Origin of the sequence: Limnobacter sp. UBA3528 (genome assembly GCF_002377005.1) — a bacterium.
Taxonomy (GTDB): domain Bacteria; phylum Pseudomonadota; class Gammaproteobacteria; order Burkholderiales; family Burkholderiaceae_B; genus Limnobacter.
On record NZ_DFOZ01000053.1, the window covers coordinates 1 to 53,812 of the forward strand.

Genomic DNA, 53,812 nt, shown 5'->3' on the forward strand with positions numbered 1-53,812 from the left:
AACCACCCTGGGTGGCGCAACACAAGCTGCAATCGTGACCGCCTTCGGTGGAGTCGATACAGCTGCCAACGCTGAAACCGCAATCGATACCATCGACACCGCGATCGACGACATCACCAACCTGCGCGCTACTGTGGGTGCTGGCTTGAGCCGACTGGAACAAGTGGTCGGTTCTCTTGAAACCACCAGCAGCAACTTGAGTTCTGCACGTGGCCGAATCATGGATGCCGACTTCGCCAAGGAAACTGCGAACCTCACCCGTTCACAGATTCTGCAACAGGCCGGTACCGCCATGTTGGCCCAGGCCAACCAGCTGCCCAACAACGTGTTGAGCTTGCTGCGTTAATTCAGACTTGGTCTGAACCCTGACAAGAATTTGCCAAAAGCAGGTTCGAATCAAACAAAAAGCCCGGTGAATCAAGCTCACCGGGCTTTTTAACGCTAAAGAAAACCCCTAAACCTGCCGTTAATCAAGACATGGGGGCTTGTCTTGCCCGCTTAGAATTCGGAAGGTGGCGAAAATGAACATTTCAAACATGGCTGATTATGCAACTGCCCTGCAAAAACCGCAGGATGCCAGCAACACAAAACCCGCACCCGGTGTGGTAGCGAAGCCTTTGCTGGGCGAAAAAGCCGAACTGAGCGTGAGTGAAGTACTTGAGGTGGTTCAGAAAGCGAATGCCGCATTGACGAGCAACCAGTCGAATTTGAAGTTTCTGGTCGACACCGACAACGGCAAGCCGATTGTTCAAATCGTGGACCGGGAAACCCAGGAAGTGTTGAAACAAATTCCATCGGTTGAAATGCTGAAAATCGCAAAAGCCATCGAGAAAATGCAAGGCGTTCTAATGTCTCGCGAAGCCTAGAACGCAACAAGGGGAATAAATCATGGTAGGAATCTCATCTGCAGGCATTGGTTCAGGAATGGACATTGAGGGCATCATCAGCTCCTTGATGGCGGCTGAACGCATCCCACTGACCAAGGTAAGTCAGGAACGCACAGCGATCAACACCAAGATTTCGATTTACGGCATTATCAAAAATTCGTTTGCAGACCTGAAAGCTGCCGCGGACAAACTCAGCAGCTTGAACAACCTGAATCCCTTGAAGGCCACATCAAGCGACGAAAAAATTGTATCAGCCAGCGCCAGTGCAGCCGGTGCAAAAGGCAGCTACAGCATTGAGGTCAGCCAGCTGGCCAAGGCCCAAAGTGTAGCTGCGCAAGGCGTAGCCACCGCAGACACCACCGTGGGCACAGGCAGCCTGACGATCACCTTGGGCAGCTACGATTCCGGCACCAACACCTTCACCAACAATCCCGACAAAACCCCAGTCACGATCAACATTGGCGCAGGGCAACAAACCCTGGACGGCATCAAACAGGCCATCAATGATTCAGATGCCGGCGTTACTGCATCTATAGTGAACGACGGAGCAGGCTCGCGCCTGGTGCTGACCAGCAAGGAAACCGGTGCAGTCAACGGGTTCAAGCTCGAGGTAACTGATGCCGATGGCAACAACACCGACACCACCGGGCTTTCCCGATTGGCTTATGATCCCACCGCTGCGGTGGGTGCCGGCAAAAATGCCGACACCCTGCAAGTGGCACAAAACGCCAACTTCACCATCAATAATTTGCCAGTGAGCAAAGCCAGCAACACCGTGACAGACGCAGTGGCTGGTCTGACGCTGAACCTGAAAGCGCAGACCACATCGCCTGTCAATCTGGAAGTGGGCCTGGACGACACCGCATTGAAGACCACACTGGACGGGTTTGTGACTGCGTACAACAAAATACGCGGCAACCTGAAAGACCAGCAACAGAAAGACGCCACCCTGTCGCGTGAAACCACACCGTCCACCCTTGAACGGGGACTTCGCAATATTCTGCGCGAACAGGTTGCCCAATACGGCATCGGTTTGAGCGATATTGGCTTGAGTTTTGACAAAGACGGCGTGTTATCACTGAACAAAACCAAGCTGGACACCGCAGTCGCAGCCGACCCTTCCATTCTCGAGAAGGTGTTTGCCAACACAGCAACCACCACCGATGCGCGCGTGAAGTATCTGGGTGCCAACAACATGACCCAAGAGGGTACTTTTGCGGTCAATGTGAGCACCGCTTACGATGGCAGCAATACTATCGCTGGCACCATCAACGGTGTGGCAGGCACAGGAGTGGGCAATACCTTAACGGGTGCCACAGGCGATCCCAGCGAGGGCCTGCAGTTTTCGGTGGTTCAGGGAGCCAGTGGCAATATGGGCACGATCACCTTCAGCAAAGGCCTGGCCGAGCGACTGAGCGACTGGATCGGCAGCCTGACTGATGAAGGCGGCACCTTGGTATCCAGAACCGATGGCCTGACCAGCAGAAAATCTCGTCTGGACGACCAGGAAGACCGACTGAACCTGAGGCTGGAACAGGTTGAAAAGCGATACCGCGCCCAATTCTCTGCGCTGGACTCCATGCTGGCCAGCATGCAGCAGACCAGCTCTTATCTGAGCCAGCAACTGGCCGCCTTGGCCAAATAGCGGTAAGCGCAGAACTGTGCCCTAAAACCCCTGTTTTTAGTCAGATCAAACAGGGGTGGCAAGCCCTACTATTTGTTTAAGACAAATCACCAAGTGAACGCACCATGATGTACGGCGCAAAAGCATATGCACAAGTCGGGTTGGAAACAGGCATCAACAGTGCCTCACCCCACGGCCTTATTGTGATGCTTTACGAAGGGGCCATCGAGGCCATTCGCAAGGCCAAAATTTACCTTGAAATGCAAAACATCGAAATGAAAACCAAATCGGTGGACAAGGCGCTGCGCATCATCAAAGACGGATTAACTGCTTCACTCGACGTGAATGCTGGTGGTGCGCTGGCCCAGCAACTGCTTTCCCTGTACGACTACATTGGCAAAGAACTGATTTTGGCCAACGCCCAAAACAGTCCGGAACGCATGGACACCTGCATCGATTTGCTGGATGACCTGCGCACTGCCTGGCTTGAAATTGGCCAGACCGCCACCAAACCATAACAACCCACTTAGGACCGCTCTCGACCATGATCTTCGCGACAGACAACAACGGTGCAATCATGAAGCTGTACGCCGCCATAGCGAATCAAAGCCAAGTAATGCTTGATTCGGCCAAGGCTGGCAATTGGGATGAGTTGTGTGCTGCTGAAGAACAGTGCTCAAGGCTGATCCACGAGCTCCAGGCCATCAAGGAAGCACAACAAACCGAATTAAATGAAAAGGAACGCAGTCAGCATATCGGCTATTTGAAAAAAATTCTGGCCGACGACGCCGCGATTCGCGACATCACTGAACCCCGCCTTAAGCAGTTGGAAGAATTTCTTCGCGCAGCCAACAACTCGCAGAAACTCAGCAACTCTTATGGATCCAACTAAGCCATTGCGCTAAAAGCAACGGGTGTGAGACATGACATTAACCCCGGTTAAATCGGCTCCGCCCAACGTCAACTCCGTACTTCAATCCAATCCCGGTGATCGGGTTTCGTCTGGCAAAGGCGAAATTGCGCCCGTTGTTGCCATACTGACCCGCCAACTCCCACTGCCCCAAGCGCAGCAGCTTGCTGGCCAAACCGCCTTGGTGCGTGTGGTGAAAGGTGGGCCTGGTAACGAGGCCGAGCTAGAGTTTGCCGGCCAGAATATTCAGGTCAAATTGCCGCCTGGGCGACAACTGACTGCGGGCGAAATGGTCACCGTCGCATTTGCACTGTCCGGAAAAGGCGATGATTTGTCCGCGGGTGGTACCAGCGGCGGTAAAAAAATCGCCGATGCCCGCAACCTGCTCACCACACTGCCCACCAGCACCGACGATGGCGAAGCGCAAGACTCTCCCAGTTTCGTAGATCGACTCTCGGGCACCGCACGGTTGATCGGACTTCTTGAACGCTTGGGGCAGGGATCACCAACTCAGGTGTCTACCTCGGTGATGACCAGCCTGAAACAATTAAGCACCCAGTTTCAAACACAGGCCGCCCTGCCCGGCGCCTTGCTGGCTGAATCTGACAATACAACGCCCAACGCACGCACACTTGCTCAAACCACGCCGCAAACCCAAATACAGCAAGCCCAGGGCGTTAATACTTTGAACAACAGCCTTGCTGGCGTGTTGGCCAAACAGGTTAGTGCAGCCGTGGAAAACAGCGGTTTGTTCTATGAATCGCACTTGCAGCAATGGGCCAATGGGCAACGCAGCACCGATCAAATTGCGAAAGAGCCCCAAGCCCGTTTTGGGCAAGAGCAGGTGATTTCCGAGAAAGGTTTGAACCCCGCTGCAGTTGAACAATCGGTGAAACTGGTGACCGCTCAACTGGCTGCGCTGGACAACAACCGCATTTCATTGGCGCTCAGTGGCCTGTTGGGCCACCCGGTGCAAATCGACATCGAACCCGATCAGGAAGAACCCTCCGAACAGGACAAGCAAAACAATGAAGAAGCCGCACGCCCCTGGGTTGCACGCCTGAAACTGGACATGGCTCATTTGGGTGAACTAAATGTTCGAGTGCGCATGGTAGGTTCACAATGTGATGTACAAATTACCGGACCGGCGCGCAGCAAACAAGCCATCGACCCGCATTGGCAAAGCTTTCGGCAAGCCATGGATGACAAGGGATTGAAGCTGGTTCATGGCCAGTTCATGGTGCCCACGGGGTTTGAAATTGGCGAATAAACTAAGCCCCCAACAAGCCGTGGCTCTGGCTTACCTTGAACACTCTGGCGCACCAAAGGTAGTGGCCAAAGGTCAAGGCTTGATTGCCGAACAAATCATCCAGAAAGCCAAGGAGTCTGGGGTGTTTGTTCATGAAAGCCGCGAGCTGGTCTCGTTGCTGATGAATGTCGACCTGGACCAACAAATTCCACCTGGCCTGTATCAGGCGATTGCGGAATTGCTGGCCTGGGTGTATCAAATAGAAAACAAAGAATTCAGTACAGAGGGGAAGTCATGAGTCACAACACAAGTATTGCGCCTGAACGCGATCAAAAGCTGCTTGAGGAATTCAGTTTGAGTGCAGTGCCCACCCTGCGCAAACTACTCACCACCATCGATGAGGACGAGCACGAACTTTACGTTTATCTGCAATCTGATAACACCCAGTTTGTGACCGAAATACTGAGCATCGATTGGAGCAGTGGCTTGATGTGGCTGGGCACGCCCTATGAAAAAGCGTTGAGCAGCAATTGCAATGCCTCAACATCCTATGTAATGGTGAGCTTTCCCGATGGCGTCAAAGTGCAGTTTGCGGGTGTGGGTATTTTGCAAAGCCAATACCAAGGGGCCGATGCCTTGCGCATTGCCATACCCAAAACCATTGTTCGCCTGCAACGGCGAAATTACTTCCGGGTTATGGCCGATGAGGAATTGAACTCGCAGGTCAAACTTGAAATTCCCTCAGTGAGTAGCCCGATCAGCCTGATCGACATCAGCCTTGCGGGTTGCGGTTTGTCGTTGCAAACATCACCCAGCCTTCATCAGGCTGGAGAAATCATTCCGGACGTTCGCCTGACCTTGCCCGACGGCGAAGGCAGCATGTTGGTCGAATTGGTGGTGCGAAATATCAAACCCATGGCCGACCACCCTGAAATGGTTCAACTTGGATGCGAGATGAAAACCCTGGAACGGGGTTCCGAGCGCCGCCTGCAGCGCTTTTTACTGGCCACCGAACGCAGACAACGCGCCAACCTGCATTCGATCGACTAAGTTCTGTTGGTCAGCGCCGCTTGCTGCCACCCAAAAGGGAACCCAAAATGCCACGCATCAGCTCGCGACCGACTTGCGAGCCAATGCTGCGCGCGGCACTTTTTGCCATGGTTTCTGCCACGCTTTGGCGCTTGCGCCCACCCGCCGAACTGGTACCAAACAACATGTCGCCCAAGCCACTCAAAGTGCTTTTTTCCTCAGCGGTTTGAGTGCCTTTTGCAGCAGGTGTTTCTGCAGCATCCTGCGCAGCCATCGCCTGCTCGGTGCGCGCCTTCAACATTTCGAATGCCGATTCACGGTCTACGGTTTTTTCGTACACACCCGCAACCAACGAATTCGCAATCAATTCCTTGCATTGCTCGGGACTGGCCGGGCCAAACTTGCTGGCGGGTGGGTATACCCAAGCACGGCAAGTGGGGCTGGGTGTCCCTTTGGGGTCGAGAAAACTGACCAAGGCTTCACCCACACCCAACTCAGTAATGGCCGCTTCAATGTCCAAACCAGCATTTGGGCGCATGGTTTCAGCCGCCACTTTCACCGCTTTCTGGTCGCGCGGGGTGAAGGCCCGCAAGGCATGCTGAACACGATTGCCCAATTGGCCCAGTACCGAATCAGGAACATCGAGCGGATTCTGGGTCACGAAATAAACACCCACACCTTTGGAACGAATCAGCCGAACCACCAGTTCAACTTTTTCAATCAAAGGCTTTGGTGCATCCGTGAACAACAGGTGCGCCTCGTCAAAGAAAAATACCATCTTGGGTTTGTCAACATCGCCCACCTCGGGCAAGTTTTCGAACAACTCCGACAACAGCCACAACAGAAAGGTGGCGTACAGCTTCGGCGAATTCATCAACTGGTTGGCCGCCAGAATATTGATAATGCCGCGCCCGTTAGAATCGGTTTGCATCAGGTCGTCGATATTCAACATCGGCTCGCCGAAGAACTTGTCAGCGCCTTGCCCTTCCAGGGCCAACAAACCGCGCTGAATAGCGCCGACTGAGGCAGATGAAATATTGCCGTACTCGGTGGTGAACTGCTTGGCGTTTTCACCCACGTACTGCAGCATGGCGCGCAGGTCTTTCAAATCCAGCAACAGCATGCCGTTGTCATCGGCAATTTTGAACACCAGGTTCAACACGCCTTCCTGGGTGTCATTCAAACCCAGCAGGCGGCCCAACAGCAAAGGCCCCATATCGGAAATGGTGGCGCGTACCGGGTGGCCTTGCTCACCAAATACATCCCACAAAGTCACAGGGCTACCTGCGAATTCCGGCACAGGTATGCCGGTCATTTTCAGGCGTTCTTCAAATTTGGGAGAAGTTTTGCCAGGCTGGGAAATGCCGGTCAAGTCGCCTTTCACATCGGCCATGAACACGGGGGTGCCCATGCGTGAAAACGCTTCGGCCAGCACCTGCAAAGTAACTGTTTTACCCGTGCCGGTTGCGCCTGTAATCAAACCGTGCCGGTTGGCCAACTGGGGCAACATCACCAGGTCTGTTGCGATTTCAGCGCGGTTGTCACGGGCAATCGGGAAAGGTGCAATCATGGGCTGGGCTCCAGTTCTTCAATGAGTCGATGAACTGGATTGTGCCACAGCCTGTCTGGAACTCAGAACGAATTCAAAACATTACACAGGCATGTTCATGATGTCGTTGTAGGCCTGAAGAATTTTGTTACGCGCCTGAACCACCGCTGTGAATTGCAGCGATGAAGTATTCATGGCGATCACGGTTTCTTCAACCGAGGCAGTGGGGTCATCCATCTGCAAACGCTTGCCCAGGTCCGCAGCCTTGTCGGCCGACAGGCTAGCGCTTTCCAAAGCCTTGGCAATCGCATCGGCAAACGAGGCCTGGTCAAGTGCCTGTGGCTTGCTGGTCAGCGACGGGCTTTTGATGGCATCTGTTACCGCACTGCTTAACAGGCCACTCACGGCCCCCATTTTGTCGATCATGAAACACTCCAACGCGGAATTATTGTTTGTACCCTCTCTTTGTACAGGCAAGCGGGGCAAGCCATTGCCCCAAACAAGGGGTAAAACCCCCCTTATTTTTTAAACGCCACCCTCAAGTTTTTGAAATAGGTGCCGTTAAAGCCCCCTTTTTACCGAATTGCTTGCATACCCCAGCAAGCACAATGCATGGGTAGAACAATATTTAACCCACACGCAGGTATTCCATGGCAGAAGTCCTCAGCAGCCCCGAAGTGATCGGCCCGGTTGGAAACAACCCGATTACCAATATGCAGCAACGTTTCGCAAAACTGCCCCAGAAAAACAAGATGGGCATACTGATCGGTGTGCCATTGCTGATCGCGGTGATCGCCTCACTGCTAATGTGGGCCAACCAGACCAGCTACCGTGTGCTGTTCAGCGGCCTGAACGACCAAGACGGTGGCGCTATTGTTGAAGCACTGACACAAATGAAAGTGCCTTACGAATTCAACACCGCAGGCACTGCCATTCTGGTGCCTTCCAACAAGGTGTACGACACGCGCCTGGCCCTGGCCAGCCAAGGCCTTCCCAAAGGCAGTGTGAGTGGCTTTGAAGCCATGGACAACCAGAAGCTGGGCATTACCCAGTTTCAGGAACAAGTGAATTACCAACGCGCGCTGGAAGGTGAACTGGTTCGTTCCATTCAATCCATTTCGGCAGTGCAAAGTGCACGCGTGCATTTGGCCATTCCCAAACCCTCCATTTTCATCCGCGAAAAGCAAACACCCAGCGCATCGATTGTGCTGAACCTGTTTGGCAGCCGCACTTTGTCCGAACCGCAAATCAACGGCATTGTGCATTTGGTGGCATCAAGCCTGCCAGGCATGAACCCGGAAGATGTCAGCATCGTTGACCAGTCTGGTCGCCTGCTTACCGGCAAAACACAATTGGAAAGTGGTTTGAACCCCACGCAACTGGCCTATACCAATCAAATTGAACAAAGCCTGACCAGCCGCATCGTTGACATTCTCAGCCCAGTGTTCGGCAGCGAAAATGTGCGCGCCACCGTGACTGCAAATATGGACTACTCGACTTCCGAGCGTACCGACGAAATTTACAAACCCAATGGTGATGCTACACAGGCCACCATTCGCAGCCAACAAATCAGCGAATCCAACGACGGCAGCAGCAATGCCAACCCACAAGGTATACCCGGCGTGATGGCCAACACCCCCCCTGGAGAAGCAGCCGCCAACATTGGCCAAAACCCGCAACAAGCATTGGCCAACGGTGTGAACGGTGGCACCAGCACACCCACGCAAACCAACAGCAGCACCCGCAAAGACTCCACCGTGAATTATGAAGTGGACAAGTCGGTGCAATACACCAAGTCGCAAGTCGGGAAAATTGAACGCTTGTCCGCCGCTGTGGTGGTGAACTACAAAACAATCACCGACCCCAAAGGCGAAACTCGCCAAGTGCCCCTGACACCTGAGGAAATTACCCAACTGGACAGCCTGGTAAAGCAAGCCATTGGTTTTGACGAGCAACGCGGCGACGCAGTGAATGTAGTCAACCAGGCCTTCACCAAGGTAGAAGAAGAAACCATCCCCATGTGGGCACAGCAGGAAACCATGGACCTGGCGAAATCACTGGGCATGCCAATTGGGATTGCACTGATCGCGGCCATTTTGGTGTTCGGTGTACTGCGTCCCATGATGAAGCCGGCTGAAGTTGATTTGTTCGATGAAGGGCCTGAACTGTTGCCCGGACAACGCATGCCACTTCTGGCCAACCAGGTGGGCGGCGACAACGACGCAGAGTTGCTGGAGCAACTTCAACGCGAAGGCACCCTGCCCGGCATGAATCGCCAGGAAAAAATGGAGAAGCTGCGCCAATTGGCCAAAGAACACCCACAGATTGTCGCCAGTATCGTAAAAAACTGGGTCAACGGCGAAACACAGAACGGCTAAGGCCCACCTGACGAAGCACTACAAGGAATCTACACCATGGCAGAAAGCGAACTTGGCATTCAAAAAGGCGCAATCCTGATGCTTAGCTTGGGCGAAGAAGAGGCCGCAGAAGTATTCAAATACCTAGGCCCCAAAGAAGTTCAAAAGCTGGGTCAACAAATGTCAAAAACCAAAGACGTGCCCATCGACCGCATTGAAGAAATTGCAGGCGAAGTGGTTCAGATTGCGCAAAGCCAGAGTGCGTTGGGCCTTGATTCTGACGCTTATATTCGCAGTGTGCTGACCCGTGCCTTGGGTGAAGACAAAGCTGGATTTTTGCTGGATCGCATTTTACAGGGCAGTGACACCTCGGGCATTGAAGGCCTGAAGTGGATGGACCCGGGTACAGTGGCCGAACTGATCAAGAATGAACACCCACAAATTATTGCCACCATTCTGGTTCACCTGGAACGCGACTTTGCCGCGGCAATTTTAAACCTTTTTGTAGAGCGCCTTCGCAGCGATGTGGTGCTGCGAATAGCCACGATTGACGGCATTCAACCGAATGCCTTGCTCGAATTGAATGATGTGCTGTCCAAAGTGCTGGCCGGTGGCGACAAACTGAAGAAAACCACCCTGGGTGGAGTGCGTGCTGCTGCTGAAATCTTGAACTTCGTGGGCACCACTTCAGAGAAAAACGTGCTGGATACCATTCGCGAATACGACAACGAACTCAGTCAGCGTATTCAGGATGAAATGTTCACTTTCGACAACCTGTTGGACATTGACGATCGCGGCATGCAGAGCATTCTGCGCGACGTACAAAGCGACCTGCTGGTCATCGCACTGAAAGGTGCTGACGAAGCAATTCGCGAAAAAGTATTCAAGAACATGTCTACCCGTGCGGCAGAAGCCCTGCGCGATGATCTTGAAAGCCGCGGACCAGTTCGCCTCTCCGAAGTGGAAGCTGCGCAAAAAGACGTGCTGAAAGTGGCCAGAAAGCTGGCCGATGCAGGCGAAGTTGTACTGGGCGGAGGCGGAGAAGATGCGTTCATCTAACCGCATTATTCGTGGCCTTGATGCCGCAGAACTGCCGAACTGGTCGGTTGAGCTGATTGGCTCGCGCTATGAAAACCCGGTCGATCGCATGATGGCGGAAATCAACCGGCATCAAACAGAAATCAGCGCCCCACCACCAGCCCCCACCGCAGAGGAACTGCGTTTGAAAGAATGGGAGCAGGCACTGGCCCGGCGCGAGAAACAGCTGGAAGAACTTGAAAAAGACACCCTGAAACAGGCCGAGGAACGTGGCCAGCAGCTGGGCTATGAAGCGGGCTGGAATGCTGCACACAATGAGCGTGTGGTGTTGGTACAGGCTGCCAGCACCATGGAAGAAGAATTCGAGCGCTTCAAAGGCGACTTGTCCGAAAAACTGCTTGACCTCGCAGTGCTGGTCAGCAAGAAAGTGATTGGCGACACGCTCGCCATGCACCCCGAATACGCAGCAGAACTGCTGAACCAGGTTCTGGAGAACATGCAATTGCACAGCAAAGCGGTCACGCTGCGTGCACACCCCAACACCATTCGCGTACTTGAAGCCCAGTTCGGCGATCAGCAAATGCTGGGCAACCTGCGCATGATCGAGGACCCCAAACAACTACAAGGTGGTTTTTTGCTGCAACACCCGGAGGGCGAAGTGGATGCAACACTTCAAACCCGCTGGCTGCGAGCCATTGAGGCCTTGGGCCGCAACAACCCGTTAAGCCCTGAGGACACTGAATAAATGGCCGATCTGCTGGAATGGATTGACGAATGCAAGTTTCTGGTTGAACACAGCCAGCCCCAAATTGCCACAGGCAAACTCACCCGAGTGGCCGGTTTGGTCATGGAGGCCGTGGGCTTGAAACTGCCGGTGGGCAGTGTGTGCACTGTGGTGCAAAAAGGTGCACCGCCACTTGAAGCCGAAGTGGTCGGCTTTAATGGCGACAAACTGTTCCTGATGCCCGCCACCGATGTGCATGGCATGACGCCCGGCGCCAAGGTCATTGCGCAGGAGCCACCGCCGATCGCGCCAAAACTGGGTGTGAAAGCCCACCCCTGGCGCAGACCCGAAGACAAAACCAAACACCTGCCCGTGGGCGACAGCCTGTTGGGCCGCGTCGTGGACAGCAATGGCCGCCCGCTGGACACCCTGGGTGAACTGAAATTCGAAAAACGCAGCCCACTGGCTGCGCGCCCCATCAACCCCCTGGAACGCGAACCCATTACCGAGCCACTGGACGTGGGCGTTCGCGCCATCAATGCCCTGCTCACGGTTGGCCGAGGTCAGCGTATTGGTCTGATGGCGGGTTCTGGCGTGGGTAAATCCGTGTTGCTGGGCATGATGGCCCGTTACACCAAAGCCGACCGTGTGGTGGTCGGCCTGATCGGCGAACGTGGCCGCGAAGTGAAAGAATTCATTGAACAGATTTTGGGTGAAGAAGGCCTAAAGCGCAGTGTGGTCATTGCCGCTCCGGCCGACGTCAGCCCCCTGCTTCGGATGCAAGGCGCAGCCTACACCCAGGTGGTGGCTGAGCATTTTCGTGATCAAGGCCACAACGTGCTCATGATCATGGATTCACTGACACGCTATGCCATGGCCCAACGTGAAATCGCTTTGGCCATTGGTGAACCACCCGCCACCAAGGGCTATCCCCCAAGCGTGTTTGCAAAACTGCCCACACTGGTTGAACGGGCTGGCAATGGCAGAAAAGGCGCAGGCTCCATTACTGCGTTTTACACTGTACTGACTGAAGGCGACGACCAGCAAGACCCCATTGCGGATTCAGCCCGCGCCATTCTCGACGGTCACATTGTTCTGTCGCGGCAACTGGCAGAAAGTGGCCACTATCCCGCCATCGATATTGAACAGTCGATTTCACGGGCCATGCACAACATTGTGCCTGCAGGCCACCTGAATGCGGCCCGCGGCTTGAAAGCTGCATTCTCCCGCGTGCAACGCAACCGTGACCTGATCACCGTGGGTGCCTACTCCCCAGGGGCAGACCCACAATTGGACCATTCTTTGGCCCTTTATCCAAAGATTGAAAACCTGCTGCAGCAGTCAATGTTAGAGAGTGCAAGTTTCGATGAAGCGCTGGCAGGCCTTCAATCGCTATTTCCGAACGAATTTAAAAACGACAAACACTAAACCGCTTGGATGCCCATGAGCAATGTGCTGCAAATCCTGATTGAACAGGCCAGCGAGAAGGCCGACAACCTGGCCCGTGCGATGGCCAGCACCCAGCAAAAACTGGTTCAAGGCCAGGACAAGCTGAATATGCTGCAAACCTACCGCGATGAATGCGAGGGCGGCATGCACAACAAGGCAAGTACCGGCATGACAGGGCAGCAACTGCGCAACCAACTGGCCTTTGTCGGCAAAATTACCCAGGCAATCGAACAGCAAAGCCGTGAAATTGAATTTCTGAATACCACGCTGGCCCACCAACGCACCCAATGGCAGGAAGCGCTGGCTGAGCAACGAAAATTTGAAGCGCTGGTAGAACGGGAAAAACTCAAACAGGCGAAACTTGAAAACAAGCGCGACCAAAAAATGAACGATGAATTTGCAGCACGCATTTACCGGGTTCACACCGCTGGGGAGCCCTCATGAACACGAGTACTCAAGCCATGAACAATGTGAACAAAGTGCAAACTCCCGCAGCGGGCAACAAGCCCAAGCAAGGCCAGCAAGAATCTGAATTGAACTTCACTGAACTGTTTAGTTCAGCCTTGGGCCAATCGGCACCCAAAGCACAACTCAACAGCATTGAAACCCAATTGCGGGAAAGCCTGTACCAGCAAAACAAACCCAAAAAGAACAATGAAAGCACGGCCAATGCCGAGGCGGCACAGGCTGCGCAAGCGGCTGTGTGGGCGCAACGCAACTGGATGCAGACTGCACCAGCGCAACAAGCCATGACAGTAAATTCATCGAACAGCGGTATCAAGAACGCCGAGCCCGCAAAGCAGGCACCGGCACCTGAAAGCACGCAACAGGCTGATTCAGCCAATGCATCGACCACAAGCGAGAACGGCCCGACAACCTCTCGCAATGCAGAGCAAACATCTGCACAAACTGCGGCAGAAACTGCAGACAATAATGTAGAAACCTCCACACTTGCGTCACCTGGCAGCCCTGCAAAAACCAACCCTGCTACCGAGCCCGCACTGAACAGTGCCGCCTACGGCGAACCAGGTGAACTGGCCTCAGGCCAACCACAGCCCGGCAATCAGCAAGGCAATGCCAATACACAAATTACTGTCGACACACCACTTGCCGCCGAGAAAACAGGCTTTGAGCCTAAAACCACAGCCCAGTTAAAAGCCGACTCCGCCCTGGCCAACAGCACAGTGCAAATGCGCACTGACACGGCTCCAGTCGCTGCGCCAGGCAATTCAGGCAACGCAGTGCAGGCACAACTGAACCAGCAACTGGCACCTCAAACAGCAGCTCAAATCGCCCAGCAGGCGCAAGCACTGGGTGAAGGCCTCAGTGAAAGCATCGCAGAGGAAGGTCTGAAAGTTGGCCAGAAAATTCTGGCTGCGGGCAACCTGCAATCCACTGGCACGGCCACAGGCATCGCCGCAGGCACCAACGGCTTGACTGGCACAGCCGGCAGTGCGCAACAGGCCCTGATCAAAACACCGGTCAATCAACCCGGCTTTGCCAAAGAACTTGGACAGACCGTGCAATGGGCCATCGGCAAAAACCTGTCCACGGTCGACATTCGAGTGAACCCGGAAAGTTTTGGTCCCATGAACATGCGTCTGGTGCAAAAAGGCCAGCAAGTTCAGTTGGTCATTCGAACACAAGACGAAGCCTCGGCCAACCTGTTGACCCAAGCTCTTGGCGGATTGAAAGAAGTACTGGCCCAGAATGGCCTGCAATTGAACCAAGTGCAAATTCAGCACGGCAACGCCCCCACACCACAAGGCCAGGCCAACAACGGCCAGGCTCAGTTTGATCAAAACCGGAACCAAGGCCAGGGCAATGGACAGCACGCAGCTGGCGGTGACAATTCCCAGCCAGAATCGGGTACACCTGCCACCACCGCCACCTCCAGAAAGCCTGAGGGCAAGCTCGACCTGTTTGCCTGATCCTCTTGGGCCTGACGAATGAATTGGGTCCAAACAACACGGCTTTTCGGGGGTTTGCTCAGAAACCTTTCAGACACAATAGAGTTTGAAAGTGACACACAACAGCAATTGAACTTACGGAGTCAAGCATGGCCAGAGTCGCCCCGGCACCCGCTGCAGTAGCCCCAGAGGCCGCAGCGCCCGAAAAAGGATCCAAGAAAAAACTGATCCTGATTCTTGCAATCGTATTGACCGTTCTCGCCGCAGGCGGCGCAGCAGCTTTTTTCCTGCTGGGTGCTCAAGGTGCAGAAGGCGCCGCAGAAGAAAAGGTTGAAGAACCGGTGGGCCCACCCACATTCGTGGTGATGGACCAGTTTGTTGTCAACCTGGCCGAGCCAGACACCACCCGTTACCTGCAAATTGGCATCACCTACGAGGTGAGCGGCCCCGCGCAAGCCGAAGAAATCAAAAACTTCACACCCGTGATTCGCAGCCGGATCTTGTTGGTACTGTCCGGTAAAAACGTGAGCAACCTGACCTCCATTGAAGGCAAACAACAGCTGATGGATGAATTGGTGGACCTGGCTCGCGTCACCATCAAAGGCGATCCGAAAGACCCCACACGCGGCATTCGCGATGTGCATTTTTCCAGCTTTGTGATTCAGTAACAGGACGCGCTGCACCATGCCCGGAGAATTTCTTTCACAAGACGAAGTCGATGCCCTGCTCAGGGGTGTGAACGGCGAAGAAGAAACGAAAGACGCTTCTGAAACCGCTGAAGGTATTCGGCCCTACAACCTGGCCACTCAGGAACGTATTGTGCGTGGCCGCATGCCCACGCTCGAAATCATCAACGAGCGTTTTGCGCGCCTCATCCGCATCGGCCTGTTCAACTTCATGCGTCGCAGCCCGGAAATTTCCGTAGGCCCAGTGAAAGTATTGAAGTACAACGAATTCATTCGCAACCTGGTGGTACCCACCAACTTGAACATCATGGCCATGAAGCCGCTGCGCGGCAATGCCTTGTTCATTTTTGATCCCAGCCTTGTATTTGCAGTGATCGACAATTTGTTCGGTGGCGACGGGCGTTTTCACACCCGTGTTGAGGGGCGGGATTTCACCCAAACCGAACAGCGCATCATCGCTCGCATGCTGGAAGTAATTCGCGAAGAATTTGTGAAAGCCTGGGCACCCGTGTTTCCCCTGAAACCCGAATACCTGCGCTCTGAAATGCACACCCAATTTGCCAACATTGCCACTCCGTCCGAGATCGTGGTGACCACCTCGTTCTCCATTGAACTGGGCGCCGGTGGTGGCTCGCTTCACATTTGCATCCCCTACTCCACCATGGAACCCATTCGCGATTTGCTGTACTCCAGCATGCAGGGTGACCAGGCCGAACCCGACAAACGTTGGGTCACCATGCTGAAAAAGCAGGTGCAAATGGCAGAAGTGGATTTGGTGGCAAGCCTGGCCAGCACACAGCTGACCGTGGCCGACATCATGGAACTGAGAATTGGTGACGTCATACCGATTGAAATTGACAAAGTGATTGAAGCGCGAGTGGACAATGTGCCCGTGTTCAATTGCAGCTACGGCACCAGTGGTGGCCAGTACGCACTGAAAGTTGAAGAAGTTCTGGCTGTGAGCAATGAGTCACATGCCGACGCGCTGAACCTGGAAGCCTTGCTGAGCAAGGAAGCCAAGCAGGCTGAAAAAACACACGAATAGCGATCAAGATAAGGAACACACCATGTCTGAACAGCAAGTAGATACCGTAACCGACGCAGCCGATGACTGGGCCGCAGCCCTGGCAGAACAAGCCAGCACCACCGCCACCAGTACCGGCGACACCGACAACCTGTTTGCCCAGGCCAGCGATGCAAAACCAGCCTCGGGCTTATTCCAGCCATTTGCCGGAAGTGTGGCTTCGGGCACGCAGAACGACATCGACATGATTCTCGACATCCCGGTTCAGTTGACTGTTGAGCTGGGTCGGACGAAGATACCGATTAAGCACATTCTGCAACTGGCCCAAGGCTCTGTCATTGAACTGGACGGGCTTGCAGGCGAACCCATGGATGTGCTGGTGAACGGCTATCTCATTGCGCAAGGCGAAGTGGTGGTAGTCAACGACAAATTTGGTATCCGGTTAACCGACATCATCACGCCATCCGAGCGTTTGAGAAAACTCAACCGTTGATACCCTTTTGCAGTACAAAGGCATGCAACTACAACAAAAAAACAAAAATGCGGTGGGACATTCATGACAGGCCATCTGCTGCAAACCACGCTGGGCCTGCTGTTTGTGGTGGGCTTGCTGCTCGCCTTGGTGTGGTTGCTCAAACGCATGGGCATTGGCAACCAACAGCGCCGTGGCGGCTTTTACAAAGTATTGGCCACCTCAGCCCTCGGCCCTCGTGAAAAAATAGTACTGGTCGAAATTGGTGACACTTGGCTGGTGCTTGGAATGACCAGCAGCAGCATCAACACCCTGCACAGCATGCCTGCGGGCAGCATTGCGCTGGACGACCTACAAAACCCCGCAGTGAACTTTGCAAAAATGCTGGAGCGCGTGAAAACTGGCAAGGTGAAATCATCATGAGCACCCTGCGCACCACACCCGGCAAACTCACCGCCTTGGGCGTATTACTCCTTTTGCTCTTTTGGGCCTGGCCCGAAGCGCAAGCCCAGCAAGTACTGCCGGGCGTTACGGCCACGCCAGGCGCCAACGGCACCACCAACTACAGCGTGCCCATTCAAACACTGCTGTTTTTTACCTTCCTCAGTTTTTTGCCCGCATTGCTCTTGATGATGACGGGCTTCACTCGTATCGTGATTGTCATGTCGCTGCTGCGCATGGCATTGGGCACGCAAAACTCACCGCCCAACCAGGTCATCATCGGCTTGAGCATGTTCCTCACCTTTTTCATCATGGCACCGGTGTTTGATCGCGTGTATGAAAACGCCTACCTGCCGTTTTCCAACAATGAAATCGAATTCCAGGAAATGACCGAAAGGGCCAGCGTGCCGATGAAAGACTTCATGCTCAAGCAAACCCGCGAACCCGATCTGGCACTTTTCATACGACTGGGCAAAGTAGAGAACGTCGAGAATCCCGAAGACGTGCCCCTGCGCGTCCTGATTCCGGCTTTCGTCACCAGCGAACTCAAAACTGCCTTTCAGATCGGCTTCATGATATTTCTGCCGCTTCTGGTCATCGACCTGATTGTGGCCAGCGTGCTGATGTCCATGGGTATGATGATGCTGTCGCCCATGTTGATCTCCCTGCCATTCAAGATCATGCTGTTTGTGCTGGTCGATGGATGGACCTTGCTGGTTGGCTCGCTGGTGGCCAGCTTCGAGACCTAAACTGAACTGAACTGAACTGAGCGTACAAACATGAACAGCCAAACCGTGTTGAATTTGGGCCAGTCTGCACTGGAAGTGATGTTGATGGTATCGGGCCCGCTGTTGGTGGTGGCCTTGGTGGTGGGTTTGCTGGTCAGCATTTTGCAGGCCGCCACGCAAATCAATGAAATGACCTTGTCTTTCATTCCGAAAATTCTGGGCATTTTTGCCACCTTGCTATTGCTTGGTCCCTGGATGCTGGCCACGCTGGTGGACTACACCCAGCGTTTGATCATGAGCATTCCGACCGTAATCGGCTAAGCATGGTCCCCATCAACGGCGAACAACTCGAAATCTGGATCGCCTCGTTTTTGTGGCCCTTTATCCGTATTCTGGCCATGCTGGCCACTGCCCCTGTGTTCGATAACCGCACCGTGCAACGCCGCACACGTGTAGGTCTTGCCGCACTCATTGCCATTCTCATGATGCCGCTGCTGCCGGCTCCCCCGGTGCTCAGTTCAGCACAAACCATTCCGGTTTTAATTCAGCAAATACTGATTGGTGTGGCCATGGGCTTTTCCATGCGGCTTGTGTTTGCCGCATTTGAAATGGCAGGCGACTTGCTCGGTCTGCAAATGGGCTTGGCCTTCGCACAATTCATTGACCCCGCACGCGGCACGCAAACACCACTCATCGGCAGTTTTCTGGGTGTACTGGCCATGCTGACCTTTCTGGTCATTGATGGTCACCTGTTGGTCATCGCCGCAGTGGTTCAAAGTTTCGAGTTGATTCCGATCAGTGCAAATCTTGCTGTGGTCAATAGCCAAAGCATTGCGATGGCCGGCAGCATCATGTTTATGCTTGCCCTGCAAATTTCATTGCCAGTCATGGCAGCTGTGCTAATCAGCAATATTGTGCTGGGCATTTTGGCGCGCGCAGCGCCACAACTGAATGTAATGTCGATCGGCTTTTCGATCACCATTGGTGTGGGCCTGTGGATTCTCTGGGTCAGCCTGCCCTACTTCATCGCTGGAATTGACGGCGCCATTGGCCGTCTCTTGAGTATTTCCGTGTTGAACACGGGCTGATCATTCCAGAAAAAAATCGGTGTCAACCGTGCAATCCTTGCCGGTCAGCGGGTCGCTTTTGCGGCCTGACGAATGCGACAAATGGTAGCGGATCACCTCCATCAGCTGCTCGACTTCAAACGGTTTAATCAGGTAATCATTGGCCCCCAAGGCAAACGCCTGTTGTAAATCACTGGCATCGCTGCGTGCACTCAACAACACAAAAGGCAACTTCTTGAAGTGCGTATCGCCACGCACTGCGCGCAACAAATCAAAGCCATCCATATTGGGCATCATCAAATCGCTCACGATCATTCTGGGCAAAGCCGCATCGTGTACGCGGCACTCCAGCAGCAAGCGCAAGGCCTCTTGTCCATCGTGGGCCTCCATCACATCTAGCCCGCTCAATTGCAGCAACTGCGAAAGATTACTCAGGATGGTCAAGTCATCCTCTACGATCATGACGCGCGGCATGCTTCCTCCTTCAGGGATGGCAGATCAACACACAACCAGTGGCGGTTGCGGCGGTTCTTGATCATGATGCGCCCATTGATCAAACGGATCACCCGCTTGGTCAACAGCAAAGTGAATGGCAAACACTCCCCCTTGAAGGGCACCACGGTTTCTTCATCGTGCGCAGGCTCGAGCTGTCCACCCTTGATCATCCAGGCGGGCCACTCCAGCAACTCAATACACAAATTCAAAGTGTGATCAGTGGGCATCTTGATAGTCAATTTGCCAGCATGTGACTCTTTGCTTTCCGCAAACGACAACATTTGCCGCATGGCTTGGGTAAACACATACTCATCGGAGTAAAACACAAACCTGTCCAAGCTGGGGTGCAGCTCATACTCCAGCCAGTGCTGACCATGCCTTCGGCGCTGCTCAAACGAAGAAAACTGGCAAAACACTTTTCGTACATCCAGCTGTGCAATGTTTAAATGGTTGCGTGTGAAATTGGCACCCATGAACATCAGGGTTTCATCCACCAAGGCACGCAACGAACGCAAAGCACCACCAATTTGATCGATGTAATGCAAGGCCGTTTCCGTGTTCACCGGGTCTTTCTGAAGTGAACTTTCCAGCAATGCTTTGGCTGATCCAATCACCGTCATCGGCGTTCGAATTTCATGCGAGAGATAGGATACAAACTGGGATTTTCGGGAAGACAACAAGGACTCCTCATTCAACTCCTCCCGAATGGAAAGCTCCAGGTCCATTTCCTCAGTTCGATCGTGAATAATACCCACAGCTTTGCTGGGCAATCCGTATGCATTCTTCACAGCCACCAAGTGAATTTCAAGCTTCAACAAAGAACCATACACAGTGGCATAACGCACCTGTACTGCCGTGCTGGGCAAGTTGGCCGTGAGGCAAGCCTGCAGGGCTGAATCCAGGCCCTTGATGTCTTCGCTTAGGATGCCAGATCGCCAGGCCTTAGCCGAGATTGCAGACTGCGCCTGCTCATCAAAACCAAACAAACGTCGCCAGGTTGAACTGAACACCACAATTTCCTGTTCAATGTCCCACTCAAACACACCATCTTCAAGCGTGGCCACCGCAGCTACCAAACTGTCAACCGACATTTCATGGTCCTGCTGAACCGTTTCAATTGATTTTTCCAGCTGTTCAATGCGGGTTCGTTCCAATTCCAGTTTCTCGGAGGCATTGGCCACTTGCTCCAAGGCGTCTTGCTTCATGACCTGCAGTTTTTGGTTGTCAGCACGCAAAACCTGCACTGATTTGTCGAGCAGCACATAGACGTAGCAAATCAAGACTGAAATCATCAGCAAAGCGAAAAAGCTGATGAATATTTCGAACCCGGCCCATCCTGTCCATAGTCCGTACCAATCCGCATGTTCGGGGCCATCGTTTACGTGCACAAAACCAATCAGACTGAGTGCAATCATCTGGTTCAAACCCACAATCCCGAAAATGTAAATCATCCGGCTTTGAAGTGGCTTGGATTTTCCCACCGAGGTTTCGTGGGCAAACCGGCTAAGCAAGCCCATGCACACAAAAAGAAACAGGTACATGGTGATCAAACCCAGCCAACGCACATCCAGTATTTGATGGTTGTTGGGAATAAAAATGAACGCCATGTGGATTAGAAACTGGATCAGAATGCCCAGCGACGTAAACAGCAACATGAACAGTTTGGCTGCACCCTTGGCCGACTGCACCAAATAGTCCACATACAGAAACACCGCAATACACACCACAAAAGTGAGTACGGTTCCCGAAATACTGAACAGGGCGTCTTTGGCGGAAGGCAGGGTTAAACCCACAAACGCCGAGGCAAAAAACATGGAAATCACATAAAGGGTAATGAGTACCCCTCGTCGAATCAGGTAGTGGCTATTGGCAATCAGGGGCGGGTTTTTGATTCGAACTTCCACGCCCACGGTCATGGCCAGCAGGGACGCGAAAAAGCCAAAGGCCAATCCGGAAAGATGGGCCTCTGAGATTGCAGCTGCTGCGAATGCAAAGTCCTCCACCAACCAATTCATGAAATGCACCGCCCCTGATTCGATGTATGCAGCTTGTTGCTGATTTATTTATTGAATAGTGACACCCGGCAAGAACTTGCAAGGCATTCGCACAATTTAACAACTTGGGGTGATACACCTATCCCCCCAATCGGGGTAGCTAGGGGTGAAACCTGCTGCGGATACTACTTATTGTGAAAATTGCACCCAAAACAAAGGCGCTGAACATGCCCACCGCGCCCTCGTAGACGGTACTCGGAAAGCCATAAAACTTCCAAGCCACTGTGGCCATCACGCCGGTACTTGACATGCACAACATCGCCAACGAGTTTAATTTTGCACCGAGTACCTGCCAAATCAAAATGGGCACAAACGCGGCTCCCAGTGTACCCCAGGCCCACACCACGAGTGAGAACACACTTTGCTCGCTCCACAAGCCAATACCCAAGGCAAAAAGTGTGGTGAAGCCCGTGGCAGCTTTCAGCAACCATCGGTTCTCGGATGGATTTCGGGGTAAATCTTGTGTCAGGGCTGAAGAACACGACAGCACCAGCGAATCGGCCGTGGACATGGTGGCTGCGAAAATACCCGCCAACATCAACCCGGCCAACCAGGGTGGCAACAAATCCCGCGCCATATTGGGCAAAGCCATTTCAGGATCGAAACCCGTGCTTTCACCAAAATAAAGACGACTAAGCAAGCCCACTGCGGTTGCAAAACTATAGAACAAAAGGTAGTAGCTGTAGTACCACCACCGCACCTGGTTCATTTGACGGGTATTTTGCAAAGCCAGAAAACGGCTGACGATGTGTGGTTGGCCCAAGGCGGCAGCCCCAGCAAACATCCAGCCCACCACAAAAGCCAGAGGGCCTATGAAACCCGGTACATCGAGGTTGGTGGGGCTTGGATTCAAAAAGCCATCAATGGCACCGGCTTGTTGAAATACCGCCTGCAAACCACCCAAATGATTCACCGCTGCAAGCAGCAACACCACCATGGACACCACCATCAACAGCGATTGAACCGCATCTGTCCAAATTGAGGCGCGCATGCCGCCTGCAATGCTGTAAGCAATCACGACCAAGGCCACCATGCCCATGCCAATGGCCATGGGAATATCCAGCATGCCTTCCAACGCCTTGCCTCCCGCCGAAATTTGGGCGGCTGCGTAGGTGCTCAAAAAGGCAACACTGACCAAGGCGGCCAACACTTGCCAGCTGCGGTTGCGGGTGTCGCCCCAACGGGCCAACAAACTGATAATGCCATTGGCATGCACGCGTTCAGCTTCATCGCGCATGCGTTCATGTGCAACTTTCGAGCCGATCAAATCGCCTGCAATCCAGCCCACCATCAGCCACACCGATTGAATACCCACCGCGTAGGTATAGCCGATCAGGCCGATGAACATGTAACCGGAATTGTTGGTGGCCACCGCCGACAGGCCGACCAGCCATGGGGGCACACTGCGACTGGCCACGAAGTAATCGGCCGCGCTTGCCTTGGCCTGGCGTGCTGAACTTAAACCGATCAGCAACACCAGGGCAAGGCAAATGAAAAAGCTTGCGCCCAAATTAAGCGGGCACCTGCAAGGTCAATGGCTCAATGTGTCGAGCGGCCAGAAATTCTGGCCGTGGAGCACCTGCCGCGTACGGCGAGTTCAGCGCGTTGCTGACTGCGTTGTACACATAAAACAGGTTGGCACGCAAATGGTCGCTGGTGTTTTTGCCGGCACCGTGCATCACATTGCAATCAAACAGCAACACCGAACCCGCTGGTGCAACCACTTCCTGCACACCACCGTTTTCTTCCAGCAAGTCGAGGAACAATGCAGGTGGCTTACCTACTGCCTGTTTTTTGAATGCCTCCCGATAACCTTGGGTGTCGGGTGTTTCGCCAGGGCAAGCCACGAAAGTCTTGTGGCTGCGTGGCATAAACTTCAAAGAACCGTCGGCAGAAATTTCGTCGGTCAACAGCACGGTGGCACTAATGGCGCGCATGCCGGGCATGCCGTCCTCTGCATGCCAGGTTTCAAAATCACTGTGCCATTCAAAGCCGCTGCCATATTGCGGGCTCTTGAAGTTCAAGCGCGACTGGTGAATGTAAACAGAGTCGTTCAACAGAAACTGCACCACTTCCAGCATGCGCTGGTTACTTGCCGTGTCTTTCAGCAAACCTTCCATGCCGTGAATACCAAACAAGGTACGCAGTTGCTCACTGTCCGTTTCCTTGATCAGCTGGCCAGCGTGGGTTTGCGCACAGTTCTTGCTGACACGCTCGGCGGCTGCGCGCAGCTCATCCAGTTCATGTGCTGAAAATACATCGGTCAACACCAGGTAACCATCTCGTTCAAACTGCTCCACCTGCGCCTGGCTTAAGGGCGAGTCTTCAGTCCACTCGCCGTGAACCACTGGCTCAGTGCGTCGAATCAAGGCACCCTCAGACTTGTCACGTGTGGGGTATGGATCTCTTACGGCTGAAACAATCATTGTGTTTTGCCTCCTTTGTCTTTATTCGGCCAGCGCAGGATACGCGCCGGTTTCGTCATGAACTTCCGCACCAGTCACGGGTGGGTTGAACACGCAGGCCATGATCATGGGCTCGTCGAATGCACGCAGAATATGCGGGTCGTGCAAGTTCAAGGCGTACATGGTGCCCGCCTCAATCGGGTACACCTTGCCATCAATCTTGCTTTCAATTTCGCCCTTGCCACTGACGCAATACACGCTCTCAAGATGGTTCTTGTAATGCATGTGCAATTCCGCCTTGGCGTGAATGGTCGTGATGTGAAAGGAAAAGCCCATTTTGTCGTCACGCAGCAGCATGCGGACACTGTCCCAACCCTTGGAATGAATGTGCTTTTCCGTGTCTTGTACTTCGCTGAGTTTTCGGACAATCATGCTTTCACCTTTTTGCTGTTGGCTTCTTTCTCGGCCTTGGCACTAATCACCGCCACGGCTTTTTCCAGAATGGCCAAACCTTTTTTCAGGTCTTCCATTTCGATATTCAGGGCGGCAAACACTTTCACCACCTGCCCATCGTTGCCACAGGTTTCAATAATCATGTGGTGCTTGAAACATTCAGCCACCACCTCGTCGGCCAAGGTACCGTTTTGCATTTCAATGCCCTGCATCATGCCGCGGCCTTTGACTTGCACGGTGATGTTGTCGTTCGCCTTCAAAATACGGTTCAAACTTTGGTTCACCACCTCGGCACGCTGCGCAATGCCACGCTCGAATGCCGGGTTGGCCCAGTACTTTTCAAGTGATGCTGCAGCAGTAATAAATGCATGGTTGTTGCCGCGGAAAGTGCCGTTGTGCTCACCGGGCTTCCAGAAATCAAGGTCGGGGCGAATCAAGGTCACAGCCATGGGCAGGCCCATGCCTGACAATGATTTGGACAGGCAGATCAAATCGGGCTCAATGCCCGCTTCCTCAAAGCTGAAGAAAGAACCTGCGCGGCCAACACCGGCCTGAATTTCATCCAGAATCAACATGGAACCCGCCTTGCGAGTCACCTTGGCCAGGTTTTTCAGCCACTTCATGGAGGCCGGGTTCAAACCACCCTCGCCCTGTACGCCTTCTACAATCACTGCAGCCGGTGCGTCTTGGCCACTCGACTTGTCGGTCAGCATTTTTTCAAGGTACTCGGTGGTGTCTACACCTTCACCCATGTAACCGTCATAAGGGTAACGGTCTACGCCACACAGCGTTGAAGCCGATGGGCTGCGGTGGTGGGTGTTGGCCGTACAGGCCAGTGCGCCCTGGGTCACACCATGGAAACCGTTGGTAAAGGCAATTACCTGCTTGCGCCCGGTAATTTTGCGGGCTAGCTTGATTGCTGCCTCAACCGAGTTGGTGCCTGTGGGGCCAGTAAACTGAATGCGGTACTGCATGCCACGTGGCTTCAAAATGTGGCGGTTAAACGCATCAATGAACTTGGCTTTTGCAGCGCTGTGCATATCCAGACTGTGGCCAATGCCGTCGTCCGCAATGTAGTCAAGCAATGCCGATTTCATCTCTGGATCGTTGTGCCCGTAGTTCAACGAGCCTGCCCCAGACAGGAAATCGAGATAATCCTGACCATTCATGTCGGTCATGTAGCTGCCCTTGGCCCGCACAAACAAAGTTGGAAAGCTGCGGCAATAGCTGCGCGCTTCTGACTCGTTTTTCTGGAATGTGCGAATTTTGCTCAGGGTTTGAAAGTCGATTGACTTGCTTGAGTCACTCATTGTTGTACTCCTTGAGTTGGCAAGGCGATTTCCACCAACACCTCGGTGTTGTGTCGACCGCCAAAGTGAGACTGTTCTTCAAACCAGTCTCGTGAAGACAAATCGCTGCCCCAATCGCGGGCCAGTGATTTGAAAAGTCCCCATGACGCCGCATTGTCGGGCGTTATGGATGTGTGAATTTTTGAAATCCCGCTTTGCTGGGCCACCACCCAGTTAATGAGTTTCTTGCTCAGGCCAAGGCCTCGGGCTTTCTCGCCCACTGCCACTTGCCAGACAAAAAAAGTGTCTGCGTGCTTGGGTGGAATGTAGCCAGACACCCAAGCAACAGGCTCACCATGCAAGGTCGCCACAACACAAGTTGAAGCAAAATGACTGCATTGCAACAGATACAAATAATGGGAATTCAGGTCGAGAGGCTTGCAAGCATCCACGAGGTCGAACACGGCAGTGCCGTCTTCAAGCACGGGATGTCGCAAAACGACATCATCTTTGGACATTTGGATGAGATGGTTCTGTTATTGGCAGACCCATTTGCTATTAAAAAATAAACTACTTCTCATCCTTTCGTAAAAGCTCATCATTGCGCACCAACGCGATAAAGAGTTTTTATGAAAGAACAAACCAATAATAGTTTATTTTATAAATTATTGCAAACATTGATCAAACCTTAACCAACACCTCCAAGAACGTTAAATTTGGTGGGATTGCTCTAAGCGTAGGAAATTCCAACTCACCGGACCGGTTAATCACTACAATTCATCAAAATGAATTAAATCACCGGGTTAGCGAGCATGGACAGCACCTTACAAGATTCACTTATTTCGCTTCGCCGCATTATTCGCGCCACCGAATCGGGCGCCCGAGAGCTGGCCAAAAAAGCAGACATGGCCACCTCTGAGCTGTTGACATTGCAATCAGTGGCCGACAACCCTGGCATCTCCCCCGGTGAGCTGGCCAAGTCGCTCAGCCTGTCTCCTGTTACCTCCACAGTGATTCTGCAAAAACTGGAAAGCCGTGGCTTGATCGAGAAAATTCGCAGCACTGTGGACAAACGCAGACTTGAAGTCGTGCTGACAGAAAAGGGCAAACACGAAGTCAACGATGCTCCTTCCAGCCTGCAAACCCGCTTCGCTGAGCGCTTCGGACAACTTCAAAGTTGGGAGCAGCATTTAATTGCTTCCGTGCTGGGCCGGGTGACTACCTTGCTGGGCGCAGAGGCCATCGACGCCTCGCCCATTCTCGATGTGGGCGAGATTGACAAGGCTGTCAAATAAGAATTGACTTATTGTTTAATATTTTGAATAATTGTTTCCAATTTACAACAATTAACACTTTCTGGGTTTGACCGGTTTACATGTTTGATTTAAGCGCATTTTTTAGACGTAACAGGAAAGTATTGTGGTTCGTCATTGCAGCATTCATGGGAACCTTCATTTCAATACAAATCAGCAAAGCCTTGGCCACGCGCGATTCCAACTACGGCGAGATCGCGGAATGCACCTACGTGCACCAGGCTCCCGAGCTTCAAACCCCAGCCAATCCACAAAAGCTGAGCAGCACCTACTGCCCAACGAAAGGCTGATCATTTGAAGTCACAGTGTTGCAACCAACACCTGGTTTTTCCCGGTTTTCTTGGCCTGGTACATCAGTTGGTCGGCCCGGGCCAACAGCTTTTCAAGGCTGACGTCCTCAAAAGCAAGCACCTGCAGCACACCCACGCTGGCTGACACCGGCAAATCGGGGCAAGTGTAATCAATTGCTTCGGCAATTGCTGCCCGAATACGCTGCCCTAAATTTTCTGCCATTTCCTGCCGACTGTTGCCCAAACTTAGCACCACGAACTCATCACCAGACAGACGATATACCTTGTCCTCGGCTCGTAACCGAACCGACAGCTTTGTGCTGATGCGTTTGAGCAACTTGTCGCCCACGGCATGGCCAAGGGTGTCATTGACCATTTTGAAATTGTCGAGATCAAGAAAAGACAGCACAAACGGGTCTTTGGCATTGAGCATGCGCCACACGGCGGCCTCCAGCGCTTTGCGATTCAAGCTGCGGGTCAAGGGGTCGGTCAGGTTTTCCTGACGTAGCGATTTTGAGCTGGCCTGAATTTTTACACTCACCCCGTAAAACTGAACGGGCAACACCAGCAACAAAAAGAGATTGGCATACACCAGCTCAAGGTGGCCCTGCCAGTAGGGCACAAACAAGGTCAGGCCCAACACAATCGCGATACCCAAGCCAATATGGCAAGCCAACATACAAGGGCCGTATCGAATGCCTCGGATTAAAGCCACAACAGCAATCAAGGGGGACACTGGCGCCAGGAATTCAGCAGCAACCGCCAGGCCCCAACCAATCAGTGGAAGGTCGATGCAGTAACTGGGTAGCTCGATCTTCTCCCAGTGTCGTTCGCGATTGGAAATTAACCAGGATTGCACCCAGGCCAGGTGAAAATAAACACCCAGAGCAATCATGAACACCATGCGGGCACTGCTGCCGACAATGGCACCGCCTGGCGCAAGAAAGAATACGATGAGAAAGGAAAGCCCGGCGAAAGCCATTCTCTGCCGGGCGCGAGAGGCACTGTCTGAGATATCGAGGACGTATTTTAGTTTTAACATGCGGTTGAGATATCTCATGGTGCCCCACTGGAAGAATATCCCCCCAGTGGGTGTGTCAGCTCATGATCTCAGTGACGCATCAATACCTTCCAGTTCCAAGAAGTTGCTTAGGCGACTGCTGCCGCAGCGGCTTCTTCCAGGTCGGTGGGAATATCGAAATCCAACAAACGCTCGACATTCAACACCAGCACAAACTCGTCGTCTACCTTGCCAATACCGCGCAAGAAGTCGGTTTTCACACCCGCACCGAACTGCGGTGGTGGTGCAATAAACTCGGCACCAATGTCGACCACGGCATTCACCGCATCCACCATGAAGCCAACCACTTGCGTTTCCTCGGCCATTTGCGATTCGAGAATCACAATACAAGTGCGGCGGTTGATGGTGGTTTTGCCTTGCCCAAACCGGGCACTCAAATCCACCACTGGCACCACAGAGCCGCGCAGGTTGATCACACCACTGATGCATTGCTGCATCATAGGCACCACGGTGATTCGTCCAAATTCGATAATCTCTTTGATCCGGAGAATTTCCACCGCCAGCTTTTGCCCATGTACCTGAAAGGTCAGGTACTGGTGGCTGGCGCTGTCACTCTCCATGGCCTTGGCCAATTGCTCATTGACATTGCTCATGGTGAATGCCCCTATTAAAAGTCGTCGAAACTGTCGAAACCGTTTGCTCCGCTCGGGCTGCTGGCCTTACCTGGCGCTGGCTTGCGCTCGGCATGGCTGGCACCACGGGCGGTTGATCGGCCTGTGCCTGTGTCAAAGAAACTCATGGCTGTGTTCAACATGCTGGCTTGGCCACTCATTTCCTCGGCTGTGGCAGCCAGCTCTTCAGAAGCCGCTGCATTCTGCTGGGTTTGCTGATTCAAGCTCATCATGGCCTGGTTAATTTGCGCCACTCCATTGGTTTGCTCGTTCGATGCAGCCGTAATTTCCTGCACCAGGTCCGAGGTGCGGTTAATCGCGGGCACCATTTCCTGCAACAGGCTGCCTGCACGTTCGGCCTGCTTCACGCTACTGCTGGCCAGGTCGCCAATTTCCTGTGCAGCCACCTGACTGCGCTCAGCCAACTTGCGAACTTCCGCCGCAACCACTGCAAAACCTTTGCCGTGTTCGCCGGCTCGGGCTGCTTCAATGGCCGCGTTCAAGGCCAACAGGTTAGTTTGGTACGCAATGTCATCCACAATGCCAATTTTGTCGGCAATCGCTTTCATGGCATTCACGGTTTCAGTCACCGCGCGACCACCCTCTTTCGCCTCTTCAGCGGCCTTGGTCGCAATTTGATCGGTCACTCGGCTGTTCTCGCTGTTTTGCTTGATCGAGCCCGCCATTTCTTCAATGCTGGCAGATACCTCTTCAACACCGGCAGCCTGGCTGCTGGCGCCTTGCGACAAGCTTTGTGAAGTCTTGGAAATCTCGCGTGCGGCATTGGTCAATGAATCTGCGTTGCCGCGCACTTCCTGAATCACATCGCTCAAACGATCAATGGTGGTGTTCACATCGTCTTTCAACTCACCGAACAGGCCTTTGTAATTTGCTGTGATTTTTTGGGTCATATTGCCGTTGGCCAGCAACTTCAGCACGCGGCCCACGTCTTCCATGCCACTTGATGTGGTGCTCAACAAACCATTGACGCTCAACGCCAGATTCTTGAAGAAACCTTCCTTGTCATTCTCGCGAATGCGTTCGCTGAAGTCGCCGTCACAGGCGCGGCTCACTATTTCGGAAATCTCATTCTGAATGGCCACTTCTGCGGTTCGGTCTTTCCATTCCACAACATAGCCAAGACGCGTTCCGTTGTCGTCATCGATCGGATTAACAATCAAATCAAATGTGCGGCCACCCACTTTCAGCTGAGTCTTGTGGGTACTCTTCAGGTTACCCAGCATGCCGCGCTGATGCGCAGGGTTCTTGTGGAATACATCGATGTTGGTGCCAATAATTTTGCCCGCATTGAAATTGGGCAAGTCTTTCCGAATGTCGGATTCAGCACGACGCAACATGTCAGTCAAAGACGCATTGCCATACACAATGTTGAATCCGGCATCGGCCAACATCACGTTCACCTCTACGTTTTCCAGACCGCCCAGGGCACGCCGGTTGAATGTGGCGCGCAATGTTGCTTGTGTGATGTCTGTTGCAAACTTGACCACTTTGAAGGGTTTGCCGCTCTGATCCATGATGGGGTTATAACTGGCTTCAATCCAGACCTCTTTGCCGCCCTTGCCAATGCGTTTGTACTGGCCTGCATCGTATTCACCACGGCCCAGTTTGTCCCAGAAGTGGCGGTACTCAATCGTGCTGCTGACTCCAGGCTCAGCAAACATGCTGTGATGCTTGCCCTTGATTTCATCCAGTGTGTAACCCACAGCCCTCAAGAAGTTTTCATTGGCATGAATGATCGTGCCGTCCAGCTTGAATTCAATCATCGCCTGGACTTTACTCACTGCCGTCAGCACCGACTCCGCCTCACTTAATTTCTTCTGCAAGACCTCTACAGCCTCGGCCTGCTCAGTCAATTGTTTTTTATTGAAAAGATCAAAAGCGCCCATGTTCGTTTTCCTTTGTAAAATTACGCGTCGGCCTGCTCAAGGCTTTGGCTTGGAACTGCCGGTTGTTCAATGGCATGCCGGCTGAATTCCAGCTCCGCCGTTTTTGTTGAAATGCTGCTTACTTCCGTGATCAATTTCGGTACATCAATGATCAGGGCCACGTCACCGTTGCCCATGATGGTGGCCCCGCTGATTGCCCTGTTTTGTTCGAACAGATTGCCCAAGGGCTTGATCACTGTTTGTGATTCACCGTGCAGGTAATCGGCCACGATGCCAGCTCGTACGCCACCAAAACTCACCACAATGATGTTTTCGCGCTTGGGACGCTTGGCATTGGGGTGGAATACTTTGCGAAGTCGTACACACGGCAGGAATTCGCCGCGAAGATCGTAGTGAATGTCCATGCGGTCCTCTGTACCCAACGCATCGACAGGCAGTTCAAGGCATTCACGCACATACGAAAGCGGAATCACATACACCGATCCGCCCACACCGATCATGAAGCCATCGATAATCGCCAAGGTCAGCGGCAATCGAATCTCGAACGTACAACCATTGCCTGGCCGTGAACGCACCTGCACTGAACCGCGCAGGGCTTCAATGTTTCGCTTCACCACGTCCATGCCGACACCACGACCGGAAATGTCGGTCACCTTGTCTGCAGTGGAAAATCCCGGTGCAAAGATCAGCATGTTGACTTCGGTATCGCTCAGCGTTTGGTCGGGCGTAACGATGCCCTTCTCAATCGCTTTCTTTAAAATTTTCTCGCGTGCCAGCCCACGGCCATCGTCATTCACTTCAATCACAATGTGTCCACTGTCGTGATACGCATTCAGTTGCAGCTTGCCTGTAGCAGGCTTGCCAGCGGCCACACGCTCTTCCGGTGTTTCAAGCCCATGGTCCAGTGCATTGCGCACCAGGTGCATCAGGGGGTCGCCAATTTTTTCAACCACTGACTTGTCCAGCTCGGTGTCTTCACCTGAAATTTCCAGTTGAATCTGCTTGCCCAAACCCATGGCGGTGTCGCGAACCACACGTTGAAAACGCTGGAAGGTTTCGCCAATTTGCACCATGCGCAGGCCGAGTGCACCATCGCGAATTTCTTCAATCAAACCAGCCACGGCACTGGTTGATTCCAGCATGGCAGTGTGGTTCAAATGTTTGGCTTGTTCTACAGTGCCGGCGTTGGCAATCACCAACTCGCCCACGAGATTGATCAACGCATCCAGCTTGTCGGAAGGCACTCGAATAAAGGAACTCACCGGTGTGGCCTTGCCTGTTGCCTTTGACTTTCCAGAAGCTGTGGTAACCGCATTGCCTGTGACTTCCATCACTTCAGGCAACGCTTCTTCCTGTGGTCTCGGAAAGCCTGCTTCCTGCAACAATTCAGCAGCGCGTGCTGCACCTTCAGGCAGTGCACTGACCAGCGCGTCCCATTGCTCAGGGGTGCAACTGTGAGAAAGAATGCGAACCCGGCTTTCTTCAGTCAAAAACTCAAACGCATCTTCAATACCAGCCTGGCCTTTGGCGGTCACAAAGCGCAGTTCAAACCCCAGGTAACACGACTCTGCATCTAAGTCAGCAAAACTGGGTAGCGCGTCCAGCACAGGGATTACGGCTTGTAACTCGCCGTACGTTTCCATGTATGAAAAAATGGGTGCAGGATCAAAGCCATCGCACAAAGTGCTGCGCCCCAGCCGTACCGATACATGCCAGGTTTGCTCGGTGTTATTCACCTCAAGCGGCCTTGATGGCTGGATAGCGTCTGGTTGGTCTTCTTGCAAAAGGTAGGCTTTTAAACGGGCAGTCAAGCCCGCCTGCGCAACAGCCATGTCGGGACTGACATGCTCAGCATCGCCACCGGCCTCTATACAGTCCACCAGTTCTGAAATGTGATCGCGACACTCCAACACCAGCGTGCTCATGTTCGCGTCAAATCCGATTTCTGAATTGCGCACGCGATCCAGCACGGTTTCAAGGTCGTGCACAAAGTGCGTAATCACCAGCAGGCCAAAAACTCCTGCACTGCCTTTGATGGTGTGCGCAGCACGGAAGGCCGCATTCAACACTTCGGTGTCGTTGGGGTTTTGCTCCAGCTGCAGCACATAGCTTTCTACTTCAGCCAGCAACTGCCGTGCTTCGGTGAAAAATATGCCGCGCGAGGCATCAAGGTCCAATTCAAAGGCCATGCCTCAGTTCTCCAAAAAACCAGCGTTGATCCAGGACTGAACACCCAGGCGCGCAGCCTTCATGGCCACTACCTCGGAAGGTTTGGTCCAATGAACACGCAAGTTCACTGCGGGGTCGTTTTGAATGGTCACCAACATTTGCATACCCGCCGTGTCCACTTCCTGGCAATTGCTCAAATCAAGCACCACTGAAATTCCTTGATTCAAGGACTGACGAATCACCTCAACCAGGCCCGCACAGTCTGCAATCGTCAAAGTGTCCAAAGCCACTTGCGTGTGTTTACACGTTGCGATGCTGTTTTCCATGTCGTTCTCAAGTTCTTCTTGCATGATCAGTTCGCTGTGCATGTACATTCTCCCTGTGGCTTCACGCCACCAATTTGTTCACTGCTGCAATCATCTGTTCCGGTTTGAACGGCTTCACCATCCATGCTTTCAGACCTGCGGCCTGCCCTTCACTTTTCAGCTTGTCATCCGATTCCGTGGTCAGCATGATGATGGGCACGAACTTGTAAGCCGCCATCTTTTTGACTTCGCGTACAAAGGTCAAACCGTCCATGTTCGGCATATTCAAGTCGCTCACGATCAGGTTGATTTTTCGACCATCCAGCTTGGTCAATGCGTCTTTGCCATCACATCCCTCCACCACATCAAAGCCCTGACTTTTCAGGGTCATCGATACCACTTGGCGCAGGGAGGTGGAGTCGTCCACAATCAATACGGTTTTGCTCATACAGGTTCTCGTTCTCGGATGTTTAGAAAAAAGTCAGTTCATCGCTGCTGGCAGCGGGCTTGGCAGTAGCGCTGGCGCTGCCTTTGCCGCTGTGGTTCACACGCTCTTCGGCCATGGTGTATTTGCGTTCAAGTTCATGCATCAGCGCGGCCACGTTCAAGGCCTCCAGGCCCGTATTCAATTGGCTTTTCACCTGGCTCAAGCTGTCTTGCACATGCCCAAGAATTTGAGACACACGGTCTTGAAACTGAAAATGCACCACTGCGTCGTTCAAACTGGAGGAAACCTGATTGGTGTTGGCGATAATCTGCTCGCTGGCTTGGTGCAGAGGTACGGTGACTTGCTCGAATTGCTCCACTACACCACTCAAGGTTTCACTGGCCTGGCTGAGTACCTTTTCATCACTGCTTTCCATGCGCGCGGCACCGTCGCCCGCTTTTTTTGCAGCTGAGGCAATCAGTTGCACCCGCTCGCGAATCTTCACACCGGTCTCAGCAGACAACATCGAGAGCTTGCGAACTTCGTCGGCAACAATCGAAAAGCCTCGGCCATCTTCACCGGCCCGGGCTGCCTCAATGGCGGCATTCAGCGCCAGCAGATTGGTGCGCGCAGCCAGGTTCTCGACGGATGCAGCCATCTTGGCCAACTCTTCTGTCGAGGAAATAAAGCCTTTCACCTCTTGCATGATGGTGGCCTTCTCATCGAATGAATTTCGAATGCTGCTCAACATGCCATTGAGGCTTTGTGCCACGTGGTCCGCCAAACCATTGCCGCTGGCGGTGTTACCCAAAACATGCGCGGCACCTGCAGCCACGCTCACGATGTCATTCAGCTTGCTGTGAATTTCGGAGAAGGCTTCGGCCAGGTTCACAATGCCCATTTCCATCTGCGAATTCGCAGTGCTCAGCTGGCTGTTCAGCGTGGGCACCCACATGTCAGCCAAATGACCCAACTCTGCTTTTTCAACGTCTGTTTTGCTCAACTCGGTCACTGTTGAAGACAAGGCATCAATTTCTGCCTGCAAGGCAAGTTGCTGCTTCTTGCCCATTTCATGAATGGCCAACGCACACAACAACAGCGCGGCGCTGCCAAAGGCCAGCGGCCACACACTGTTTTGAATGAATGCACCCAACACCAGAATTCCGACTGATGCGGCAATCAAGCCCATGGGCATCAAAGCCTGGTAGTGCAGTGCATTTTTATTGTGTTTTTTCATGAACAGAAATTCCTATCAGTTGTTTGACTGGGCACACTGCGGGTTCAATGGGTGCGGGGGAAGACTCGAATGCCTCATACCATCCATTGCAAAAAGCGCCATGAACAGTGAGGTAAGCGGTGGCCACCCAGTGATGGAGAACTTGCAGGAATTCGATCAGGGTGCTGCGCATAAAGGCCTCCATAGGACCACTTTGTTAAACGCAGTGAACTTGAATATTTCACGCTTAAATAAAGTTTGCGCTGATACCCATGTGGGCAATAGGGAGAAAAGAAACGGAAAAGGGGGCCAATATTGGGTTAATGCACTTGGGGGAATGCTAAAAAAGGTTAACTGTGTGAACAAATGTAAAAAACCCGCTGCAGGAGCGGGTTTGGGGGAAATTCGCTGAGAACTTTATTGGGCTGCGGAAGGCCTTAATGTCATACCAAGGGGCCCTTTTATGGTGCCGTCCTCATTCAGATCGTAAATAGTGGTTTCACCATCGCTGGTGATTTTTACTTTTTTGTCTTCAACCACATAAGCAGCTTCGCGGGTTACACCCATGGTAGACACATATACCGTGCCGTTACCCTGAAACTCATATTTCTGCAAACCCAGGTCATCTTTGTAAACACCATCCAGGTTGTTACCACATGCCGTCAACAAACCGAGCAAACCCAGCATGATGCAAGCTTTATGAATGTTCATGCTTCAAATCCCCTATCTAGATCAAGCCGTCCAAAACTCCTGCAAGGCCTTGGCCGTGCGGATCGGAATTTCAACCATGGGCAAGTGCCCCACGCCGTCAAAAAGTAACACATCCGCATGAGGAATAATGGCCTGGTAGGTATAAGCGCCGGTGTAATGTACAAGTCGGTCTTCTTTGCCCCACATGATCAAGGTAGGCGCCTGTGTGGCGGACATGCCTGGGCCATTGGGGTTGGGCGCGTTCACGAACATTTGATGAAACAGGTGTCGGTTGACATGGCGGCGATTAATCAGGTCTTGCGCCATGACAGGGGCCAGGGCCAGTGCAATGGCTCGGTTGTGGATGGCCAGGCTCATCAGTGTGTGTGCACCAGCCAGGCTTTCAACAATCATTGGGTTACGACCTTCTTTCAAGCCGGCTTCAAATCGGGTGTGGTCACTACCCTTGCCGCCCGCCGGGTTCATCAAGCACAAGGTTCGAACCAGATTCGCATGCCGGCCCGCCAACAAGGCAGACACCAAACCACCCACGGAGTTACCTACCACATGGGCTTTGCCCGGCACATGGTTTTCAATCCAGGCAGCCACACGGGCCACTTGATCGTCCAGCCCATAGGGCACGTTGGCATTGAACTGGCTTTCTCCCCAGCCCGGCAAATCCAGAACAAACAAACGGTGCTGTTTCAACAGAAAGGGCACCAGTGACAACCAGTTTTCCTTATTCGATGCAAAACCATGCAGCAACACCACGGGTGTTCCTTCGGGGTTACCGCCCTCCAGCCACACCAGTTCATGATCAAGTACGGTGGCCTGCTGGCGTTTAAGGCCGGATAAACCTGCATGCAGCCTATTGATCAAAGGTACCGCACTGCGGTTTTTCCATTGGCGAATCTTCAGGCCATGTGGCGGACGAGCCAGGCTAAGGTACTTCGGAGCAACATCGTCTAGAAATGCAAGCTCAAGATGGTGCATTCCGGCGAACTCCGTGCCAGTGCTTACATTGCCCATGAATCATAACCTCCGGTGTAAATCAAACGTTTGTTTGTTTTATCGACTGTAACATCGAGTGATGTAAAGGTATGGGCATGATGCCGCGCTGTCAACGATAAAAATAGAGGGGTTTTTACTAATTCAGCGGCGAATTCAGTCTTCGTAGGGCTGTATGCCTGTGGCGTTCAGTAAATAGGCTGCGTCGCCAAGTTCGCTGCTGAATTTGCTTGCAGTCAACTCGCCCCAAACCCAGTAAGCCTGCATTGCGCCCACTGCAGGCTGAGGTTCGCTCAATTTGACATGAATGATCTGGTTGGCTGGTGGCGGCGGTGTGTGAATGCAGGCGCCAAAATACGGCACCAGCAAAAGTTCATCCACGCCCTTCTCGCTTTGCTCGATCGGGATGGCAAACCCAGGGATGCGCACCTTTTTTCCGGTGTAGGCAGGGTTTACCGGGGCATCATTCCAGGCCTTGCGCATTTTGTCGAGGGCCTCTTGGGCTTTGGGGTCGTTGTCCTGCAACTCAGCGATGTTCATGCCGCGAAATGCAGCCATCGGGTCCCAATCGGCGGGCATCAAATTGTCCCACTGCAATTCGGGAAATGCGGGGTCGAATACTGCAGCTTTCTTTCCGCCTTTGTCGGCACTGCCAGTGAGCCGGTCTCCAACAGCGTATTCGCTGTCAGTCGAGGCGGTTTCGCTTGAAAGTTGGGCCAGTGTTTGCTCCAGTTGGGTAGCACCCTCCGCATTTTGGGCAGGTTTGCCCAGAAACCAAGAGGCAAGGCCATAGCCCAGCGCGGTCAGTACCACCACCGCAACAACCATCACAATCACTTTGCCAATTTTCATGAACAACACACCTGCAAATTACTTGATTTCGAATCAATTTGTTTTGGGGTTTAACCCATCTTGCAACTGGTTTCGATAAGCCTGAAATGCAGGCACCAGTCCTAACAGGCTGCCAAAAGCAGCAAAGGCAACGACCGCCAACAAACCCGCGCCAAGTTCACCCACGCTCACGAGTTGCAAACCAAATTGTGCCTGAACCCAGGGCGCAAGTGCAGCACCGCACAGCGCAAGTGCCAATACACCCAAGGCAACCCCCACCCACATCACCAAAGCGCTTTCAAGAAACAACAAACCAAACACCGTGCGCGGCCCGGCACCCGTTGAACGCAACACGGCCAGTTCGCGCCTGCGCTGCCCGAGAGTCACCAGCATCACACTGGTCAGCCCCAATGCACTAACCACAGCCACCAGCGCTGCCACAAACAACAACACCCGCTCAACCACACCCACGGTTTGCCACAAGGTACTCAAGGCCACGCCTGGCAAAATCGCGCTAAGCGCAGCATCGGGCCTGTTTTCAAGTTCACGCTGCATGCGAAAAACACCCGCCCGGTTGTTCAAACCAATCAACACTGCGGTAACCGACTTGGGCTGCAAATTGAACTTGGTTACATATTCAGCCGGAATTTCAGCACCTGGTACTGGTACGCCAGCGGCCCAATCCACGTGAATGGCCTCCATGCCCGCCAGGCTGATGTGAACACTTTGATCCACCGGGGTGCCAGTGGCTTGCAACACACCCACCACAGTAAAAGGTTTGTCCGCATGACTGGGATCAGTTTGTTGAATTTGCATGCCGTGGCTTAATGCGATTTTGTCGCCCACCTTGTGATTCAAGCGTTTGGCTACCTCGGCGCCCAATACGGCTTCAAACAATACGGCGGCTGGTTTTCCAACGGTGTAGTCTTCAAAAGCCCGGCCCTGTGCAAACTGCAGATTTTGCCGTGCGCCGTACAAAAAACGGTCGAAATAAACGGCCTTGGTGCCCACCACGGCAAACCCTTGGTAAGAATCGCCCAGCGCAATCGGCAACGCCGACTTCACGCGGGGGTCTTGTTCCAACCGCTCGAACTCGGCGTAAGGCACATTGCGCGTGGCCTGGCCAATTCGAAACACGCTGTAGAGCAACAGAGAAACCGGGCTTGTTTGCGCACCGACAATCAAATCAGTGCCTGCCACTGCATTCGAAAAACTGGCCTTGGCACTTTGCCGGGCCAAATCAATGCCCAGCAACAGACAAGTCGAAGTGATCACACTGAGCAACAACAGCAACAGGCTGCCCTTGCGGCTCCAGGCGCTTCGACTGGCCAACAAAAAGAGTGTTTGAATCATGCTTGCCACTGCCCCATGTGCTGGCGTTTTGCGCAGTGCTGCGCCAAATTGGGATCGTGACTGACCAACAATACGGCCGTGTTTTGTTCAGCGGCCTGTGCTAGCAACAATTGAACAAACTGGGCTTGGTGGCCGGCATCCAGTGCTGAAGTGGGTTCGTCGGCAATAATCAGATCGGGCTGGCCGATCAAGGCTCGGGCAGCGGCCACGCGCTGCTGCTGCCCAACCGACAAGGTAGACACGGGTTGATCCAGATACTTGCCCATGCCCAGGCCGTTCAACAACCGCTCAGCGGCCTGCCGCACAGTGCCAGCTTGCGCCATGGCGTTTTGCTTGCGGCGCTTTGAAAACTTGCAGGGCAAAGTGACGTTGTCCAGCACACTCAAATAACTCAACAAATTGAATTGCTGAAACAGAAAACCAATGTGATCCACCCGAAGCGAATCGCATCGGCTGGCGGACAAAGCGCTGAGGTTTTGACCCATCAAACTGACATGGCCGCTTTGTGGCAACAACACGCCGGCCATCAAGTTCAGCAAGGTGCTTTTTCCACTGCCACTGTTACCTTCCAGAAACACAGTGTCCCCGGCCTGCATGGAAAACTCTGGAATTCTTAGTTCAAATCCGCTGCTTGCGTATTTGAATACAAGATTGTTGCAGTGGAGTACTGCCAAGGTCATTGCACCACCAATGTGCTCTGTTTGGGGGTGAGGCTTGCGCCAACCTGTCCCTTCGGAAACAAGGCCTGCACTTCAATTTTTTCGAATCCGGAAAACTGTCGAAAGACGCGCACATCGATCACCTTGAGTTTGGCAGGCTGCTCGCATTCGAATTCATAAGAGGCCCGAAAGTCGGAATGCCCGCTGGCATCCTCGTGATGCTGATGATCATCTGCCGCACCATGGGAGTGGGGATTCAGAATTTCAGAGTACAACTTGTGACCAGTGCGTTTGCACTGTGCTTCGGGTGAAAAGGCAAACAGGCCATTGGCTTTCAGCAATGAAACTACCCGACGGGCCTTCACCTTCTCAGCATCTGTTTTGGGCGCTCGTTCAAACCCCAACACATTTTCAAGCGGGGAAGACAGGCTGATGAACAGGCCGTTGCCATCCTGAACAATTTCAAGTTCGCCCTGGCCATGTACATGTGCAGCATCATTGTGTCGACTGCTGGCCTTTCCATGATCGTGCGAATGGCCATCGCTGCCATGCGCCATGGCAGTGGTAGCAAACAACGCGGCTACGGCAGTAGCGGCAAGTTTGCCCCACACGGTTTGAGCTGCGAAATTTGTCATGAATGTCCCTTTGTTGTATTTCATGGTCTCGCCCAATAGACTCGACACTGCGGCAAGAGGTTCCCGAATCCAACACCAGCCTACACGGGGCCGAACTCGCGCCAAAAACCCTTGTAAATTGCCTGCTCTGCATCGCCACGCTTTTCGAGCGGACAAGCCAGGCGAACAATCATTTTGTGGGCAAGTTCATTGTAGGCCTGCCAAAACACCTCGGGTTTTGCACTGGGCAAATCGACGAATTCCGACACTTCGATGCGGTCGAAATACTGGTCTGCCTCTTCCACCCAACTGGCGGAAACAGCATTGGCCACTTCCAAGGCAACTTGCTCCGCCCTGGCCGTGTCGGCCTTAAAAGGCAAAATAATTTCAATCGTGTACAAGCTGAACTTGCCCAGCATCGACAAATGCTTGATGGTTTGGGTCAACACCAGTGCATTGGGCACCGCAAGGCGGCGGCCAGTGTATTTACCAGACATACCAATTTCAAACAGCTTGGTGCTGAGCAGATCAATGTCAATCACCCGGCCGTTTTGCGTGCCGATTTCAATGTAGTCGCCAATTCTGAATGGCTTGGACAGTGAAATATTCACATAGCCCAACAGGCTGAGCACCACTTCCTTGCCGGTAATAATCAGCGCGCCGGCAATGGCCACCACACTGAGAAACGCACCCGTAATTTGCGAGGCCCACACCGAAATCAACAAGAAAAACACAGCCATTCGAACCAGGTTTTTCAGGAAAACCAGTTGGGAACGCGCTTTTTCAGGGTGATAGGGATGAAGTTTGCGAAGCGACCAGGACAGCGCCCGGTTCACAAAAAAACCGCTGGCCATCAACCCGAAGGTGATGGCCAATTTGAACAAAAACAAAGCGGTGGGGTCTTTGAGTAATTCCATCCCGCTATGGTAACAGGGGAAGGCCTCCAATCAAGGGCAGACCACCGCCCGAGGTGTTGCCCTCTTGGCAGGCATCGGCGTTTTCATAGCTTGAATCAATGACCTGATCAATCCACTGGTTGATCAATGCCACGCCCTCGGTGTGTACCACGCTGCGTGCCAAAGGCGGCATTTTCGCAGCAAGTTCAACGGCCTCTGGACCCATGCGGTACGGCACGATGGAGTCGCTCGACATGGCTGGGTGAATGTCGTAGGTGCGGGTACCCCGCCCTTCTGAACCACTGGCAGTCGGCTTTTTACAAATGCCGTAGGTGCTGTCCACTGCCCGGAACACATCCACATAAAAACCGGTGTTGGAGGCCTGACCATTCACGTTGTGGCAATGCGCACAATTCACTTCAAGGTAAGCGCGTGCACGGGCTTCAATGTCGCCTTTTGAATTGGCGGGCAGGCCTGAATCACCCGGGTTGTTGAACTTCGGAATGTGGTTCACATTGGTGGCCACCTGCCGCTGATCCAGATTAAAACTACTGGGGCAACCATTCATCAAGCCGGTTTCACACATGAACTTCAACTGGTTTTTACCATTGACCGGGTGTTGGGCCTGCCCTGTGAACATGGGCGACTCATTCAGATAAGCCCGGTTCAAATTGCGTGGTTTGGGGCCAATGGGTGCTGAGCCTGGGTCCACATCGTTGTTGCTGTGACAAATGGCACATTGGCTGGCATTCGGGAACATGTAGGCTGCCGTGCTGCCGGTTTGGCGTTTCCCAGAATCCACGTCCACATAATCCCAGCTAGCCGCAGCACTGCCGCCAAACTGGGTGAGCACCGCCTTGCGTTTGCCATTGCCAGCATCTTGCCAAATGTACTCCAGCGCCTCCCAATAGTTTTGCCCATCGGTGCGCTGGCGTTTGATCAACAAGCGGGTTTCATAAGGGGTTTCGCGTGCAGCGGGTTGATCCACAAACGAGAAGGTTTTGGCAATGATGGTGCCAACCGGGAATTCAATGGTGGAATTCACGCGGCTTTCCTCATCCTCCAGGAAGCGGGCCTGCTTGCCTTCCGGAATAAACATCACCCTGTGTTTGATGGAATAATCACTGAACAGTTTGCTGTTCAGGACATACGGCATACCCTGCCCGTTGGGTCTGCTGGCCGGGTTTTGATCATCGGCAAACAAGTTGTACTGTGCCAGATCGGGGCAGTTCACCTGTGCGGCAGCCTCATTCACCACACCCGCTTTCAGGGGCACTTCACACAAGGCCTTGACCGCTTCTGCGGCGGGTTCGGGCGCAAACTGCCCGCTGGGCACAAAGGGCTCGAACTCAAAATCGGGCAAGCGCGGCAGGTCGGCGCCAAAACGGGCCATGCAATCGTGTTTGCTTACATCGAACTCGCTGGGCAACAGCGGAATACCGGTGGCAATCGACTGAATGTATTCAAGCGACAAATTGGCAGTGGGGTCGCTGGTATTCAGATTGATCACTGCGTCCAGGCCACGGGTGCCATGGAAATTCGAAAAGGCCAGGCTGTCTGACCCAAAATTGTTGTTGGGGTTGATACAACTGAACCACCAGGCTGGCACTTTGCGCTGCCCATTGGTATCGAACTTGTACTTGTTGTAGCGGCAACTGGGGTTGGGGTTTTGGTTGCCTTGAATGGGCTTGCCATCGGCATCCACCTCCACTGGGTTGCCATTGCGGTCTTTGGGCAGGTCGCAGCTGCTGTTCAACGTGTCGGTGTAACCATCCCATACAATGTGTGCGCCACGGTAGCCTCCGCCACCCAATGCATTTTTCAAACCCACCACCAGTGGAAACGCACTGCTGATTTGCGCACCTTGCGTGGCAATGATGCTGGCAAAATCCGGCTGAGGTAGATCATTCCCGTTGTTGATGAAGGTATTGTCGAAAATATTCACCGCTTCGGAATACACATCCATTCGGCGGTCGCCGTTCTCGCCCAACAAATCGTAACTGGTCAAAATAATACCGGCCGTGCCGTTATTCTCAAACACGTTGTCATAAATGTCGATCTTGTCGTAAGCCAGTGTGATCAAGCCTGAGCCACGCGGTACGTTGGCCACAATCGAACCTGGCACCGCAAAGTTGTAGGTGTTGTTGTTGCGTGAAATGTTGTTGTACACCCTGGAGCGCGAACCATACTGGGTCAGGTTGTCCAGGTCGTACACCAGAAAACCACCGGAATTACACTCCGCCAGGTTCTCGGAATATTCGCCGTCCTGAACGTTCTCAATCTCGAATCCGAACACATTGAACGCCGCACGGCTTTTGCGAATCTTCGCAATATTGGTTTGGCCCACATAAATACCGGCATCCGACGCGCCAATACTTTCGGTTTCCTCCACCAGAATATTTCGGCTTTCAACCGGGTAAATGCCGTAGCGCCCGGACGCCGTGCTCACCGTGTAATCAGGCGAGGTGTTGTCTGTTTCCAGTGGATTGGGGTTGGCCGGGTTGTGGCGCGCTGGGTCGGTACAGGCCACTTTAATTTCATCGCGAAAGTTGGCCGCGGTAATCGGGCGCTCTTCGGGCAGTTTGCGACCACTACTCCAGATGGCACGCACCTTTTTCAAAGTACCGTGGTTCACGCCTTTCATTTTGAACGCATCGCCGGGCGAATCGCCAATCGTCAGGTTACGCACGGTAATACCGCGCACATTCGAGGCCAGAAAACCTTCCTGCGAGGTGCTGTCGCGAAACGACAGGAAAGTTTCATCCATGCCGCAGCCTTCAATAATCACATCCTCGGTGGTTGTAATCTGTATGCCGGTTTTCAAATCAAAAAAGCCGCAATCAAACCTCAGAATGTCTTTGGGTTTGAGTTGCACCATGGCCTTGACCATTTCCTCCGTGGCATTGGGCCCGGGTTGAATCAGGAAAACCCGGCCATTGGACTCGGCTGGATTGATCACCGAACCACCGCCAGCGGTGCTTGTTGGGTCGTCGCTGCCGGAGGAAAGACAAGCAGAAAGTACCAGGGTTGAAAGGGAAAGGAGTACTGCTTGCAGTGCATGTTTGGAGTGAGCCACGTCCAACCTCGATCTTGTTATATGCATATGAGAAAAAACTGCTTGCCTGTACCTGTTACCACGCTAGAATCAAAGTGGATTGCGCTTTGTGTCGGCTAATTGACACTGCATGCGTGATGATTCATATTCGATCCGTACACCCCATAAAAGCGTTTAGAGATATAAGAACTGGAGGCACAGCAATGACTGAGTTAAATCAACGCGCCGCACGCCTGCTGACAAGCATGGCATTGGCCTGCAGCACCCTGCTGTTGGGCACAGGCGCAATTGCCAACGAACTGACACCCGAGAAAAAACTGCAAGCTGCCAGCCTGGCCGCCACTTGTGCGAACTGCCATGGCACCAATGGCCAAGGTGTGGAAGGCAGCGCTGTGACCGGGCTTGCCAACCTGAGTGTTGAATACATTAAAACCAATATGATCTGGTTCAAGACCGGGCAGCGCCCCGCCACTGTGATGCATCAACTTGCCAAGGGTTACACCGACGAGCAAATCGACATCATCGCCAATTACCTCGGCAAGAAAGACTAAGGAGCGCACCATGCAAAGAAGACAATTTTTACAAACCAGCGCATTGGCCACAGCCCTGTTGGGAGGCATGCCCCTGTCAGCCACTGCAAAAAGTGCCAAAGGCAAAGTAGTGGTAATCGGTGGTGGTTACGGCGGCGCAACCGCAGCCAAATACCTGCGCATGTTGTCCGGTAACCAGCTTGACGTAACCTTGGTTGAACCTAACTCCACCTTTGTTTCCTGCCCCATGAGCAACCTGGTGGTGGGTGGCATTCGCAAGATCAATGAAATCAGCACACCCTACACTGGCCTGACCCGCAACCACGGCGTCAAGATGGTCAAGGATTATGTGACTGCCATTGACGTTGAAAAACGCACAGTGAAACTGAAAAACGGCAAAACACTGCCCTACGACAAACTGGTTTTGTCACCGGGCATCGATTTACAGCTCGACAAAATCGAAGGCCTGGCTGCAGCCAATGCCAGCGGACAAATTTTGCAGGCCTGGAAAGCCGGCCCTGAAACAGTGGGTTTGCGCAAGCAACTGGAAGCCATGCCCGACGGCGGCACCTACATTTTGAACGTGCCACTGGCACCTTACCGCTGCCCCCCCGGGCCTTATGAACGCGCCAGCATGGTGGCCAACTACTTCAAGCAATACAAGCCGAAATCGAAAGTGCTATTGCTTGATGCGAACGCCGACGTGACATCGAAAGGCAAGTTGTTCAAAGGCGTGTGGGAAAGCGAATACAAAGGCATTCTGGAATATCGCCCCAACATGAAAGTAACCGGGGTGGATGGCGCCACAAAAACCGTTCGCTTTGAATTTGAAGAACCCATCAAGGGCGATGTGCTGAACATTCTGCCTGAACAGCGTGCAGGCAAACTGGCGGTCGATTCTGGCATTGCCAACCTGAACAAGCGTTGGGCTGAAGTGAACTACATGACTTTTGAATCGACTGTTGCGCCCAATGTGCATGTGATCGGCGACTCGGTGCAAGGTGCGCCCATGATGCCGAAAAGCGGCCACATGGCCAACAGCCAGGCCAAAGTGGTGGCAGCAGCCATTGTTGCCCAACTTAGCGGTTGGGAGCCCAATGCTACACCATTGACCAACAACACCTGCTACAGCTATGTGACCACCAGCAACGTGATTCACGTGGCCAGTGTGCATGTGTACAACGCTGAAAAGAAAACCTTCCTGACTGTGGAAGGTTCGGGTGGTGTGTCTGCAGCCCCCAACGAACTGGAAGGAACTTACGCCTGGAATTGGGCCCAGAATATTTGGGCAGACACATTGGTATAAATTCCTTTGGATTGATTGGTTCACCCCGAAAAGCCGGCAAACGCCGGCTTTTTCTTTCAAATTGCTCCGGATTTACCCGAGGTTTTGTTCGATTTACTCAACAGGCGTGTTTTTTGACCGTTAATTGAATTGTAGTAAATGCGCATACAAGCGTAATTTGAACAAAACGAGCCAGCAAACCTGAAAGCAATTAAAAGGGGACAACAAATGGCCGCTCAAACACCTGCATCCAGCCATCCCAAACTGGGCGTGGCCGACGTTGCCAAACTTGCGGCCCGCGAAGGGTATCTGTTTGGCTTGAGTTTCCTGTTTCGCCAACGTGTGGCGCAATTCGTTCCTGAATTCAGCCCCAATTTTCACAATCGGCAACTGCCAATCGTGTTCATGGTGCCTGGCTACATGGAAAAACCGGGCTGCTTTGCAACCCTGTATGAAGAACTGCTGTGGAGCGGCGTGCGCGTGGCCCTGTATCAGCCACGCTACGTGCTGGCATCAGTGCACGACATGGCCCGCGATTTTGGACACTACATGGACACAGTGCTGGAACAGGCTGAATGTGAAGATGCCAACACCTATCTGGTGGGCCATTCCATGGGCGGGCTGATTGTCCGCAAAGCCATGAGCACGCGTTGGCACAGTCACACGCAGGTGCAACACCTGTTTACACTGGCCTCGCCCAACAATGGCACACGCATGGCCCACCTGGGCGTGGGCGATTGCGCAATCGACATGCTACCCAACAGCGACTTCCTGAATGAATTGAATGTAGAAGACGACGCGCACCGCCAAAAAATGAGCAGTGTGATCGCCATTCCTGACGCACTGATTTTGCACCATCGATTTGCCCACCTGGAGGGTGCGGCGAATCATGTCATTGACCGCACTGGCCACATGGCCTTGCTGGACGAACCACGACTGATTGAATTGTTGAAACGAAAAATGCAGGGCCAAAACCCGCATCAATTGCTGGGCGCCTGATTCCCCCTGCGATTAGCTGCGTTTGCTGACCGATTTGAAATACAACTCGGATTGCATTTCGCGCACATGTACGCTGATTTGGGTTTGGGGGCCGTCGGCCTGAAGGCAGGTTCTTTCAAGCACTTTGAGCAACACCTGCCCCAAGTGCTCTTGTACAGTGAATTCACGGCCACTGAGTAACTCGACCGTGGCTGCAACAAAAGCGTGGTCACCGCTTTCTGAAGCAGCCACGCCCATGCGGTACGAACGTAAACCATGAATTCTGGTTTTGATATCAGCATCCATGAAAATACCGAGCCCAATCAAAGCCTTATTCACCTGGAGCAGCACCCAGGACTCATCCAGATTCTGAAGGTTGTCACTGTATTCAATCGTAATGTGGGGCATAGTGAAAGCCTGTGTATGTGACAAAACCGTGAAAGTTCATGGTTTTGTCTAGTATAAATTACCTACAAAACTGCTTGTCGTTCCAAAACCTTAGCGCGACAATGTTCACATTGAGCGCTGTAACAGTGTTCAACCTCATGTCTCCTCTTCTCCGCAAGCGAGAAAGGTTAAGCCGGCTTCTCACGAAGTCGGCTTTTTTTTATCCTGCGTTTGCTGCCTGCCCAATGTGCGCCTCAATCAACTGCGCCAGCACCTCAGGCTGATCGTGATGCACCATGTGCCCTGCATTGTCGACAACCACGTGCTTCCAATTGGGCACACAGTGGAAACGGGTACGGAACGCGTCAAAATCAACCGGCTCACCAGCGCGACTCAACCACATGCCAGCCTCAGTCTGTTTGGCTTCCACATGCAACACTGGGGATTCAATATTGCTCCAGCAAGCCTGTGCCTCGGCCAATCTGTAACCAATGGGGTTCATGATTTTGTGCGCAGCATCGCCCAATAAGCTATAGCCATCGTTCTCTACCCGGCTCCAGAACTGCGCCAGGTACATCGCCTTCTCATCGCTCAGTCTGTGGTTGGTTTTTTGCAAACGCTTGGCCACCGCCTCCAGGCTGTTGTAGGTGCGCAATTCTTTGGGCGTTTTAATTTCATCAAGCCAATTGGAATAGCGCTTGGGTGCTTTCTCGGGGGGCGAGTCGAGCATGCCAAAACCTTCCAGGTTCACCACGCTGCGAATACGCTTTGGCCGCACACCGGCATACATCATGGCGATATTGCCACCCATGCTGTGGCCTACAAGGTTCACTGGCTGCGTGGGCGAGAAGTGATCCAGTAAAGCATCGAGATCGGCCAGGTAGTCTGGAAACCAATACGAACGTATGCCGGGCGAACCGTCTGCCACCGGCCAATCACTCAAACCAAAGCCACGCCAGTCGGGGGCGATAACCCGATAATCTTTTTTCAGGGCATCCACCACAAACTGGTAGCTGGCGCCCACATCCATCCAGCCATGCACCATGACCAGCAATGGCGCATCTTGAGGGCCCCAGCAATGCAAGTGGGTACGCAAACCGCGCAGGTCCAGGAAATGTGATTCGTGGGTTTTTATCGGAATGTAACTGTTCACTACTGGCTCACTGTGCTGACCGATGCTTTGCCGGCCAAGGCTTGTTGAAAGGTATGAAGAACGTCAGCGGGCATGGGCACCACTTTGCTGGCGTTGTAATTGAAAAATACGAACCCTGACTTGGCCAGGGCGATCAGGCGGCCATCCGCAGGGCGTGTAATCCTGAAAATAATGTCACAACCGTATTTGTTGAAATCCATCAGCCCCACTTCAAACAAAAGCTGATCCCGCGCATGGGCTTCGCTTTTGTACATGGTGGCCAGGTCGGTCACGATAATTCCGGTTTTGTCTTCTGACAGTTCAGGCACACCCATTTGAAACAAAAACCGGGCGCGTGCCTCCGAGATCATGGAGATCATTGAATCGTTGGCCAAATGGTTGCCCGCATTGATGTCGGTAATACGCACCGTCAATGTGGTGGTGTAAACGAAGTTATCGTCTGGAAAATCCAGTTGCAGGCGAGCCATGAAAAATCTTTGATTTGTTAGCGCTGAGTGAAAGTGTATGCGATCTGCCCCCGTGCTGAATTTGACCCAGCACTCTAAACGGGAAAGAAAAACTGTCGAATTCGATATTTCAACTTATCATTCATCAAAACTTAACAAAACCGGAGACCTGCATGCCCAAACTGGATGCCGCATTGATCGACGCACTGGGAGAACCCATGCCCGAACTGGAGCAGCTTAGTGCTGCCAATCAAAAGAAGCTGGCCGCTGACCTGGCCGCCGCCCACCAAGCCCACGATGCTTTCTTGAAGCAAAGCATGGACAACGCGCTGGAACACATTCCCCGCTTGTTGCGCGGCACTGTTAAAAAAATTCTGGGGCTTTAAAACATGGACAGAAACACTGAACTGCGCCGCTTGGCGCAAGCACTGCACAAGTCAGCCGATGACCTGGCGTACCTGGACAAACTCGACGCCTTGGCTTTGCAAAAGCTGCGCACCAATTTTCAAAATAGCCTGTTGAACAAGTTCGGCCCAGTGTTTGAACGCATTGCAGGTGCAGGCAAATTGGCACCCGATTCCATCAGCGCCACCCTGTGCACCAAGGTGTTTGGCCCGGCGATTACGGCCAATATGTCTTACTTCACCCCGATGAGCAAAGCAGTCAGCCTGTGCAAACTGTTTGATGCCGACTTCATGGCTGAAGTGGCTCGCGAGCAAATTCCGGAACGCGCAGTGGACATGTTGGCTGAATTGCCTGTGGAGCAGCTGAAAAAAGTGACTGCCAAGCTGGTTGAACATGGCGACTTTCACGTGCTGGGCGGTTTTACCGACTATATTCCCGAGAAAAAAGCCATCGAGATCATGGAAGTGATCAAAGACCCGGCCGCCAACCTGCACATTTCCTTTTATGCGCAGCGCAAAGACCGCATTGCCAAGTTGGCCAATATGCTGAACGACGAGAAGTTGATTGAACTGATCGCAGCGGCCTTTGCCGACTCGGGCTTGATGACTGAAGTTGGGCTGATCACGGCTGAAATGGATGCAAAAGCACAGGAACGCATGGCCAAACTAACTGATAAGGTGAACAAAACCTACCGGGATCTGGCCAAGGTGAAGGCGGAAGAACTTGGATATGCAGACCGCTTGAAGGCTTATTTCGCGGCTTGAGTCATCGGCTTGGAGCCCGATCAGCAGCGATGTCCCGATCGATTTGCCTTCAAGAAAACCTGCCCGTTTGAACTCACACGCAACGCTCGGCGACTAGCCGACAACTTGCTCGACCATCTTTTTTGTCGAGCAAGTTGAGTCAGTGTGACTTCAAAAAGGGAAGTACAGGTTTTCTGGCAGGCGATTGGGATTCGCGCTGAGTGGGCGACAAAGACACACTGGGTGGGCGGGACCAACGCTGAGTGGGCGGCAAAGACGCGATGAACAGACCTTTAAAAATTAATTGCTCACAAAAATTTACCAATATAAATATCATATAAAACAATCACTTGTAATTCTTAGAATAAATATTCGAGTATTTTGACACTTTGTCAATTGACATTGAGTGCACAACTGTACACAATACAACTCATGCAAACACAACAAAGTTTGCTGGGTTAAAGCGAAAGCCCCGATTTCGCATCCAATGTAAAAGGGATACCAAAATGAAAAACTTTATCGACTCAGTAGTTCGCACACCAGGCATCTTGTTCATGGCCATGTTGACCACCGGCTTCACCATCAACGCAGGTGTTCAATACATCAACGCCACTGGTTTCGAAGGCCCTAATTTGTTGGCTGCAGGTTGTTTGGTTGTTGGTCAGGTTGCCTTGGCAGTGGTTCATCAAATGCGCCGTTTCGGTCAAGACAACAAACTGACTTTGCAATAATGCGGGTGGTGAAAAGGCGGTAACCCTACCGCCTTCGCCACAACATCGTCTCTCCCCCTGCTTCCCTCCTCCGCTGTCACAATCCAGTCTTAAATCTGTCAAACGCAGGCAACACTGCCGCAACACACTGCTCGCATTGATCACTCATCAAAGCAAAGCACATGCGCGTTTCTATCATTGGTAGTGGATATGTAGGCTTGGTTACAGCCGCCTGTTTGGCCGAAGTGGGCAACAAAATTCTGTGTTGCGACATTGATTCCGCCAAGATCGCCCAACTCAAAAATGGTCAAAGCCCGATTTACGAGCCCGGCCTGGATGAGCTGCTGGAGCGTAATATTCGGGAACAGCGCCTGGATTTCACCACACGCATTGAAGATGCGGTTAACCATGCTGAGCTGATTTTTATTTGCGTGGGCACCCCACCCCGAGAGGACGGCAGTGCCGATCTGCGCCATGTGCTCAAAGTGGCCCAGCAAATTGCCACGCACATGAATGGCTTTAAAGTGGTGATCAACAAGTCGACGGTGCCTGTGGGCACTGGCGAGCGCGTGGCTGATGAGGTGCGCCGCGTGCTGGTGCAGCGCAATGCCTTGCACGCCTTCACCGTGGTGTCGAATCCGGAATTTTTGAAGGAAGGTGCGGCAATCGACGACTTTCTGCGTCCCGATCGCATCGTGCTGGGTACCGACAACACGCCTGCTGGCCAACGCGCCCTGCGCATGATGAAGTCGCTGTATGCCCCCTTCCAGCGCCATCACGAGCGCCTGATGTGCATGGACGTTCGTTCTGCCGAGCTGACCAAGTACGCCGCCAATGCCATGCTGGCCACACGCATCAGTTTCATGAATGAATTGGCCAATCTGGCTGAAAAAATTGGCGCCGACATTGAACAGGTGCGCGCAGGCATAGGCTCCGACCCCCGCATTGGCTTCTCCTTTTTGTATGCAGGCTGCGGTTACGGCGGCTCGTGCTTTCCCAAAGACGTGCGTGCCTTAATTCAGACCGGTGAAGAGGCTGGCGAGAACCTGTCCATTTTGCGGGCGGTAAACCACAGCAACCAGCGCCAAAAACGCGTACTGGTTGAAAAGATTATTGCCCGCTTTGGTGAAGACCTCAGCAACATGACCTTTGCCATGTGGGGCCTGGCCTTCAAGCCGGAAACCGATGACATGCGCGAGGCCAGCAGCCGCACCATCGCAGCCGAACTGGTGCTGCGTGGCGCCAAAGTTCAGGCCTTCGACCCGGTGGCCAACGAAACAGCCCGCCGCGCCATGGAAGAAGACCTTGCTACATTCAGGCAAGACGGACCTTTGCTGGGCGAATTCGAAATTGCAAAAACCCAGGAAGAAACCCTGTTCAATGCCGACGCCCTGATTGTGTGTACCGAATGGCGCATGTTCAAAAGCCCCGACTTTTTGATGCTGAGCCGCACGCTTCGCCAAAAGGCGGTGTTCGACGGCCGAAACCTGTACGACCCCGCGCTGCTGGCGGATTATGGCTTGATTTACGAGGGCATTGGTCGCAGGGCCGAACCAGCGGATCAGGGTATGTCCGTGGAACAAATGCGCCTGGCGTCTTAAAATTTAAGGCCATTGCCTTTATCATTGCGCAAGAGACAAAAAACCAATCATCCACCCAGGACGAGCGCAATGATCAAGGTAGCCATCAGCGGCACGGGGCTTTTCGTACCCAGCCAAACCATCACCAACGACGAATTGGTGGAGTCGTTCAATGCCTATGTGGCAAAGTTCAACACCGAGCATGCTGCTGAAATTGCCCGCGGAGAACTACAGCCACTGCAGCCTTCCAACTCGGCATTCATCGAAAGCGCATCGGGCATCAAGCAGCGCTATGTGATGGAAAAAGAAGGCATTCTGAACCCGGATCGCCTACACCCCTATTTCAAGGAACGTCCGAATTCCGAACTGTCGATGATGGCTGAAATCGCCGTGGACGCTGGTCGCAAAGCCATGGAAGACGCGGGGCTGACCGCTGCCGACATTGATGCAGTCATTTGTTCAGCCTCGAACATGCAGCGCGCCTACCCGGCCATGGCCATAGAAATTCAGGAAGCCTTGGGCATTGAAGGTTTTGGCTACGACATGAACGTGGCATGTTCCTCAGCCACCTTCGGTATTGAACAAGCGGTAAACGCAGTGCGCAGCGGCACTGCCCGTGCTGTGTTGATGGTGAACCCGGAAATTACGTCAGGCCACCAGGCGTGGCTGGATCGCGATTGCCACTTCATTTTTGGTGATGTGTGTACCGCCGTGATTGTGCAGCGTCTTGAAGACGCCAAGCCGGGTAGCTGGGAGGTGTTGGGCACCAAGCTGGCCACCAAATTCTCGAACAACATTCGCAACAATTTTGGTTTTTTGAACCGCTCCGAGAGCGCAGACCGCGGTGGCCGCGACAAACTGTTCATGCAGGAAGGCCGCAAAGTATTCAAGGAAGTGTGCCCCATGGCTGCCGAGCACATGAGCACCCACTTGCAAAGCCTGGGCTTGAACTCCGCGAGCGATGTTCGACGCTACTGGCTGCACCAGGCCAACCTGGCCATGAATCAGCTGATTGCCAAAAAATTGCTGGGCAGCAGCGAATTCACGGCCGACAAAGCACCGGTCATTCTTGATGAGTTCGCCAACACCGCGTCTGCGGGTTCGGTGATTGCATTCCATCGTCACAAAGATGATTTGGGCAGTGGCGATGTGGGCGTGATCTGCTCGTTCGGCGCTGGTTATTCAATTGGCAGCGTGGTGGTTCGGAAGACCTAAGCCATTAAGCGCCCTGCGTCGTTGGGCTGTGTGCCGGCTTGCTCAGGTGCATACCCTCTAGCGCCAGAAAACCTGATTCTCCCTTTTTGAAATTCACCCTGACTCACCTCGCTCA

59 protein-coding genes are annotated in these 53,812 nt (G+C 53.1%); 31 read left to right on the plus strand and 28 right to left on the minus strand.

Annotated elements, in window-relative coordinates; all coding sequences use genetic code 11:
- From B4N58_RS14195 to B4N58_RS14230, 8 genes are all read left to right on the plus strand, one after another.
- The coding region (locus B4N58_RS14195) for a flagellin (RefSeq protein ID WP_291750463.1) at positions 1 to 346 on the plus strand (346 nt) is incomplete at its 5' end.
- Positions 347 to 521: 175 nt separating this feature from the next.
- Positions 522 to 866: a flagellar protein FlaG gene (locus tag B4N58_RS14200; protein WP_008252524.1), complete on the plus strand. Its 345-nt coding sequence runs from the start codon at positions 522 to 524 to the stop codon at positions 864 to 866.
- A 22-nt stretch (positions 867 to 888) separates the two neighbouring features.
- Positions 889 to 2,532 carry a flagellar filament capping protein FliD gene (gene fliD, locus B4N58_RS14205; protein ID WP_291750464.1) on the plus strand — a complete coding sequence of 548 codons (1,644 nt, stop codon included), beginning with the start codon at positions 889 to 891 and terminating at the stop codon, positions 2,530 to 2,532.
- A gap of 104 nt (positions 2,533 to 2,636) precedes the next feature.
- Positions 2,637 to 3,029 carry a flagellar export chaperone FliS gene (fliS, locus tag B4N58_RS14210; RefSeq protein ID WP_291750465.1) on the plus strand — a complete coding sequence of 131 codons (393 nt, stop codon included), beginning with the start codon at positions 2,637 to 2,639 and terminating at the stop codon, positions 3,027 to 3,029.
- 26 nt (positions 3,030 to 3,055) lie between these two features.
- Positions 3,056 to 3,403, plus strand: a complete 348-nt coding sequence (locus B4N58_RS14215) for a flagellar protein FliT (RefSeq protein WP_008252519.1) — start codon at positions 3,056 to 3,058, stop codon at positions 3,401 to 3,403.
- A gap of 31 nt (positions 3,404 to 3,434) precedes the next feature.
- A complete protein-coding gene (locus B4N58_RS14220) occupies positions 3,435 to 4,691 on the plus strand; it encodes a flagellar hook-length control protein FliK (protein WP_291750466.1) in 1,257 nt (418 codons plus the stop codon).
- Positions 4,648 to 4,968 carry an EscU/YscU/HrcU family type III secretion system export apparatus switch protein gene (locus B4N58_RS14225; protein WP_050771253.1) on the plus strand — a complete coding sequence of 107 codons (321 nt, stop codon included), beginning with the start codon at positions 4,648 to 4,650 and terminating at the stop codon, positions 4,966 to 4,968. Before B4N58_RS14220 ends, B4N58_RS14225 begins: the two co-directional genes overlap by 44 nt.
- Positions 4,965 to 5,720: a flagellar brake protein gene (locus B4N58_RS14230; protein ID WP_291750467.1), complete on the plus strand. Its 756-nt coding sequence runs from the start codon at positions 4,965 to 4,967 to the stop codon at positions 5,718 to 5,720. The genes B4N58_RS14225 and B4N58_RS14230 overlap by 4 nt, the downstream gene beginning before the upstream one ends.
- A 10-nt stretch (positions 5,721 to 5,730) precedes the next feature.
- Here the strand turns inward: B4N58_RS14230 and B4N58_RS14235 are convergent, their stop codons facing one another.
- Together B4N58_RS14235 and B4N58_RS14240 are read right to left on the minus strand one after the other, a co-directional pair.
- Entirely contained in the window at positions 5,731 to 7,269 is a 1,539-nt protein-coding gene (locus B4N58_RS14235) for a helicase HerA-like C-terminal domain-containing protein (protein WP_291750468.1), read from the minus strand.
- A gap of 81 nt (positions 7,270 to 7,350) precedes the next feature.
- A complete protein-coding gene (locus B4N58_RS14240) occupies positions 7,351 to 7,674 on the minus strand; it encodes a flagellar hook-basal body complex protein FliE (RefSeq protein WP_008252509.1) in 324 nt (107 codons plus the stop codon).
- Positions 7,675 to 7,898: 224 nt separating this feature from the next.
- Between B4N58_RS14240 and fliF the strand changes: the two genes are divergently transcribed.
- From fliF to fliR, 13 genes are all read left to right on the plus strand, one after another.
- Entirely contained in the window at positions 7,899 to 9,626 is a 1,728-nt protein-coding gene (gene fliF, locus B4N58_RS14245) for a flagellar basal-body MS-ring/collar protein FliF (RefSeq protein ID WP_291750469.1), read from the plus strand.
- A 36-nt stretch (positions 9,627 to 9,662) separates the two neighbouring features.
- Entirely contained in the window at positions 9,663 to 10,664 is a 1,002-nt protein-coding gene (gene fliG, locus B4N58_RS14250) for a flagellar motor switch protein FliG (protein ID WP_291750470.1), read from the plus strand.
- Positions 10,651 to 11,388 (plus strand): FliH/SctL family protein, encoded by a 738-nt coding sequence (locus B4N58_RS14255; protein ID WP_291750471.1) that lies wholly within the window; start codon positions 10,651 to 10,653, stop codon positions 11,386 to 11,388. Before fliG ends, B4N58_RS14255 begins: the two co-directional genes overlap by 14 nt.
- On the plus strand, positions 11,389 to 12,795 hold the full coding sequence (gene fliI, locus B4N58_RS14260; RefSeq protein WP_008252502.1) for a flagellar protein export ATPase FliI: 1,407 nt from the start codon (positions 11,389 to 11,391) through the stop codon (positions 12,793 to 12,795).
- 15 nt (positions 12,796 to 12,810) lie between these two features.
- Complete coding sequence (gene fliJ, locus B4N58_RS14265) at positions 12,811 to 13,260, plus strand: flagellar export protein FliJ (RefSeq protein WP_198006864.1); 450 nt, start codon at positions 12,811 to 12,813, stop codon at positions 13,258 to 13,260.
- Complete coding sequence (locus B4N58_RS14270; protein ID WP_291750472.1) at positions 13,257 to 14,747, plus strand: flagellar hook-length control protein FliK; 1,491 nt, start codon at positions 13,257 to 13,259, stop codon at positions 14,745 to 14,747. The genes fliJ and B4N58_RS14270 overlap by 4 nt, the downstream gene beginning before the upstream one ends.
- Positions 14,748 to 14,875: 128 nt before the next feature.
- Complete coding sequence (locus B4N58_RS14275; protein ID WP_291750473.1) at positions 14,876 to 15,394, plus strand: flagellar basal body-associated FliL family protein; 519 nt, start codon at positions 14,876 to 14,878, stop codon at positions 15,392 to 15,394.
- A 16-nt stretch (positions 15,395 to 15,410) separates the two neighbouring features.
- Complete coding sequence (gene fliM / locus B4N58_RS14280) at positions 15,411 to 16,457, plus strand: flagellar motor switch protein FliM (protein ID WP_291750474.1); 1,047 nt, start codon at positions 15,411 to 15,413, stop codon at positions 16,455 to 16,457.
- A gap of 22 nt (positions 16,458 to 16,479) precedes the next feature.
- Positions 16,480 to 16,929 carry a flagellar motor switch protein FliN gene (fliN, locus tag B4N58_RS14285; protein ID WP_291750475.1) on the plus strand — a complete coding sequence of 150 codons (450 nt, stop codon included), beginning with the start codon at positions 16,480 to 16,482 and terminating at the stop codon, positions 16,927 to 16,929.
- A gap of 63 nt (positions 16,930 to 16,992) precedes the next feature.
- Positions 16,993 to 17,331, plus strand: coding sequence for a flagellar biosynthetic protein FliO (gene fliO, locus B4N58_RS14290; protein ID WP_291750476.1), 339 nt, complete (start codon positions 16,993 to 16,995; stop codon positions 17,329 to 17,331).
- Positions 17,328 to 18,098 carry a flagellar type III secretion system pore protein FliP gene (fliP, locus tag B4N58_RS14295; RefSeq protein WP_291750477.1) on the plus strand — a complete coding sequence of 257 codons (771 nt, stop codon included), beginning with the start codon at positions 17,328 to 17,330 and terminating at the stop codon, positions 18,096 to 18,098. The genes fliO and fliP overlap by 4 nt, the downstream gene beginning before the upstream one ends.
- A 30-nt stretch (positions 18,099 to 18,128) precedes the next feature.
- Positions 18,129 to 18,398, plus strand: coding sequence for a flagellar biosynthesis protein FliQ (gene fliQ / locus B4N58_RS14300; RefSeq protein ID WP_008252485.1), 270 nt, complete (start codon positions 18,129 to 18,131; stop codon positions 18,396 to 18,398).
- 2 nt (positions 18,399 to 18,400) lie between these two features.
- Positions 18,401 to 19,165, plus strand: a complete 765-nt coding sequence (gene fliR, locus B4N58_RS14305; protein ID WP_291750478.1) for a flagellar biosynthetic protein FliR — start codon at positions 18,401 to 18,403, stop codon at positions 19,163 to 19,165.
- Here fliR and B4N58_RS14310 read toward each other — a convergent pair whose 3' ends face one another.
- From B4N58_RS14310 to ectA, 7 genes are all read right to left on the minus strand, one after another.
- Entirely contained in the window at positions 19,166 to 19,618 is a 453-nt protein-coding gene (locus B4N58_RS14310; protein ID WP_291750479.1) for a response regulator, read from the minus strand.
- Positions 19,603 to 21,654, minus strand: a complete 2,052-nt coding sequence (locus tag B4N58_RS14315) for a histidine kinase dimerization/phospho-acceptor domain-containing protein (protein WP_291750480.1) — start codon at positions 21,652 to 21,654, stop codon at positions 19,603 to 19,605. The genes B4N58_RS14310 and B4N58_RS14315 overlap by 16 nt, the downstream gene beginning before the upstream one ends.
- 139 nt (positions 21,655 to 21,793) lie before the next feature.
- Positions 21,794 to 23,203, minus strand: a complete 1,410-nt coding sequence (locus B4N58_RS14320) for a sodium/proline symporter (protein WP_291750481.1) — start codon at positions 23,201 to 23,203, stop codon at positions 21,794 to 21,796.
- A 1-nt stretch (position 23,204) separates the two neighbouring features.
- Positions 23,205 to 24,119, minus strand: a complete 915-nt coding sequence (locus B4N58_RS14325; protein WP_291750482.1) for a phytanoyl-CoA dioxygenase family protein — start codon at positions 24,117 to 24,119, stop codon at positions 23,205 to 23,207.
- A gap of 21 nt (positions 24,120 to 24,140) precedes the next feature.
- Positions 24,141 to 24,530: an ectoine synthase gene (locus B4N58_RS14330; protein ID WP_291750483.1), complete on the minus strand. Its 390-nt coding sequence runs from the start codon at positions 24,528 to 24,530 to the stop codon at positions 24,141 to 24,143.
- Positions 24,527 to 25,861 (minus strand): diaminobutyrate--2-oxoglutarate transaminase, encoded by a 1,335-nt coding sequence (gene ectB / locus B4N58_RS14335; RefSeq protein WP_291750484.1) that lies wholly within the window; start codon positions 25,859 to 25,861, stop codon positions 24,527 to 24,529. The genes B4N58_RS14330 and ectB overlap by 4 nt, the downstream gene beginning before the upstream one ends.
- Entirely contained in the window at positions 25,858 to 26,358 is a 501-nt protein-coding gene (gene ectA / locus B4N58_RS14340; RefSeq protein WP_291750485.1) for a diaminobutyrate acetyltransferase, read from the minus strand. The genes ectB and ectA overlap by 4 nt, the downstream gene beginning before the upstream one ends.
- Before the next feature lie 294 nt (positions 26,359 to 26,652).
- On the opposite strand from ectA, the gene B4N58_RS14345 reads away from it, so the two are divergent.
- Positions 26,653 to 27,135, plus strand: a complete 483-nt coding sequence (locus tag B4N58_RS14345; protein ID WP_291750486.1) for a MarR family winged helix-turn-helix transcriptional regulator — start codon at positions 26,653 to 26,655, stop codon at positions 27,133 to 27,135.
- Between the two features lie 146 nt (positions 27,136 to 27,281).
- Complete coding sequence (locus B4N58_RS14350; RefSeq protein ID WP_156799708.1) at positions 27,282 to 27,443, plus strand: hypothetical protein; 162 nt, start codon at positions 27,282 to 27,284, stop codon at positions 27,441 to 27,443.
- Positions 27,444 to 27,453: 10 nt separating this feature from the next.
- Here the strand turns inward: B4N58_RS14350 and B4N58_RS14355 are convergent, their stop codons facing one another.
- The 16 genes from B4N58_RS14355 to B4N58_RS14430 all read right to left on the minus strand — a co-directional run bounded on the left by B4N58_RS14355 (position 27,454) and on the right by B4N58_RS14430 (position 44,286).
- A complete protein-coding gene (locus B4N58_RS14355) occupies positions 27,454 to 28,503 on the minus strand; it encodes a GGDEF domain-containing protein (protein WP_291750487.1) in 1,050 nt (349 codons plus the stop codon).
- A gap of 89 nt (positions 28,504 to 28,592) precedes the next feature.
- Complete coding sequence (locus tag B4N58_RS14360; RefSeq protein ID WP_008252468.1) at positions 28,593 to 29,117, minus strand: chemotaxis protein CheW; 525 nt, start codon at positions 29,115 to 29,117, stop codon at positions 28,593 to 28,595.
- Between the two features lie 14 nt (positions 29,118 to 29,131).
- The gene (locus B4N58_RS14365; RefSeq protein WP_291750488.1) at positions 29,132 to 31,042 is read right to left on the minus strand and encodes a methyl-accepting chemotaxis protein; all 1,911 of its coding nucleotides are present in this window, start codon (positions 31,040 to 31,042) and stop codon (positions 29,132 to 29,134) included.
- Between the two features lie 20 nt (positions 31,043 to 31,062).
- The gene (locus B4N58_RS14370) at positions 31,063 to 33,231 is read right to left on the minus strand and encodes a chemotaxis protein CheA (protein ID WP_291750489.1); all 2,169 of its coding nucleotides are present in this window, start codon (positions 33,229 to 33,231) and stop codon (positions 31,063 to 31,065) included.
- Positions 33,232 to 33,234: 3 nt separating this feature from the next.
- Positions 33,235 to 33,579, minus strand: a complete 345-nt coding sequence (locus B4N58_RS14375) for an STAS domain-containing protein (RefSeq protein WP_198006863.1) — start codon at positions 33,577 to 33,579, stop codon at positions 33,235 to 33,237.
- Positions 33,580 to 33,598: 19 nt separating this feature from the next.
- Positions 33,599 to 33,964 (minus strand): response regulator, encoded by a 366-nt coding sequence (locus B4N58_RS14380; RefSeq protein ID WP_008252462.1) that lies wholly within the window; start codon positions 33,962 to 33,964, stop codon positions 33,599 to 33,601.
- Between the two features lie 22 nt (positions 33,965 to 33,986).
- Complete coding sequence (locus tag B4N58_RS14385; RefSeq protein ID WP_291750490.1) at positions 33,987 to 35,180, minus strand: methyl-accepting chemotaxis protein; 1,194 nt, start codon at positions 35,178 to 35,180, stop codon at positions 33,987 to 33,989.
- Positions 35,164 to 35,352, minus strand: coding sequence for a hypothetical protein (locus B4N58_RS14390; RefSeq protein ID WP_156799707.1), 189 nt, complete (start codon positions 35,350 to 35,352; stop codon positions 35,164 to 35,166). Before B4N58_RS14390 ends, B4N58_RS14385 begins: the two co-directional genes overlap by 17 nt.
- Positions 35,353 to 35,576: 224 nt before the next feature.
- Positions 35,577 to 35,870 (minus strand): hypothetical protein, encoded by a 294-nt coding sequence (locus tag B4N58_RS14395; RefSeq protein ID WP_008252445.1) that lies wholly within the window; start codon positions 35,868 to 35,870, stop codon positions 35,577 to 35,579.
- 21 nt (positions 35,871 to 35,891) lie between these two features.
- Entirely contained in the window at positions 35,892 to 36,878 is a 987-nt protein-coding gene (locus B4N58_RS14400) for an alpha/beta fold hydrolase (RefSeq protein ID WP_291750491.1), read from the minus strand.
- 135 nt (positions 36,879 to 37,013) lie between these two features.
- The gene (locus B4N58_RS14405) at positions 37,014 to 37,709 is read right to left on the minus strand and encodes a DUF3299 domain-containing protein (RefSeq protein ID WP_083797217.1); all 696 of its coding nucleotides are present in this window, start codon (positions 37,707 to 37,709) and stop codon (positions 37,014 to 37,016) included.
- A gap of 33 nt (positions 37,710 to 37,742) precedes the next feature.
- Complete coding sequence (locus tag B4N58_RS14410; protein WP_008252442.1) at positions 37,743 to 39,041, minus strand: ABC transporter permease; 1,299 nt, start codon at positions 39,039 to 39,041, stop codon at positions 37,743 to 37,745.
- Positions 39,038 to 39,721 (minus strand): ABC transporter ATP-binding protein, encoded by a 684-nt coding sequence (locus tag B4N58_RS14415; protein WP_008252441.1) that lies wholly within the window; start codon positions 39,719 to 39,721, stop codon positions 39,038 to 39,040. The genes B4N58_RS14410 and B4N58_RS14415 overlap by 4 nt, the downstream gene beginning before the upstream one ends.
- Positions 39,718 to 40,335 carry a DUF2796 domain-containing protein gene (locus B4N58_RS14420; RefSeq protein ID WP_291750492.1) on the minus strand — a complete coding sequence of 206 codons (618 nt, stop codon included), beginning with the start codon at positions 40,333 to 40,335 and terminating at the stop codon, positions 39,718 to 39,720. Before B4N58_RS14420 ends, B4N58_RS14415 begins: the two co-directional genes overlap by 4 nt.
- Positions 40,336 to 40,415: 80 nt before the next feature.
- Complete coding sequence (locus B4N58_RS14425) at positions 40,416 to 41,231, minus strand: mechanosensitive ion channel family protein (protein ID WP_008252437.1); 816 nt, start codon at positions 41,229 to 41,231, stop codon at positions 40,416 to 40,418.
- Positions 41,232 to 41,235: 4 nt separating this feature from the next.
- Positions 41,236 to 44,286 carry a parallel beta-helix domain-containing protein gene (locus tag B4N58_RS14430; protein ID WP_291750493.1) on the minus strand — a complete coding sequence of 1,017 codons (3,051 nt, stop codon included), beginning with the start codon at positions 44,284 to 44,286 and terminating at the stop codon, positions 41,236 to 41,238.
- 182 nt (positions 44,287 to 44,468) lie between these two features.
- On the opposite strand from B4N58_RS14430, the gene B4N58_RS14435 reads away from it, so the two are divergent.
- The 3 genes from B4N58_RS14435 to B4N58_RS14445 all read left to right on the plus strand — a co-directional run bounded on the left by B4N58_RS14435 (position 44,469) and on the right by B4N58_RS14445 (position 47,079).
- Positions 44,469 to 44,816 carry a c-type cytochrome gene (locus B4N58_RS14435; protein WP_291750494.1) on the plus strand — a complete coding sequence of 116 codons (348 nt, stop codon included), beginning with the start codon at positions 44,469 to 44,471 and terminating at the stop codon, positions 44,814 to 44,816.
- A gap of 10 nt (positions 44,817 to 44,826) precedes the next feature.
- Complete coding sequence (locus B4N58_RS14440) at positions 44,827 to 46,101, plus strand: NAD(P)/FAD-dependent oxidoreductase (protein ID WP_040513807.1); 1,275 nt, start codon at positions 44,827 to 44,829, stop codon at positions 46,099 to 46,101.
- Between the two features lie 207 nt (positions 46,102 to 46,308).
- Positions 46,309 to 47,079, plus strand: coding sequence for an esterase/lipase family protein (locus tag B4N58_RS14445; RefSeq protein ID WP_291750495.1), 771 nt, complete (start codon positions 46,309 to 46,311; stop codon positions 47,077 to 47,079).
- 12 nt (positions 47,080 to 47,091) lie between these two features.
- Here B4N58_RS14445 and B4N58_RS14450 read toward each other — a convergent pair whose 3' ends face one another.
- The 3 genes from B4N58_RS14450 to B4N58_RS14460 form a co-directional block, all read right to left on the minus strand.
- The gene (locus B4N58_RS14450) at positions 47,092 to 47,466 is read right to left on the minus strand and encodes a 5-carboxymethyl-2-hydroxymuconate Delta-isomerase (RefSeq protein WP_291750496.1); all 375 of its coding nucleotides are present in this window, start codon (positions 47,464 to 47,466) and stop codon (positions 47,092 to 47,094) included.
- Between the two features lie 199 nt (positions 47,467 to 47,665).
- The gene (locus B4N58_RS14455) at positions 47,666 to 48,598 is read right to left on the minus strand and encodes an alpha/beta fold hydrolase (protein ID WP_291750497.1); all 933 of its coding nucleotides are present in this window, start codon (positions 48,596 to 48,598) and stop codon (positions 47,666 to 47,668) included.
- Positions 48,598 to 49,065, minus strand: coding sequence for a thioesterase family protein (locus B4N58_RS14460; RefSeq protein WP_291750498.1), 468 nt, complete (start codon positions 49,063 to 49,065; stop codon positions 48,598 to 48,600). Before B4N58_RS14460 ends, B4N58_RS14455 begins: the two co-directional genes overlap by 1 nt.
- Before the next feature lie 152 nt (positions 49,066 to 49,217).
- Here B4N58_RS14460 and B4N58_RS14465 point away from each other — a divergent pair, with 152 nt between their 5' ends.
- The 5 genes from B4N58_RS14465 (at position 49,218) to B4N58_RS14485 (ending at position 53,697) form a co-directional block, all read left to right on the plus strand.
- The gene (locus tag B4N58_RS14465) at positions 49,218 to 49,430 is read left to right on the plus strand and encodes a hypothetical protein (RefSeq protein ID WP_008253293.1); all 213 of its coding nucleotides are present in this window, start codon (positions 49,218 to 49,220) and stop codon (positions 49,428 to 49,430) included.
- Positions 49,431 to 49,433: 3 nt separating this feature from the next.
- A complete protein-coding gene (locus tag B4N58_RS14470; RefSeq protein WP_291750499.1) occupies positions 49,434 to 50,213 on the plus strand; it encodes a hypothetical protein in 780 nt (259 codons plus the stop codon).
- Between the two features lie 485 nt (positions 50,214 to 50,698).
- Positions 50,699 to 50,923, plus strand: coding sequence for a hypothetical protein (locus B4N58_RS14475; protein WP_008253044.1), 225 nt, complete (start codon positions 50,699 to 50,701; stop codon positions 50,921 to 50,923).
- A 161-nt stretch (positions 50,924 to 51,084) separates the two neighbouring features.
- Positions 51,085 to 52,503: a UDP-glucose dehydrogenase family protein gene (locus B4N58_RS14480; protein ID WP_008253043.1), complete on the plus strand. Its 1,419-nt coding sequence runs from the start codon at positions 51,085 to 51,087 to the stop codon at positions 52,501 to 52,503.
- 69 nt (positions 52,504 to 52,572) lie between these two features.
- Positions 52,573 to 53,697, plus strand: coding sequence for a beta-ketoacyl-ACP synthase III (locus B4N58_RS14485; protein ID WP_291750500.1), 1,125 nt, complete (start codon positions 52,573 to 52,575; stop codon positions 53,695 to 53,697).
- The last annotated feature ends 115 nt before the right edge of the window (positions 53,698 to 53,812 follow it).

What these genes read in the sequence shown, in the direction of transcription:
- B4N58_RS14485 (WP_291750500.1), top strand. Translation starts at nt 52,573, where the DNA reads ATGATCAAGGTAGCCATCAGCGGCACGGGGCTTTTCGTACCCAGCCAA.
- B4N58_RS14275 (WP_291750473.1), top strand. Translation starts at nt 14,876, where the DNA reads ATGGCCAGAGTCGCCCCGGCACCCGCTGCAGTAGCCCCAGAGGCCGCA.
- B4N58_RS14475 (WP_008253044.1), top strand. Translation starts at nt 50,699, where the DNA reads ATGAAAAACTTTATCGACTCAGTAGTTCGCACACCAGGCATCTTGTTC.
- fliR (WP_291750478.1), top strand. Translation starts at nt 18,401, where the DNA reads ATGGTCCCCATCAACGGCGAACAACTCGAAATCTGGATCGCCTCGTTT.
- B4N58_RS14440 (WP_040513807.1), top strand. Translation starts at nt 44,827, where the DNA reads ATGCAAAGAAGACAATTTTTACAAACCAGCGCATTGGCCACAGCCCTG.
- B4N58_RS14270 (WP_291750472.1), top strand. Translation starts at nt 13,257, where the DNA reads ATGAACACGAGTACTCAAGCCATGAACAATGTGAACAAAGTGCAAACT.
- B4N58_RS14420 (WP_291750492.1), bottom strand. Translation starts at nt 40,335, where the DNA reads ATGACAAATTTCGCAGCTCAAACCGTGTGGGGCAAACTTGCCGCTACT.
- fliO (WP_291750476.1), top strand. Translation starts at nt 16,993, where the DNA reads ATGACAGGCCATCTGCTGCAAACCACGCTGGGCCTGCTGTTTGTGGTG.
- fliN (WP_291750475.1), top strand. Translation starts at nt 16,480, where the DNA reads ATGTCTGAACAGCAAGTAGATACCGTAACCGACGCAGCCGATGACTGG.
- B4N58_RS14220 (WP_291750466.1), top strand. Translation starts at nt 3,435, where the DNA reads ATGACATTAACCCCGGTTAAATCGGCTCCGCCCAACGTCAACTCCGTA.
- B4N58_RS14325 (WP_291750482.1), bottom strand. Translation starts at nt 24,119, where the DNA reads ATGATTGTTTCAGCCGTAAGAGATCCATACCCCACACGTGACAAGTCT.
- B4N58_RS14225 (WP_050771253.1), top strand. Translation starts at nt 4,648, where the DNA reads ATGGCCAGTTCATGGTGCCCACGGGGTTTGAAATTGGCGAATAAACTA.
- B4N58_RS14480 (WP_008253043.1), top strand. Translation starts at nt 51,085, where the DNA reads ATGCGCGTTTCTATCATTGGTAGTGGATATGTAGGCTTGGTTACAGCC.
- B4N58_RS14470 (WP_291750499.1), top strand. Translation starts at nt 49,434, where the DNA reads ATGGACAGAAACACTGAACTGCGCCGCTTGGCGCAAGCACTGCACAAG.
- B4N58_RS14310 (WP_291750479.1), bottom strand. Translation starts at nt 19,618, where the DNA reads ATGCCGCGCGTCATGATCGTAGAGGATGACTTGACCATCCTGAGTAAT.
- fliM (WP_291750474.1), top strand. Translation starts at nt 15,411, where the DNA reads ATGCCCGGAGAATTTCTTTCACAAGACGAAGTCGATGCCCTGCTCAGG.
- B4N58_RS14415 (WP_008252441.1), bottom strand. Translation starts at nt 39,721, where the DNA reads ATGACCTTGGCAGTACTCCACTGCAACAATCTTGTATTCAAATACGCA.
- fliQ (WP_008252485.1), top strand. Translation starts at nt 18,129, where the DNA reads ATGAACAGCCAAACCGTGTTGAATTTGGGCCAGTCTGCACTGGAAGTG.
- B4N58_RS14390 (WP_156799707.1), bottom strand. Translation starts at nt 35,352, where the DNA reads ATGCGCAGCACCCTGATCGAATTCCTGCAAGTTCTCCATCACTGGGTG.
- ectA (WP_291750485.1), bottom strand. Translation starts at nt 26,358, where the DNA reads ATGTCCAAAGATGATGTCGTTTTGCGACATCCCGTGCTTGAAGACGGC.
- B4N58_RS14385 (WP_291750490.1), bottom strand. Translation starts at nt 35,180, where the DNA reads ATGAAAAAACACAATAAAAATGCACTGCACTACCAGGCTTTGATGCCC.
- B4N58_RS14460 (WP_291750498.1), bottom strand. Translation starts at nt 49,065, where the DNA reads ATGGCTCGCCTGCAACTGGATTTTCCAGACGATAACTTCGTTTACACC.
- fliS (WP_291750465.1), top strand. Translation starts at nt 2,637, where the DNA reads ATGATGTACGGCGCAAAAGCATATGCACAAGTCGGGTTGGAAACAGGC.
- B4N58_RS14465 (WP_008253293.1), top strand. Translation starts at nt 49,218, where the DNA reads ATGCCCAAACTGGATGCCGCATTGATCGACGCACTGGGAGAACCCATG.
- B4N58_RS14215 (WP_008252519.1), top strand. Translation starts at nt 3,056, where the DNA reads ATGATCTTCGCGACAGACAACAACGGTGCAATCATGAAGCTGTACGCC.
- B4N58_RS14345 (WP_291750486.1), top strand. Translation starts at nt 26,653, where the DNA reads ATGGACAGCACCTTACAAGATTCACTTATTTCGCTTCGCCGCATTATT.
- B4N58_RS14410 (WP_008252442.1), bottom strand. Translation starts at nt 39,041, where the DNA reads ATGATTCAAACACTCTTTTTGTTGGCCAGTCGAAGCGCCTGGAGCCGC.
- fliF (WP_291750469.1), top strand. Translation starts at nt 7,899, where the DNA reads ATGGCAGAAGTCCTCAGCAGCCCCGAAGTGATCGGCCCGGTTGGAAAC.
- B4N58_RS14370 (WP_291750489.1), bottom strand. Translation starts at nt 33,231, where the DNA reads ATGGCCTTTGAATTGGACCTTGATGCCTCGCGCGGCATATTTTTCACC.
- B4N58_RS14230 (WP_291750467.1), top strand. Translation starts at nt 4,965, where the DNA reads ATGAGTCACAACACAAGTATTGCGCCTGAACGCGATCAAAAGCTGCTT.
- fliD (WP_291750464.1), top strand. Translation starts at nt 889, where the DNA reads ATGGTAGGAATCTCATCTGCAGGCATTGGTTCAGGAATGGACATTGAG.
- B4N58_RS14445 (WP_291750495.1), top strand. Translation starts at nt 46,309, where the DNA reads ATGGCCGCTCAAACACCTGCATCCAGCCATCCCAAACTGGGCGTGGCC.
- B4N58_RS14315 (WP_291750480.1), bottom strand. Translation starts at nt 21,654, where the DNA reads ATGAATTGGTTGGTGGAGGACTTTGCATTCGCAGCAGCTGCAATCTCA.
- B4N58_RS14405 (WP_083797217.1), bottom strand. Translation starts at nt 37,709, where the DNA reads ATGAAAATTGGCAAAGTGATTGTGATGGTTGTTGCGGTGGTGGTACTG.
- fliP (WP_291750477.1), top strand. Translation starts at nt 17,328, where the DNA reads ATGAGCACCCTGCGCACCACACCCGGCAAACTCACCGCCTTGGGCGTA.
- B4N58_RS14435 (WP_291750494.1), top strand. Translation starts at nt 44,469, where the DNA reads ATGACTGAGTTAAATCAACGCGCCGCACGCCTGCTGACAAGCATGGCA.
- B4N58_RS14365 (WP_291750488.1), bottom strand. Translation starts at nt 31,042, where the DNA reads ATGGGCGCTTTTGATCTTTTCAATAAAAAACAATTGACTGAGCAGGCC.
- B4N58_RS14350 (WP_156799708.1), top strand. Translation starts at nt 27,282, where the DNA reads ATGGGAACCTTCATTTCAATACAAATCAGCAAAGCCTTGGCCACGCGC.
- B4N58_RS14450 (WP_291750496.1), bottom strand. Translation starts at nt 47,466, where the DNA reads ATGCCCCACATTACGATTGAATACAGTGACAACCTTCAGAATCTGGAT.
- fliI (WP_008252502.1), top strand. Translation starts at nt 11,389, where the DNA reads ATGGCCGATCTGCTGGAATGGATTGACGAATGCAAGTTTCTGGTTGAA.
- ectB (WP_291750484.1), bottom strand. Translation starts at nt 25,861, where the DNA reads ATGAGTGACTCAAGCAAGTCAATCGACTTTCAAACCCTGAGCAAAATT.
- fliJ (WP_198006864.1), top strand. Translation starts at nt 12,811, where the DNA reads ATGAGCAATGTGCTGCAAATCCTGATTGAACAGGCCAGCGAGAAGGCC.
- B4N58_RS14400 (WP_291750491.1), bottom strand. Translation starts at nt 36,878, where the DNA reads ATGGGCAATGTAAGCACTGGCACGGAGTTCGCCGGAATGCACCATCTT.
- B4N58_RS14375 (WP_198006863.1), bottom strand. Translation starts at nt 33,579, where the DNA reads ATGCACAGCGAACTGATCATGCAAGAAGAACTTGAGAACGACATGGAA.
- B4N58_RS14240 (WP_008252509.1), bottom strand. Translation starts at nt 7,674, where the DNA reads ATGATCGACAAAATGGGGGCCGTGAGTGGCCTGTTAAGCAGTGCGGTA.
- B4N58_RS14360 (WP_008252468.1), bottom strand. Translation starts at nt 29,117, where the DNA reads ATGAGCAATGTCAATGAGCAATTGGCCAAGGCCATGGAGAGTGACAGC.
- B4N58_RS14425 (WP_008252437.1), bottom strand. Translation starts at nt 41,231, where the DNA reads ATGGAATTACTCAAAGACCCCACCGCTTTGTTTTTGTTCAAATTGGCC.
- B4N58_RS14235 (WP_291750468.1), bottom strand. Translation starts at nt 7,269, where the DNA reads ATGATTGCACCTTTCCCGATTGCCCGTGACAACCGCGCTGAAATCGCA.
- B4N58_RS14355 (WP_291750487.1), bottom strand. Translation starts at nt 28,503, where the DNA reads ATGAGATATCTCAACCGCATGTTAAAACTAAAATACGTCCTCGATATC.
- B4N58_RS14255 (WP_291750471.1), top strand. Translation starts at nt 10,651, where the DNA reads ATGCGTTCATCTAACCGCATTATTCGTGGCCTTGATGCCGCAGAACTG.
- B4N58_RS14200 (WP_008252524.1), top strand. Translation starts at nt 522, where the DNA reads ATGAACATTTCAAACATGGCTGATTATGCAACTGCCCTGCAAAAACCG.
- fliG (WP_291750470.1), top strand. Translation starts at nt 9,663, where the DNA reads ATGGCAGAAAGCGAACTTGGCATTCAAAAAGGCGCAATCCTGATGCTT.
- B4N58_RS14395 (WP_008252445.1), bottom strand. Translation starts at nt 35,870, where the DNA reads ATGAACATTCATAAAGCTTGCATCATGCTGGGTTTGCTCGGTTTGTTG.
- B4N58_RS14330 (WP_291750483.1), bottom strand. Translation starts at nt 24,530, where the DNA reads ATGATTGTCCGAAAACTCAGCGAAGTACAAGACACGGAAAAGCACATT.
- B4N58_RS14380 (WP_008252462.1), bottom strand. Translation starts at nt 33,964, where the DNA reads ATGAGCAAAACCGTATTGATTGTGGACGACTCCACCTCCCTGCGCCAA.